The organism is Pedobacter planticolens (genome assembly GCF_014172375.1).
Classification (GTDB): Bacteria; Bacteroidota; Bacteroidia; order Sphingobacteriales; family Sphingobacteriaceae; genus Pedobacter; species Pedobacter planticolens.
The window spans coordinates 1,614,802-1,671,425 of record NZ_WNXD01000002.1 but is presented as its reverse complement, the minus strand read 5'-3'; the positions used below and the strand labels follow the sequence as shown (position 1 = coordinate 1,671,425).

At 35.7% G+C, this 56,624-nt stretch carries 68 protein-coding genes (2 of these 68 only partly in view); 20 read left to right on the top strand and 48 right to left on the bottom strand.

What is annotated here, in order from left to right:
* Positions 1–430: the 5' end (the start) of a TolC family protein gene (locus GM921_RS16185; RefSeq protein ID WP_182923668.1), read on the bottom strand. 1,019 nt of this gene lie to the left of the window's left edge; 430 of the gene's 1,449 nt are visible here — the first part of the coding sequence; the start codon lies at positions 428–430; its stop codon lies beyond the left edge, outside the window.
* 82 nt (positions 431–512) lie between these two features.
* Here GM921_RS16185 and GM921_RS16180 point away from each other — a divergent pair, with 82 nt between their 5' ends.
* The 3 genes from GM921_RS16180 to GM921_RS16170 all read left to right on the top strand — a co-directional run bounded on the left by GM921_RS16180 (position 513) and on the right by GM921_RS16170 (position 4,964).
* On the top strand, positions 513–1,178 hold the full coding sequence (locus GM921_RS16180; protein WP_182923667.1) for a polysaccharide deacetylase family protein: 666 nt from the start codon (positions 513–515) through the stop codon (positions 1,176–1,178).
* 215 nt (positions 1,179–1,393) lie between these two features.
* Entirely contained in the window at positions 1,394–2,320 is a 927-nt protein-coding gene (locus GM921_RS16175) for a M23 family metallopeptidase (RefSeq protein ID WP_182923666.1), read from the top strand.
* Positions 2,321–2,690: 370 nt separating this feature from the next.
* Positions 2,691–4,964 carry an aconitate hydratase gene (locus GM921_RS16170; protein WP_182923665.1) on the top strand — a complete coding sequence of 758 codons (2,274 nt, stop codon included), beginning with the start codon at positions 2,691–2,693 and terminating at the stop codon, positions 4,962–4,964.
* 61 nt (positions 4,965–5,025) lie between these two features.
* Here GM921_RS16170 and GM921_RS16165 read toward each other — a convergent pair whose 3' ends face one another.
* From GM921_RS16165 to GM921_RS16150, 4 genes are read right to left on the bottom strand one after another with little or no spacing between them, the layout of a single operon-like run.
* Positions 5,026–5,445 (bottom strand): putative signal transducing protein, encoded by a 420-nt coding sequence (locus GM921_RS16165; RefSeq protein WP_182923664.1) that lies wholly within the window; start codon positions 5,443–5,445, stop codon positions 5,026–5,028.
* Positions 5,446–5,454: 9 nt separating this feature from the next.
* Complete coding sequence (locus tag GM921_RS16160; protein ID WP_182923663.1) at positions 5,455–5,688, bottom strand: putative signal transducing protein; 234 nt, start codon at positions 5,686–5,688, stop codon at positions 5,455–5,457.
* A 9-nt stretch (positions 5,689–5,697) separates the two neighbouring features.
* Positions 5,698–6,093, bottom strand: coding sequence for a hypothetical protein (locus tag GM921_RS16155; RefSeq protein WP_182923662.1), 396 nt, complete (start codon positions 6,091–6,093; stop codon positions 5,698–5,700).
* Between the two features lie 55 nt (positions 6,094–6,148).
* A complete protein-coding gene (locus GM921_RS16150; RefSeq protein WP_317170989.1) occupies positions 6,149–7,492 on the bottom strand; it encodes a GH1 family beta-glucosidase in 1,344 nt (447 codons plus the stop codon).
* Positions 7,493–7,649: 157 nt separating this feature from the next.
* On the opposite strand from GM921_RS16150, the gene rlmH reads away from it, so the two are divergent.
* Both rlmH and GM921_RS16140 read left to right on the top strand, forming a co-directional pair.
* Positions 7,650–8,123: a 23S rRNA (pseudouridine(1915)-N(3))-methyltransferase RlmH gene (gene rlmH, locus GM921_RS16145; protein WP_182923660.1), complete on the top strand. Its 474-nt coding sequence runs from the start codon at positions 7,650–7,652 to the stop codon at positions 8,121–8,123.
* On the top strand, positions 8,116–8,838 hold the full coding sequence (locus GM921_RS16140; protein WP_182923659.1) for a tetratricopeptide repeat protein: 723 nt from the start codon (positions 8,116–8,118) through the stop codon (positions 8,836–8,838). The genes rlmH and GM921_RS16140 overlap by 8 nt, the downstream gene beginning before the upstream one ends.
* A gap of 308 nt (positions 8,839–9,146) precedes the next feature.
* Here the strand turns inward: GM921_RS16140 and GM921_RS16135 are convergent, their stop codons facing one another.
* Both GM921_RS16135 and GM921_RS16130 read right to left on the bottom strand, forming a co-directional pair.
* Positions 9,147–9,689 (bottom strand): DUF5606 family protein, encoded by a 543-nt coding sequence (locus GM921_RS16135; RefSeq protein ID WP_182923657.1) that lies wholly within the window; start codon positions 9,687–9,689, stop codon positions 9,147–9,149.
* Between the two features lie 81 nt (positions 9,690–9,770).
* Positions 9,771–10,229: a peptidylprolyl isomerase gene (locus GM921_RS16130; protein WP_182923655.1), complete on the bottom strand. Its 459-nt coding sequence runs from the start codon at positions 10,227–10,229 to the stop codon at positions 9,771–9,773.
* Between the two features lie 179 nt (positions 10,230–10,408).
* On the opposite strand from GM921_RS16130, the gene GM921_RS16125 reads away from it, so the two are divergent.
* The gene (locus GM921_RS16125; RefSeq protein WP_182923654.1) at positions 10,409–11,671 is read left to right on the top strand and encodes an asparagine synthetase B; all 1,263 of its coding nucleotides are present in this window, start codon (positions 10,409–10,411) and stop codon (positions 11,669–11,671) included.
* 78 nt (positions 11,672–11,749) lie between these two features.
* Here the strand turns inward: GM921_RS16125 and GM921_RS16120 are convergent, their stop codons facing one another.
* From GM921_RS16120 to lpxK, 3 genes are read right to left on the bottom strand one after another with little or no spacing between them, the layout of a single operon-like run.
* Entirely contained in the window at positions 11,750–13,756 is a 2,007-nt protein-coding gene (locus tag GM921_RS16120; RefSeq protein ID WP_182923653.1) for a putative porin, read from the bottom strand.
* Positions 13,756–14,571, bottom strand: coding sequence for a purine-nucleoside phosphorylase (locus GM921_RS16115; RefSeq protein WP_182923651.1), 816 nt, complete (start codon positions 14,569–14,571; stop codon positions 13,756–13,758). Before GM921_RS16115 ends, GM921_RS16120 begins: the two co-directional genes overlap by 1 nt.
* Positions 14,543–15,595 (bottom strand): tetraacyldisaccharide 4'-kinase, encoded by a 1,053-nt coding sequence (gene lpxK / locus GM921_RS16110; RefSeq protein WP_182923649.1) that lies wholly within the window; start codon positions 15,593–15,595, stop codon positions 14,543–14,545. Before lpxK ends, GM921_RS16115 begins: the two co-directional genes overlap by 29 nt.
* A 151-nt stretch (positions 15,596–15,746) precedes the next feature.
* Here lpxK and pruA point away from each other — a divergent pair, with 151 nt between their 5' ends.
* Positions 15,747–17,378: an L-glutamate gamma-semialdehyde dehydrogenase gene (gene pruA / locus GM921_RS16105; RefSeq protein ID WP_182923647.1), complete on the top strand. Its 1,632-nt coding sequence runs from the start codon at positions 15,747–15,749 to the stop codon at positions 17,376–17,378.
* A gap of 119 nt (positions 17,379–17,497) precedes the next feature.
* On the opposite strand, the gene GM921_RS16100 is transcribed toward pruA, so the two are convergent.
* From GM921_RS16100 to GM921_RS16090, 3 genes are all read right to left on the bottom strand, one after another.
* Complete coding sequence (locus GM921_RS16100) at positions 17,498–18,157, bottom strand: carbonic anhydrase (protein WP_182923646.1); 660 nt, start codon at positions 18,155–18,157, stop codon at positions 17,498–17,500.
* Positions 18,158–18,161: 4 nt separating this feature from the next.
* The gene (locus GM921_RS16095) at positions 18,162–19,766 is read right to left on the bottom strand and encodes a SulP family inorganic anion transporter (RefSeq protein WP_182923645.1); all 1,605 of its coding nucleotides are present in this window, start codon (positions 19,764–19,766) and stop codon (positions 18,162–18,164) included.
* Positions 19,767–19,851: 85 nt separating this feature from the next.
* Positions 19,852–20,190, bottom strand: a complete 339-nt coding sequence (locus GM921_RS16090; RefSeq protein ID WP_182923643.1) for a hypothetical protein — start codon at positions 20,188–20,190, stop codon at positions 19,852–19,854.
* A gap of 199 nt (positions 20,191–20,389) precedes the next feature.
* Here GM921_RS16090 and GM921_RS16085 point away from each other — a divergent pair, with 199 nt between their 5' ends.
* The 5 genes from GM921_RS16085 (at position 20,390) to GM921_RS16065 (ending at position 25,762) form a co-directional block, all read left to right on the top strand.
* Entirely contained in the window at positions 20,390–21,625 is a 1,236-nt protein-coding gene (locus GM921_RS16085; protein WP_182923642.1) for a porin, read from the top strand.
* A 51-nt stretch (positions 21,626–21,676) separates the two neighbouring features.
* Positions 21,677–22,504, top strand: coding sequence for a BRO family protein (locus GM921_RS16080; protein ID WP_182923640.1), 828 nt, complete (start codon positions 21,677–21,679; stop codon positions 22,502–22,504).
* Positions 22,505–22,512: 8 nt separating this feature from the next.
* A complete protein-coding gene (locus GM921_RS16075) occupies positions 22,513–24,054 on the top strand; it encodes an acyl-CoA carboxylase subunit beta (protein ID WP_182923639.1) in 1,542 nt (513 codons plus the stop codon).
* A gap of 69 nt (positions 24,055–24,123) precedes the next feature.
* On the top strand, positions 24,124–24,531 hold the full coding sequence (locus tag GM921_RS16070; protein WP_182923638.1) for a GNAT family N-acetyltransferase: 408 nt from the start codon (positions 24,124–24,126) through the stop codon (positions 24,529–24,531).
* A gap of 118 nt (positions 24,532–24,649) precedes the next feature.
* Positions 24,650–25,762: a M42 family metallopeptidase gene (locus GM921_RS16065; RefSeq protein ID WP_182923637.1), complete on the top strand. Its 1,113-nt coding sequence runs from the start codon at positions 24,650–24,652 to the stop codon at positions 25,760–25,762.
* Between the two features lie 1,219 nt (positions 25,763–26,981).
* Here GM921_RS16065 and GM921_RS16060 read toward each other — a convergent pair.
* On the bottom strand, positions 26,982–27,725 hold the full coding sequence (locus tag GM921_RS16060) for a hypothetical protein (RefSeq protein ID WP_182923636.1): 744 nt from the start codon (positions 27,723–27,725) through the stop codon (positions 26,982–26,984).
* 647 nt (positions 27,726–28,372) lie between these two features.
* On the opposite strand from GM921_RS16060, the gene GM921_RS16055 reads away from it, so the two are divergent.
* From GM921_RS16055 to GM921_RS16035, 5 genes are read left to right on the top strand one after another with little or no spacing between them, the layout of a single operon-like run.
* On the top strand, positions 28,373–28,819 hold the full coding sequence (locus GM921_RS16055; RefSeq protein ID WP_182923635.1) for a DUF2059 domain-containing protein: 447 nt from the start codon (positions 28,373–28,375) through the stop codon (positions 28,817–28,819).
* Between the two features lie 53 nt (positions 28,820–28,872).
* Entirely contained in the window at positions 28,873–30,441 is a 1,569-nt protein-coding gene (locus GM921_RS16050; RefSeq protein ID WP_182923634.1) for a helicase HerA-like domain-containing protein, read from the top strand.
* A 56-nt stretch (positions 30,442–30,497) separates the two neighbouring features.
* Positions 30,498–31,397 (top strand): nucleotidyltransferase family protein, encoded by a 900-nt coding sequence (locus GM921_RS16045; protein WP_182923633.1) that lies wholly within the window; start codon positions 30,498–30,500, stop codon positions 31,395–31,397.
* A complete protein-coding gene (locus tag GM921_RS16040; RefSeq protein WP_182923632.1) occupies positions 31,343–32,464 on the top strand; it encodes a phosphotransferase enzyme family protein in 1,122 nt (373 codons plus the stop codon). The genes GM921_RS16045 and GM921_RS16040 overlap by 55 nt, the downstream gene beginning before the upstream one ends.
* 13 nt (positions 32,465–32,477) lie before the next feature.
* Positions 32,478–33,173 (top strand): TMEM175 family protein, encoded by a 696-nt coding sequence (locus GM921_RS16035; RefSeq protein WP_182923631.1) that lies wholly within the window; start codon positions 32,478–32,480, stop codon positions 33,171–33,173.
* Between the two features lie 191 nt (positions 33,174–33,364).
* Here GM921_RS16035 and dnaK read toward each other — a convergent pair whose 3' ends face one another.
* Positions 33,365–35,266: a molecular chaperone DnaK gene (gene dnaK / locus GM921_RS16030; RefSeq protein WP_182923630.1), complete on the bottom strand. Its 1,902-nt coding sequence runs from the start codon at positions 35,264–35,266 to the stop codon at positions 33,365–33,367.
* Between the two features lie 474 nt (positions 35,267–35,740).
* Here dnaK and GM921_RS16025 point away from each other — a divergent pair, with 474 nt between their 5' ends.
* Positions 35,741–36,097, top strand: a complete 357-nt coding sequence (locus tag GM921_RS16025; protein WP_182923629.1) for a hypothetical protein — start codon at positions 35,741–35,743, stop codon at positions 36,095–36,097.
* Here the strand turns inward: GM921_RS16025 and GM921_RS16020 are convergent, their stop codons facing one another.
* On the bottom strand, positions 36,098–37,300 hold the full coding sequence (locus tag GM921_RS16020; RefSeq protein WP_182923628.1) for a class I SAM-dependent methyltransferase: 1,203 nt from the start codon (positions 37,298–37,300) through the stop codon (positions 36,098–36,100).
* 118 nt (positions 37,301–37,418) lie between these two features.
* Here GM921_RS16020 and GM921_RS16015 point away from each other — a divergent pair, with 118 nt between their 5' ends.
* Positions 37,419–39,155 (top strand): GMC oxidoreductase, encoded by a 1,737-nt coding sequence (locus tag GM921_RS16015; RefSeq protein WP_182923627.1) that lies wholly within the window; start codon positions 37,419–37,421, stop codon positions 39,153–39,155.
* Between the two features lie 2 nt (positions 39,156–39,157).
* Positions 39,158–39,787 carry a gluconate 2-dehydrogenase subunit 3 family protein gene (locus GM921_RS16010; RefSeq protein ID WP_182923626.1) on the top strand — a complete coding sequence of 210 codons (630 nt, stop codon included), beginning with the start codon at positions 39,158–39,160 and terminating at the stop codon, positions 39,785–39,787.
* Between the two features lie 84 nt (positions 39,788–39,871).
* Here the strand turns inward: GM921_RS16010 and rplQ are convergent, their stop codons facing one another.
* The 32 genes from rplQ to GM921_RS15850 form a co-directional block, all read right to left on the bottom strand.
* The gene (gene rplQ / locus GM921_RS16005) at positions 39,872–40,459 is read right to left on the bottom strand and encodes a 50S ribosomal protein L17 (protein ID WP_182923625.1); all 588 of its coding nucleotides are present in this window, start codon (positions 40,457–40,459) and stop codon (positions 39,872–39,874) included.
* 136 nt (positions 40,460–40,595) lie between these two features.
* The gene (locus tag GM921_RS16000; protein ID WP_090992908.1) at positions 40,596–41,588 is read right to left on the bottom strand and encodes a DNA-directed RNA polymerase subunit alpha; all 993 of its coding nucleotides are present in this window, start codon (positions 41,586–41,588) and stop codon (positions 40,596–40,598) included.
* Between the two features lie 78 nt (positions 41,589–41,666).
* A complete protein-coding gene (gene rpsD / locus GM921_RS15995; RefSeq protein ID WP_182923624.1) occupies positions 41,667–42,275 on the bottom strand; it encodes a 30S ribosomal protein S4 in 609 nt (202 codons plus the stop codon).
* Positions 42,276–42,340: 65 nt separating this feature from the next.
* Positions 42,341–42,730 carry a 30S ribosomal protein S11 gene (gene rpsK, locus GM921_RS15990; protein WP_182923623.1) on the bottom strand — a complete coding sequence of 130 codons (390 nt, stop codon included), beginning with the start codon at positions 42,728–42,730 and terminating at the stop codon, positions 42,341–42,343.
* Between the two features lie 110 nt (positions 42,731–42,840).
* Complete coding sequence (rpsM, locus tag GM921_RS15985) at positions 42,841–43,218, bottom strand: 30S ribosomal protein S13 (protein WP_182923622.1); 378 nt, start codon at positions 43,216–43,218, stop codon at positions 42,841–42,843.
* A 71-nt stretch (positions 43,219–43,289) separates the two neighbouring features.
* On the bottom strand, positions 43,290–43,406 hold the full coding sequence (rpmJ, locus tag GM921_RS15980) for a 50S ribosomal protein L36 (protein ID WP_010599887.1): 117 nt from the start codon (positions 43,404–43,406) through the stop codon (positions 43,290–43,292).
* Between the two features lie 8 nt (positions 43,407–43,414).
* Entirely contained in the window at positions 43,415–43,633 is a 219-nt protein-coding gene (gene infA / locus GM921_RS15975; protein ID WP_008244555.1) for a translation initiation factor IF-1, read from the bottom strand.
* A gap of 71 nt (positions 43,634–43,704) precedes the next feature.
* A complete protein-coding gene (gene map, locus GM921_RS15970; protein ID WP_182923621.1) occupies positions 43,705–44,490 on the bottom strand; it encodes a type I methionyl aminopeptidase in 786 nt (261 codons plus the stop codon).
* 77 nt (positions 44,491–44,567) lie between these two features.
* Complete coding sequence (gene secY, locus GM921_RS15965; protein ID WP_182923620.1) at positions 44,568–45,902, bottom strand: preprotein translocase subunit SecY; 1,335 nt, start codon at positions 45,900–45,902, stop codon at positions 44,568–44,570.
* 3 nt (positions 45,903–45,905) lie between these two features.
* Positions 45,906–46,352: a 50S ribosomal protein L15 gene (rplO, locus tag GM921_RS15960; protein WP_182923619.1), complete on the bottom strand. Its 447-nt coding sequence runs from the start codon at positions 46,350–46,352 to the stop codon at positions 45,906–45,908.
* Positions 46,353–46,456: 104 nt separating this feature from the next.
* On the bottom strand, positions 46,457–46,636 hold the full coding sequence (rpmD, locus tag GM921_RS15955) for a 50S ribosomal protein L30 (RefSeq protein WP_182923618.1): 180 nt from the start codon (positions 46,634–46,636) through the stop codon (positions 46,457–46,459).
* Between the two features lie 4 nt (positions 46,637–46,640).
* Positions 46,641–47,159 carry a 30S ribosomal protein S5 gene (gene rpsE / locus GM921_RS15950; protein WP_090992916.1) on the bottom strand — a complete coding sequence of 173 codons (519 nt, stop codon included), beginning with the start codon at positions 47,157–47,159 and terminating at the stop codon, positions 46,641–46,643.
* 18 nt (positions 47,160–47,177) lie between these two features.
* Positions 47,178–47,531 (bottom strand): 50S ribosomal protein L18, encoded by a 354-nt coding sequence (rplR, locus tag GM921_RS15945; protein ID WP_173271969.1) that lies wholly within the window; start codon positions 47,529–47,531, stop codon positions 47,178–47,180.
* 5 nt (positions 47,532–47,536) lie between these two features.
* Positions 47,537–48,094 (bottom strand): 50S ribosomal protein L6, encoded by a 558-nt coding sequence (rplF, locus tag GM921_RS15940; protein WP_182923617.1) that lies wholly within the window; start codon positions 48,092–48,094, stop codon positions 47,537–47,539.
* An 18-nt stretch (positions 48,095–48,112) separates the two neighbouring features.
* Entirely contained in the window at positions 48,113–48,511 is a 399-nt protein-coding gene (gene rpsH, locus GM921_RS15935; RefSeq protein ID WP_055130471.1) for a 30S ribosomal protein S8, read from the bottom strand.
* 160 nt (positions 48,512–48,671) lie between these two features.
* Positions 48,672–48,941, bottom strand: coding sequence for a 30S ribosomal protein S14 (gene rpsN / locus GM921_RS15930; protein ID WP_173271964.1), 270 nt, complete (start codon positions 48,939–48,941; stop codon positions 48,672–48,674).
* Positions 48,941–49,507 carry a 50S ribosomal protein L5 gene (gene rplE, locus GM921_RS15925; protein WP_182923616.1) on the bottom strand — a complete coding sequence of 189 codons (567 nt, stop codon included), beginning with the start codon at positions 49,505–49,507 and terminating at the stop codon, positions 48,941–48,943. The genes rpsN and rplE overlap by 1 nt, the downstream gene beginning before the upstream one ends.
* Positions 49,507–49,845 carry a 50S ribosomal protein L24 gene (rplX, locus tag GM921_RS15920; protein ID WP_182923615.1) on the bottom strand — a complete coding sequence of 113 codons (339 nt, stop codon included), beginning with the start codon at positions 49,843–49,845 and terminating at the stop codon, positions 49,507–49,509. The genes rplE and rplX overlap by 1 nt, the downstream gene beginning before the upstream one ends.
* 1 nt (position 49,846) lies before the next feature.
* Positions 49,847–50,215, bottom strand: a complete 369-nt coding sequence (gene rplN / locus GM921_RS15915) for a 50S ribosomal protein L14 (protein ID WP_041878524.1) — start codon at positions 50,213–50,215, stop codon at positions 49,847–49,849.
* A gap of 1 nt (position 50,216) precedes the next feature.
* Complete coding sequence (rpsQ, locus tag GM921_RS15910) at positions 50,217–50,471, bottom strand: 30S ribosomal protein S17 (RefSeq protein ID WP_055130475.1); 255 nt, start codon at positions 50,469–50,471, stop codon at positions 50,217–50,219.
* Between the two features lie 13 nt (positions 50,472–50,484).
* Complete coding sequence (gene rpmC, locus GM921_RS15905; RefSeq protein WP_182923614.1) at positions 50,485–50,694, bottom strand: 50S ribosomal protein L29; 210 nt, start codon at positions 50,692–50,694, stop codon at positions 50,485–50,487.
* 72 nt (positions 50,695–50,766) lie between these two features.
* Positions 50,767–51,189, bottom strand: coding sequence for a 50S ribosomal protein L16 (gene rplP / locus GM921_RS15900; protein WP_173271958.1), 423 nt, complete (start codon positions 51,187–51,189; stop codon positions 50,767–50,769).
* A gap of 35 nt (positions 51,190–51,224) precedes the next feature.
* Positions 51,225–52,073 (bottom strand): 30S ribosomal protein S3, encoded by an 849-nt coding sequence (gene rpsC / locus GM921_RS15895; protein WP_182923613.1) that lies wholly within the window; start codon positions 52,071–52,073, stop codon positions 51,225–51,227.
* Between the two features lie 2 nt (positions 52,074–52,075).
* On the bottom strand, positions 52,076–52,441 hold the full coding sequence (gene rplV, locus GM921_RS15890; RefSeq protein WP_182923612.1) for a 50S ribosomal protein L22: 366 nt from the start codon (positions 52,439–52,441) through the stop codon (positions 52,076–52,078).
* A gap of 7 nt (positions 52,442–52,448) precedes the next feature.
* Positions 52,449–52,715, bottom strand: coding sequence for a 30S ribosomal protein S19 (rpsS, locus tag GM921_RS15885; RefSeq protein WP_055130480.1), 267 nt, complete (start codon positions 52,713–52,715; stop codon positions 52,449–52,451).
* Positions 52,715–53,539 (bottom strand): 50S ribosomal protein L2, encoded by an 825-nt coding sequence (rplB, locus tag GM921_RS15880; protein ID WP_182923611.1) that lies wholly within the window; start codon positions 53,537–53,539, stop codon positions 52,715–52,717. The genes rpsS and rplB overlap by 1 nt, the downstream gene beginning before the upstream one ends.
* A 23-nt stretch (positions 53,540–53,562) precedes the next feature.
* Entirely contained in the window at positions 53,563–53,853 is a 291-nt protein-coding gene (rplW, locus tag GM921_RS15875) for a 50S ribosomal protein L23 (RefSeq protein ID WP_182923610.1), read from the bottom strand.
* Between the two features lies 1 nt (position 53,854).
* A complete protein-coding gene (gene rplD, locus GM921_RS15870; RefSeq protein WP_182923609.1) occupies positions 53,855–54,484 on the bottom strand; it encodes a 50S ribosomal protein L4 in 630 nt (209 codons plus the stop codon).
* Between the two features lie 4 nt (positions 54,485–54,488).
* On the bottom strand, positions 54,489–55,106 hold the full coding sequence (gene rplC, locus GM921_RS15865; RefSeq protein WP_182923608.1) for a 50S ribosomal protein L3: 618 nt from the start codon (positions 55,104–55,106) through the stop codon (positions 54,489–54,491).
* Between the two features lie 183 nt (positions 55,107–55,289).
* Positions 55,290–55,685, bottom strand: coding sequence for a DUF1634 domain-containing protein (locus GM921_RS15860; RefSeq protein ID WP_182923607.1), 396 nt, complete (start codon positions 55,683–55,685; stop codon positions 55,290–55,292).
* Positions 55,682–56,518: a sulfite exporter TauE/SafE family protein gene (locus tag GM921_RS15855; protein ID WP_182923606.1), complete on the bottom strand. Its 837-nt coding sequence runs from the start codon at positions 56,516–56,518 to the stop codon at positions 55,682–55,684. The genes GM921_RS15860 and GM921_RS15855 overlap by 4 nt, the downstream gene beginning before the upstream one ends.
* 100 nt (positions 56,519–56,618) lie before the next feature.
* Positions 56,619–56,624: the 3' portion of a lysophospholipid acyltransferase family protein gene (locus tag GM921_RS15850; RefSeq protein ID WP_235969853.1), read on the bottom strand. 513 nt of this gene lie beyond the right edge of the window; the window shows 6 of its 519 coding nt (coding positions 514–519); its start codon lies off the right edge, out of view; it ends in the stop codon at positions 56,619–56,621.

The following is a 56,624-nucleotide window of genomic DNA, read 5'->3' as shown; positions in this document are numbered from 1 at the left end:
CGTTTTTAATTTTATCAACGTTAGTTTTATCTGCATCAAGTAGGATCTTATTTTGTCTTATTTGATTAAGCTTTGCAAAACCTTGAAATAAATCAGCACCAGCAGAAAGACTACCACTTGCAGAAGAAAACTGTTGACTGATATATTGATTTGTTGATGGATCTATACTTCGACCAAAGTTTTTATTATAGTTTGCACTTCCATTTAACGTTGGATATAATGCATTTTTAGATTGGCGCAAGTTTTCATCACTTAAAGCTGTGCTAAATTCCGCTTGCTTAACTTGTAAATTATTTTTTAGCGTATTTTCCACCGCCTGTTGTATAGTAATTACTTCTTGCGCAAAGCTTTTCTGGCTAAATCCAGTTATAACTAAAGATAAAATAAATGTAAGCTTGGTTAAAAAGCTAAAATTGGCAACTTGTTTCATAAAAATTAGTTTCACAATAATAAATAAACAATTAATTGATTTTTTAAATTTCTTAAGTGCAACCTAAATATTACTTTTGGGTATGTACCTAGTTAAATCTCCACTTTTACTCAAATGGTTCTATCCATCTTTAACATGGAACAAATCCCGCTCGGAAAAAATTGTTTATTTAACCTTTGACGATGGACCCATACCCAATGTTACAGACTTTGTATTAAATACTTTAAAAGACTTTAATATAAAAGCCACTTTCTTTTGTATTGGAGATAATATCACTAAACATCCAACTGTTTTTGAGCGATTAAAAAATGAAGGCCATGCTATCGGCAACCATACCTTTAATCACCTAAAAGGATGGAAAACAGACGACGAAACCTACATCAACAACGTTCTAAAATGCCAACAACTTACACAAACCAACTTATTTCGTCCACCTTACGGAAGAATTAAGAAAAGCCAGATAAAAAGTCTAAAGTCCAAAGTCCAAAGTCTAAAGTCAAACGCACACGACTCAAGGCTAGCGACTACTGAATCAGGACTTGAAATCGTCATGTGGGATGTACTTAGCGGCGATTTTGACCTCAATCTCTCTCCAGAAAAATGTTACCAGAACGTTATCAAACATACTCAAAATGGCTCTATTATCGTTTTTCACGATAGTTTAAAAGCCTTCGATCGTTTACACTATACCCTTCCAAAAGTATTAAAATATTTAAGCGAAAAAGGTTACCAGTTTGGCATACTTTAACGAATGCCTATCTACGAAGTTTATGCCAAAAGCATAATCACTTATTATCATCCTCAATTTCAGTAGTTTAACTTTATAACAAACTAATCTACTGTTCGTAAATGCACAAAACTGTTCAATAGCGAACATTATTCTTGTAAGCTGAAGAGTTTAGCTTTTCGTATTCTTAAATCAGCAATATTATTATACCTTAGTTATAAAAACCAAATCACTTTATGACTAAAACAGCTTTCATATTAACTTCTTTATTTATTGGTATCCATTGTTTAAGTACCAATGCAATTGCACAAGAAAAAGAATTAGAGATTAAAACCAAAATCAATACTGACAGAAGTGTAAACTTTACTGTTGAAAAACGTTCGCCAGGGACCTATACAGTGGTATTAAATTTCAGAGATTTAAGCAACGCAACAACTATGGGCGAACCCATTTATAAAATAAAAACCAACAACAATTTCTTAACGCTAACCCCTATTAATAAAGACCAAAGTATTGGCTATTCATACAGCTACAGTTATATAAGAGGTGAACTAAAGCCAAAGTTTAATGCGTTATTCCTATACACCATACCTTATGCCAACGGTAAAAAAGTAAGGGTAGCAGAATCTAGTTTTGTTAATGCCACTTACTTTGGCGCTACAACTCCCGAAGACTGGAAAGCATATCGTTTTTATACAGAAAAAGCCGATACTGTTACAGCCATAAGAAAAGGAACTGTAGTTAGTGTTTCCGATTTATATGATGAAGACAATAAGGAAGTTAAATATACCAGCAAAGTAAACGTTGTAATTGTAGAACACGCGGATGGATCTTTAGCAACCTACAGAGGATTTAAAAAAGGTATTTTTGTGAAAGAAGGACAAACTATATTTCCTAGTACAGCTTTGGGCATAAATAGTATTACTAACGAGAGATATGGCATTTCTTTAATGCTTACCTACCTAAAATCTGCCGATTTTGAAAGTACTAAAAATGTAAAGGAAGCTAGAAGTCTGTACGGTTTTATTACCCCTTATTTTTGTACTGTTGAGAATTTAAATGGCCTTTTAAACACACAACAATACTATACTGCTGTAGTTACACCTGAAATTATTCAAAAAGAGATGACCAAAAGAGAAATTAAGAATTTGGAGAAGAAATAGAGATTTGTAGTATGAAAATTTATATAATCTCATAGTTTTTAACACTTTGCAACTCTCAATAGTAGCACAGTCGTTTGTTCAATAAACTGGATTGAAGCGGAAATCCTTTTTTGTTATACTGAGCGTAGTTGAAGTACAAAAAAGATTGTAGCAGAAAGCCCGATTAACCTTAATTTTAGTACTGAAATTGCTTTTCAAAAACCTGTTTAAGTACATCAATTCTTTTGCGTTTGCTCATTCATTCTTAACTTCAATTATTTAGAATAATCCTAAATAATATTAGGAGATAGAGATGATACCATTAAGCCTATTTTTTTTGTAAATTCGCTACCAATTAATACGAATAGATTACCTTTAAACCAAGTTATCAATGGCTTTTGATATAGAAATGATCAAAAAGGTGTATGCAAACTTTAGCAGTCGTGTAGATGCGGCTCGCAAAGTAGTTGGTAGACCTTTAACGCTTTCAGAAAAAATATTATACACACACCTTTGGGATGGTAATGCAAATACAGCATTTACCCGTGGCACCGATTATGTAGATTTCGCACCAGATAGAGTTGCTATGCAAGATGCGACGGCGCAAATGGCGTTGTTACAGTTTATGCAAGCTGGTCGCCCGCAAGTTGCTGTTCCTTCTACAGTACATTGCGATCACTTAATTACTGCTAAAAATGGTGCTGCTATAGATTTACCTCATGCCAATACAGAAAGTAAAGAGGTTTTCGATTTCTTAGCTTCTGTTTCTAACAAATATGGTATTGGTTTTTGGAAACCAGGCGCTGGTATTATTCACCAAGTGGTATTAGAAAACTATGCTTTCCCAGGTGGGATGATGATTGGAACCGATAGCCATACTGTAAATGCAGGTGGTTTAGGAATGGTTGCTATTGGTGTTGGTGGTGCTGATGCGTGCGATGTAATGGCAGGTTTACCTTGGGAGCTTAAATTCCCTAAGTTAATTGGTGTTAAATTAACTGGTAAGTTAAACGGCTGGACTTCTGCTAAGGATGTAATTTTAAAAGTGGCTGGTATTTTAACTGTTAAAGGTGGCACTGGTGCTATTGTAGAATATTTTGGCGATGGCGCTGAAAACTTAAGCTGTACTGGTAAAGGAACTATTTGTAACATGGGCGCAGAAATTGGCGCTACTACGTCTACTTTTGGTTACGATAAGAGCATGGAGCGCTATTTACGTGCTACCAACCGTGCTGATGTTGCTGATGCAGCGAATAAAATTGCTGAACATTTAACTGGTGATGCTGAAGTATATGCAGAACCTGAAAAATATTTTGATCAATTAATAGAAATTAATTTAGATGAATTAGAACCATATATCAATGGTCCTTTTACACCAGATTTGGCTACACCTATTTCTCAAATGAAAGAAGTAGCCGCAGCAAACGGTTGGCCATTAAAAGTTGAATGGGGCTTAATTGGTTCTTGTACAAATTCAAGTTACGAAGATTTATCTCGTGCTGCATCTATAGCTAAACAAGCTGTTGATAAAGGTTTGGGTATTAAGGCCGAGTTTGGTATTAATCCTGGTTCTGAGCAAGTACGTTATACTGCAAATCGCGATGGTTTATTAGGAACTTTTGAAGATTTGAATGCTACAATTTTCACTAATGCTTGCGGTCCGTGTATTGGAATGTGGGATAGGGTTGGTGCAGAAAAAGCAGAGAAAAATACAATCGTTCACTCGTTTAACAGAAACTTTGCGAAACGTGCCGATGGTAATCCAAATACTTATGCTTTCGTAACTTCTCCAGAAATTGTTGCTGCTATTGCGATAGCTGGTAATTTAGGTTTCAATCCGCTAACGGATACCTTAACAAACGATAAAGGTGAGCAAGTAAAGTTAGATCCACCAGTTGGTGATGAATTACCAGTAAATGGATATGCTGTTGAAGATGCAGGTTTCCAAGCTCCAGCTGCAGATGGTACTGGCGTACAGGTTTTGGTTTCTCCAACTTCACACCGTTTACAATTATTAGATCCATTTACACCTTGGGAAGGCACTGACCTTAAAGGCTTAAAATTATTAATTAAAGCTAAAGGGAAATGTACTACCGATCATATTTCTATGGCTGGGCCTTGGTTAAAATTCCGTGGTCACTTGGATAATATCTCTAACAACATGTTAATTGGTGCAGTTAACTTCTTTAATGATAAAACTGATACCGTTAAAAATGAATTAACTGGCGAATACGGTCCAGTACCAGCAACTCAACGTGCTTACAAAGCTGCAGGCTTAGGTTCTGTGGTTGTAGGTGATGAGAATTATGGCGAAGGTTCATCTCGTGAGCATGCCGCTATGGAACCTCGTCATTTAGGCGTTCGTGCTGTATTGGTAAAATCATTTGCTCGTATTCACGAAACTAACTTGAAGAAACAAGGGATGTTAGGTTTAACTTTCGCAGATAAAAATGATTACGATAAAATTCGTGAAGATGATACCTTAGATATTGTTGGTTTAACAACATTTGCACCTAATGTTCCTTTACAAATCGTTTTACATCATGCAGATGGAACTAACGAAACAATTATTGTTAATCATAGTTACAATGCGCAACAAATCGAATGGTTTAAAGCCGGTGGCGCATTAAATATCATCAGAAAAGAAGCTGCTGCTAGATTGTAGTAGTTGATAAGCTATTCATAAAATGAAAGTCCCGTTTGGTGTAAAAACCTAACGGGATTTTTTATTTAAACTCATGCCCACAATTATAGCAGTGGTAGCAATTATTCGCCTTAAAAGGATACACAAATAATATAATAGACAATATAGTAACCCACCAACTAAATCTATTTTTAGTGGCTTGACCATAACTCACATTATCAGAGCCACAACTATCGCAAATTACTTTGTCTTCGGTTGGTATTTCATTATCAACTTCGATATTATTTTCCTCTTCGGCCAGTAATTCATTAATACGAGTTACATCTCTTTCAAAAACATTCAACTTTACACCGCCAATTGCCTGATTATATAAAGGTTGGATAGTAGCAACATTTTCATCCGTTAAGAAACAAGGGATATCACTATCTTCTAATCTCCCTTTCACAATATTTGCTTCAATAGGATTATAATAAGTACGATAAACGATTATTTTGTCTTCCATTTTATTGTTTTATAATCCATCCAAAGCTGCATCCTCAGCCAATAATTTATCAATAGCTGCTACTTCATTTTCAAAAACATGTAGTTGCACACCACTTACAGAAATATCAAAAACAGGATAAACTAATGCCGTATTTTCTCCCGTTAGGAAACAATTAAACCCAGCATCTTTTATTCGGGTTAACACAATATTAGCCTCCATTGGGTTTTCAAAAGTCTTATACACTACAATTTTATCTTCCATGGAACAAAGCTAGTAAACAAATTTTGGTTTACCATTAATGCATTCTACTCCTATTGGTTGCATAACTAGTGAACAATCCGATATTACACCCCATTTAACATTAAATGCTTTTTGCTTTTGTGTATATAATGCAACTTTTTCTAGGAATGATTTTTCATCAATTTTTACTGAATAGACCACATATCCACTAGCTCCGCCACAGGCCTTAGAACCAATAGCTACGAATTTCCAATCTACGGCTTGATCGCAAATCAATTGATTAGACATTTTATCAATCTCATTTTTTAGAACTCTCATTTCTTGTTCATCTTCAGATCTAGCATTGTATAAGTCTTTTTCCTCACAACCACTTATCAATAAAAATATATACACAACCAAAAAGATCTTTAGTAAATTATTACCCATAAAACATAGTCTAGCTTGATACTTTAAATAATACTAAAAATAGAATATTTTAAACTTATTTAGTTAAAAACTGTTGCCACCACAAACCAGAGTCCTTAATAGTTCGCTCTTGCGTTTTAAAATCAGTGTATACTAGACCAAAACGAGCGTCATACCCTTCTGCCCACTCAAAATTATCCATCAATGTCCAAGCCATGTAACCTGTAATATTTACCCCTTCATTTTTCGCTTTAAGTACGGCAGCTAAATACAATTTAAAATAAGCAATTCGTTCTTCATCATGTACATGCCCAGCTACCAATTTATCTTTAAAAGCAGCCCCATTCTCTGTAATCATTATGTTTTTAACCTTCGGATACGCAGCAAACTGTTTAATGATGTGATAAAAACTATCCGCATTAATTTCCCAGCCCATAGACGTATGAGGTTTCTTACGATTTTTCGCCTTTACTTCCCAAGCCTGTATTACTGGTATAAACGCATTGTATTTTATCACCAAAGGGAAATAGTTTTGCAAGCCGATATAGTCAAAATCAAAAGTCATTCTTTCGGTATATCGCCATAAAGAGTGACTAACAGCAAATTTCTCCAACACATCCCACCCTGCGGTCGGAAAGCCCATACCTAGAGTTGGCTCAATAAATAAACGGTTCATTAAACAATCTACACGTTTAGAAGCCAACAAATCTGATGCACTTTGTGTGTAAGGAATAATCTCTGAGCAAGAAAATGTAGTGCCAATACTTGCATTTGGTATTTCGGCTCTTAAAATTCTACCTCCATCCGCTTGCGCAATAGCAGTGTGTTTTGCCGCAGCAAAAAAATTAGTTACACCACTTTCGCCGGGGGCATGTATGCCTAGCATATACCCTAAGGATGTAAACCCAAAAGGTTCATTAATTACAATCCAGTTTTTAACCTTATCGCCATAGGTTTTAGCACATAGTGATACAAATGCATTAAAATCGGCATTAATGCTAAAAGCCATCCAGCCACCATTTTTAGCCAAGGCTTCGGGCAAATCCCAATGGTATAAAGTAACGTAAGGAACAATGTCTTGTCGTAAACATTCGTCTATCACATGGTGATAAAATTGTATTCCTTCTGGGTTAATTACGCCTTTACCTAGTGGTAAAATACGCGACCATGAGATAGAGAAGCGGAAAACTTTAAAACCTAATGTTTTAACTAATGCAATATCTGCTGCATAGCGATGATAGAAATCGCAGGCTATTTCTGGTGTACGACCGCCTTTAGTCTTTCCATTTCGTTTGCTAAATGTATCCCAAATAGATGCTCCTCTTCCATAAGTGTTTGCTGCGCCTTCAATTTGAGTGGCGGCAGTTGCAACTCCCCATAAAAAATCATCACCAAAATCTTTAGCTACTAACATATTCATTTGCTTAAAACCTCGCTAAGGTCTAACATTGTTGTTAAGTTAATATTAACAATTGCGAATAACAACCAAAAATTATTAATAAGTCAAAAACATAAATATATTGCTTCAAAACAATTAGGTAAATTTGATTTTGTAGCTTTAAACAAAATATTATCCATTGAAAATAACATTAATAGCTGTTGGTAAAACTGAAGACAAGTACCTAATTGAGGGGATTGAGAAATATTTAAATAGATTGAAGCATTATATCAACTTTACTATTTTAATTATCCCGGATATTAAGAAAACTAAAAACTTAACAGAAGCACAGCAAAAAAATAAGGAGGCTGAGTTTATCTCCAAACAACTAAATCCCACAGATGTGGTTGTATTATTAGATGAAAAAGGCAAAAAACACAGCTCGGTTTCTTTTGCTACTTATTTAAACAAGCAAATGATTGGAAGTGTACAAAACTTAGTTTTTATAATTGGCGGTCCTTATGGTTTTGATGAAAGCATTTATAAACGTGCTAATAGTAGTGTTTCGCTTTCGGACATGACGTTTTCTCACCAAATGGTGCGGTTGTTTTTTGTAGAACAGTTATACAGAGCTTTTACTATTTTAAAGAATGAACCTTATCATCATGCGTAAATTAATACTTGCAGTTGTAGCTTTATTTATTTGTGTTAGTGTTAAAGCTCAAAACTTGGACCCTGTTAATAGTATTGATTATTTTAACTTGGGAATTGACAAGCACACACAAAAAGATTATGCTGGCGCAATAGATGCTTATACTAAATCTATTGAAATAGACTCTACTAATTGGCGTAGTTATTTTAATAGAGGTTTAACAAAAAAAGATTTAAACAACCATAAAGGAGCAATAGCTGATTTTACTGCTGCAATAAAGATAGATACGGCAAATGAGCTGCTCTATTTTGTTAGAGGGATGAGCAAATATGTTTTAAAAGACTTTAATGGAGCTATTGCAGATATGACTAAATCTATCCGTATAAAAGATAGTTATCATTCGGCTTATTTGGTTAGGGGTAATGCTTATAAAGATTTAAATAAATTTAAAGAGGCTATTTTAGATTATAATAAGGCTATAAAAATAGATCCCACTTTTGAAGAACCTTACTTTCAGCGAGGGATTTTACGTGGTTATCAAAAAGATTTTGTTGGAGCCATTGCTGATTTCTCTAAGGCGATAGAGATTAACCCTTCTAATGAAAACTCTTATGCGAATAGAGGTTTGGCAAGGATAAGTGTTAATCAAAAAGAGAGTGCTTGTGCAGATTTTAAGAAAGCAGTAGCTTTAGGCAACAAAAATGCTAAACAGATGCTTGCTACTTATTGCAGGTAATATTATTTATGGAAAACATCTACGTTTTTCATCATTATAAAAAGGAGAAATTATTATGTTACCAAGTGATTATAAACGGAAATATAGGTTTAGAACTGATACTTCTAAAGAGAAAAAATACATGAATATTGCTATTATTGTTTCGGTGATTATAATAATGGTATTGTGGTATTTGATTAATTAAGGTATTTGTTGATGGCTGATAGTCAAAGATTATTAACCATTTACTCATAAAAAAACACCAACCTTTTTAAGGATTGGTGTTTTTTCTTATGTATCAAGACTATGGTCTATAAACCATAAGCTAATTAAACTCCTTTTTTGCTAGTCATGCTTGCCTTTTTAGCTGGCGCTGATGATTTTGCAGTTGGTGCTTTTGCATTAGATGGTTTAGCTTTTAGTGCAACTTTAGGTTTCACATCCAATTTATCATCTGATTTTGCGCCTTCTACTTCTGTGCTTGGAGCTGCTTCAGTAAACAAAGGCATATCTTTTAATAAGTGATACCAAGTTAAAATTTTCTTCATATCAGAAGTGTAAACTTTCTCTTGATCATGACCTGGCGCAACTTCTAAAAAGAAATTCTTTAATGCTGTACCATCAGCCTTAGCATCTGGCACCGAGCCTTTTGCTGCAGTAATGTTGGCTAAAACATCTATTAATTTCAATTCTTCATCTTCACCATAAATGGTTATATCTTCTAAAGAAGCTAATTTGGTTGTAGAAATATTAGCCACAATTTTTAATTTTTGTGCATCTAAACTTTCTAAAACATAACCCGCTTTATTTTGTCCAACAAGTTTAAATAAACCTGGTCTGCCAGATACGGCTACAATTCCTCTTAAATTCATATTTTTTTGAGATATGAGATAGGAGATATGAGAAGTGAGAAATACTATCTCAAATCTAATGTCTCAAATCTAGTGTCTATTTTAATCTGCTAATACTTCTATCGATAAAATCTTATCGCCTTGTCTAATATCGTCAACAATATCTACATTTTCTACCACCTTACCAAAAACGGTATGTACGCGGTCTAAATGAGCAGTGTTTGCTCTGCTATGGCAGATGAAAAATTGAGATCCCCCTGTATTTCTTCCAGCGTGAGCCATAGATAATACACCGCGATCGTGAAATTGGTTTTCGCCATCTAATTCACAGTCAATTTTATAACCAGGACCACCAGTACCAGCCATACCTGTTGCACCATCTTTTGAGTTAGGGCAACCGCCTTGAACCACAAAATTAGGGATCACACGGTGAAATGCGATTCCGTCATAAAAGCCTTCGTTGGCTAATTTTTTAAAATTGGCAACTGCTTTAGGAGCATCTTTTTCATAGAACTCAACAGTCATGTCGCCTTTTTCAGTTTTTATTATTGCTTTACTCATTGTATATTTTTTTGTTGGAGGGCAAATTTAGTAAATTGAAACGAAAGCGATAACTAATACGGTATAAATCCTGTCAAGAAATTAGAAATCTATATGAAAATACTGTATTTTAACGTTTATTCAGCATAATAATTTTAGAATAGTCTTCAAAAAATATACATTCGTATGAACGTCAAGTTATGATTCTGAAAAAATATATTTTCTTATTTATCATTCTCCTTTTTTCTGTTGTTGCAAAGGCATCATCTATATTAATTTATATGGATGAAAATCAGAAAAACCATTTAAAGGCTTATGGAATTGCTTATTGGAGCATAAAACAACAAGCAGAAGTAGATTGGCTTTTAAATTATAGAGGTGGTAGTTTTTTAGTGAAATACGTAAAAGCTGTTGAGGATGAATGTAAAATTCGAGGTGTTTCTTATGAGATTTTAGCCGATGGAAAAGTGAATGCGATTTTAAATGAAATCAATAATCCGGATGTGAATATGGAAATGGTAAAGTTGGAGAAAACTCCGAAAATTGCCGTTTATTCGCCAAAAAGCAAACTACCTTGGGATGATGCGGTAACGTTGGTATTAACATATGCCGAAATTCCGTACGATATTATTTACGATGATGAGGTTTTAAAAGATAAATTAACAGGCTATGATTGGTTGCATTTACATCATGAAGATTTCACTGGTCAGTATGGACGTTTTTGGGCGTCATTTAGAAATGCAACTTGGTACAGGGAAGATGTAAAAAATCAAGAAGCAGCTGCTAAAAGAAATGGTTTTAAAAAGGTTTCTGAAATGAAATTAGCAGTTGCCAAACGTATTAAAGAGTTTTGCGCTGGCGGCGGATTTTTGTTTGCCATGTGTTCTGGCACTGATAGTTTTGACATTGCACTTGCTGCTGAAGGGGTTGATATTGCAGAAAGCATGTTTGATGGCGATGGTACGGATGCCAATGCTCAATCTAAACTTAATTATAATAATAGCGTAGCGTTTAAGGATTTTAAGATAGATATGAACCCTGAGCGTTACGAGTTCTCGGATATTGATGTTACACAAACTCGCAATTTTACTGAGAGTAATGATTACTTCACTTTGTTTGATTTTTCTGCAAAGTGGGATTTAGTGCCTACGATGCTTACGCAAGATCATGATAAAGTGATTAAGGGTTTTATGGGACAGACTACTGCTTTTAGAAAGAGTTTAGTAAAGCCTAGTATTACTGTTTTGGGAGAGAATAAGGGTGGTAATGAGGTGCGCTATTTGCATGGTGAAATTGGCAAAGGGCAGTTTACTTTTTATGGTGGCCATGATCCGGAAGATTACCAGCATCAAGTTAACGACCCTCCTACGGATTTAAGTTTGCATCCAAACTCTCCGGGTTATCGGTTAATTCTGAATAATGTTTTGTTTCCGGCGGCTAAGAAGAAACCTCAGAAGACTTAGAAACTTAGTCTTGAGTCCTCAGTCTTGAGTCTCAGGTATACTCAAGACTATTGACTTTAGACTAATGACTCCCTTAATCTAATCGTAAAAATTCCAGCTTACACCAAATTTCAATAACCGATCTGGCATTGGATAACGGTTTACCGTGTAAAAACCGTTACTAAATAAGCTTTGGTTTGCGTAGTCGTATTTAAGGAATAAATTTGCTCTACGTAGACCTGCTTTTATCCAAACATCAACCACTGGTTTAGAACCAAAGGTGATATTATCTCCGTTATAAAACTGACTTGCCGCTGGAGAATATGAACTGGCGAGATAAGGAGTATTGTATCTAATATCGAAGCCAATTTGTGTTTTAAGTGCTTTAAAAAAGGTTTGTTCTTTATAAATACTATTAAAGGTGTAAACTTCTGGGGTTCTTAATGTGTTTTTGCTGTCTGTTTTTTGATAAACCACGTAAGCATCTAAATGCCAAGATTTATAGCTGAATTTTTTTCCCAAACTAACCTGTAATAAATTAATGTCACCACTTGCTTGAGCTGGTCTAATTTTGTTAAGTGTATCTGGTACATTTTCAAAATACAGATAGTTTGTAATTAAATAATAAGAAGCAGAGGCATCTAGTTTAAGCTGCTCATTTATATAATTGAAAGATAAGTTTGCCGTTTTAGTACGATCGAAATTTGTATTTTTCCATTGGTAATGGTTTCCGTAATAACGGTTATAAATTTCTTCTGGAGATTTATTTTGTAAATACGCTCCTAAAACAATTCGTCCTGCTTTTTTACTTAATAGCAAGTTACTTTTAGCTTCGTACAAGAAATCTCCGGTGTTTTCTCCCTGAAAAATTTGTTGTACATCTAAATTGAAATCAACTCTGTTACTAAAGCGATACCCCAAATTACCCAATAAACTAATATTTTGGAATGCATTTGTGTGTTTGTAGAAATTGGTTTTATCTTCCAATATACCATACTGTGCATAGTCGTAAAAATCGTGACGAATACCTACGTCTATTTTTAATTCGTTTTTAATGAGTGAATTACCTTTTGCTCTTAAAAAGAAACTATAAATAAATTCATTTTGAATGTGTTTAACATTGGTTGAATCATTGGTAAATACTGAATCAGCAACTCCGCGAGGTAAAACTTTATAGGCATCAATTTCATCCTTTTTAAAAGAATAAGAGCTGTTGGTATAGGTTAATGTATGTGTTATTTTATTGGTAGGTAAAATACTTTGCGAAGTGCTTTTACCTGTACTATCTATTCGGCCAACAAAATAGCTTTGCCTTAACATAAAAGAATTTTTTCTCCAAAGCTGTTTGGCCGAGCTTAAGCGAACAGATTCTGCTTGTTTATCAACTAATGTTGTACCAGTAGTCTCTGTAAAGATATTTTCCTTTACAATTGAACCGTTTTCTTGTGCTTTTAAGGTATTAAATACTCCATCGACCCATAAATTATAGCGTTTATTTGGCGATTGATACCAAGTGAAAATTGCCGCATTTAAATCGTCACCACGTTGGTGAGTATAAAATCCGTTTGCTCCTATCCTATTAAAATTAGCGCCAAAATTCCAATTCTTTTTAATGTTTTGCGAATGCGTAAGTTTTAAAACTTGTTCTTTATCTGATCCATTTACATAATATAGACTGGTAAAAGGTGTACGAGCTTGGTAAAACTTAACGTCTTCGTGATTTAAGATATAAAAATCTAAAGCGTGAAAACCAGCATCAAATCCAATTGTTTTTAAGGGTTCGAATAACAAAGACCTTGCTGCTAAACCCATAACTCCTGTGCCAACTGTTGGGCGACGAGGTTGAGCCAACACACTAAAATTTTGTATACCCGTTAATCCTGTATCTATTGGCAGTGTTTGAATACTATCTTTAGTTAGTTTATGTGTGGTGTATCGAATATATTTAGCACTAAAAACTACCGAATCGGTGCCACCTTCTTCTTTTTTCCGTAAAGAATCCAATTCCTTGTTATTGTTCACATTTATTTTTAAATCTTGCGCAAATGCATTTGCAAAGCATAAGATTAAGTAACAAAAAAGAATGGATGCAACTATTTTTCGCATTATAAATTAGAGATAAGCTGGCTAAGAATACGGGTCATTTTTGGTTCTGCTTGTGCAGCAGTTTCTAAAATCTCTTCTAAATTAAAGGGTTGTAAATCTTCTGGGAAACCTTCGTCTGTTAAAACAGAAATTGCAAAAACTGGTAAGCTCATGTGGTTTGCAACAATTACTTCCGGAACGGTACTCATTCCTACTGCGTCGCCACCAATTATTCGTAAATAGTTGTATTCAGCTTTTGTTTCTAAATTTGGTCCAGTTACTGCAACATACACACCTTGATGGCAGGTAATTTTTTCTGCTTCCGCAATTTTTAATCCTTGTGCAATTAAATTACGATTATATGGTTGGCTCATATCTGGAAAACGTGGTCCTAAATCAGAATCATTAATCCCGCGAAGCGGACTTTCATGTTGCAGGTTAATGTGATCATTGATAATCATTAAATCGCCTTTTTTGAAATCTTTGTTTAACGAGCCCGCAGCATTTGAAACAAATAAATGTTTAATGCCTAATGCTTTTAAAACCCGAATTGGAAAAGTGATTTGTTGCATCGAATAACCTTCGTAATAATGCAATCTGCCTTGCATGGCTACTACTTTTTTACCTTTTAAGGTTCCGAAAATTAATTTCCCTGAGTGAAATTCTAAGGTAGAAATTGGGAAATTAGGAATACTAGAATACATAATGCTATGAACTACCTCAATATCCTTAACCAAGCCGCCAAGGCCTGTACCTAATACAATTCCTACTTCTGGCTCAAACCCTGCTATTTTTCCTTTTAGGTATTCAACGGATTCTTTTAGTACTTGCAACATAATCTAGTATATTTTTATCAAAGGTGAATTTATCTTTTGTGGCCAATTCTATTTCAATTGGCAGGTAGTATATTGGCAAATTTAACAGTAAATCTTTTAAATTATCACCTAATAAACGTTGACTATCTTTTTCTGTTGTAATTATAATTTTTTCTTTGGCAGGATGTTCTTTAAACGCCTTTATGAGCTCATTAATATTTTGTTGTGTAAAATCATGATGATCTGGGTATTCAAAAGAATGAATATGTTGCGAAAACTGATTTAGATAAGTTAATAGCGGCTTTGGATTTGCAATTCCTGTAATTAAGAAAATTTCAAATGAAGCGATATCTGATTTAATTTCCTTGGTAAATAAATGTGTTAACTCTCCATACTTAATAGATGAAAAAGAAAGTCGTTGATCTAATTCTGTATCAATTTTTCTCCGAACTTCTACTTGATCTACCATATTTACAGGCTTGGGGCTTTTTGTAATTAACACTGCATTTGCCCTATTGTAATTATTTAATGGTTCTCTTAAATTCCCCATTGGGAGAAGAAATTGCATCTTCATTAATTTATCAAACTCAAATAGCAAAATATTAAAACCAGCTTTTACAGCTCTATGTTGGTAAGCATCATCCAATAAAATCACATCGTGATTATCTTTTAATAAATTAATTCCATTCACTCTATCCTCACAAACTGCAACTGTAATACTTGGGAATTTTTGGAAGTATTGCATGGGTTCATCACCTATGGTTTTCGCAGTTGAATTTTTATCCGCAAGTAAAAAACCCTTTGTTTCGCGACCATAACCACGACTTAAAATCGCGATTTTATAGTCGGCCAAAAGCCTAACTATATATTCTGTTGTAGGAGTTTTGCCAGCACCACCAACCACTAAATTTCCAATACAAATTACAGGCAAATCGAACTTTGTAGATTTGAAAATACCCCAATCGTATAGTTTATTCCTTAATAGGATGACAAAACCATAAATTATAGCAAATGGAAACAGAAAAAGGCGTAAATAGTTCATCATGTTCGATTTCAAAAATACAGATAATTTAAAAAACAAAAGCAAGACTTTAGAACTATACAAAATCGGTCTATTTTCTGTTAATATTTTTGACCTATAACACACATCGGCTTTAAATAAAAGCCTTATCTTTGCCTAAACAAGAATTTAATTTATGCTTAAAGGATTTTTTAACGTACCTACACCTGTTAATGAGCCCATTTTGGGTTATGCACCAGGCAGTAAAGAACGCGAATTATTAAAAGCGGCATTGGCCGATGCTCGCTCAAAAGTGATTGATATTCCAATGTATATTGGTGGAGAAGAAGTTCATACCGAACAAAAGGGAAAAGTTACTCCTCCACACGATCATCAGCATGTGCTGGCTAATTTTAGCAAAGGAAATAAAAGCCATGTAACACAAGCTATTGATGCGGCTTTGGCTGCAAAAGCAGATTGGGAAAACTTAGCCTGGGAACATCGTGCTGCTATTTTCTTAAAAGCTGCCGATTTAATTGCTGGTCCGTACCGTTATAAATTAAATGCTGCAACGATGTTGGGGCAAAGTAAAAATGCATATCAGGCAGAGATTGATGCAGCTTGTGAATTGATCGATTTCTTACGTTTTAACGTGAGTTACATGACTGAAATTTACAAACAACAACCACCAGTTTCTCCTCGCGGAAGCTGGAATAGATTAGAACAACGTCCGTTAGAAGGATTTGTGTTCGCTTTAACTCCATTTAATTTTACAGCAATTGCAGGTAATTTACCAACTTCTGTAGCGATGATGGGTAACGTTGTAGTTTGGAAACCAGCAAACACTCAGATTTTTGCAGCTAATGTTTTAATGCAAATCTTCCGCGAAGCGGGATTACCAGATGGTGTTATTAACTTAGTTTATGTTTCTGGCCCAGATGCTGGAGATGTTATTTTCTCTCATCCTGATTTTGCAGGAATTCACTTTACAGGTTCTACTGGAGTTTTTCAGGATATTTGGAAAACGATTGGTAACAACATTCATAAATTTAAAACCTATCCAAGAATAGTTGGAGAAACAGGCGGAAAAGATTTTATCTTAATTCACGGTTCTGCTGATCCAGAAGTTTCAAGTACTGCTATTATTCGTGGGGCGTTCGAATATCAAGGTCAAAAATGTTCTGCTGCAAGTAGAGTTTACATTGCTAAAAGCGTATGGCCAGAAGTTAAGAAGTTTATGCTTCGCGATTTAGCTACTTTTAAAATGGGGCCAACTGAAGATTTCAGCAATTTCATTAATGCCGTTATTGATGAAAAATCATTTAACAGTTTAGCAAAATATATAGATGCTGCTAAAAAAGATAAAGGTGTAGAAATTATTGCTGGCGGAAATTACGACAACAGTAAAGGCTATTTTATTGAACCAACTGTTTTAGTGGTTGATGATCCGAAATATACCACCATGTGTGAAGAGTTATTCGGTCCAGTTTTAACAGTATTTGTATATGATGATAAAGACTTCGAAAAAACGTTAGACATTATCGATAGCACTTCTATTTATGCTTTAACTGGTGCTGTAATTGGTCAAGATAGATATGCATTAGAAAAAGCTACGCAACGGTTACGTAATGCGGCTGGTAATTTCTATATCAACGATAAATGTACTGGTGCAGTAGTTGGTCAGCAGCCGTTTGGTGGCGCAAGAGGTAGCGGTACTAATGATAAAGCTGGTTCGATGATTAATTTATTACGTTGGGTTTCTCCACGTACCATTAAAGAAACATTTGATCCACCTAAAGATTATAGATATCCATTTTTAGCCGAGTAATTAAGCTTTATAATAGAAAAACCCGCGACATTTAAATGCTGCGGGTTTTTTATGCGTTATAGTTTTCAAAAAAAATCCCAAACCTAAGTTCGGGATTTTCTATTTTAAATTACTGATGCTTAAAGACCTACTTTGAAAGCTGGCGAAACATCATCAAGACTATGACTGCTCACTTTTAAATCTTTAATGAGACCAGTTTTTAAGCTATAAACCCAAGCATGAACCGAAAGTTCTTGACCGTTTGCCCAAGCATTCTGAACAATTGAAGTATTCATTACGTTGGCTGCACCTTCAATAGCATTTAATTCTACCAATCTGTTAGATCTTTGTTCGTGATCTTTCATGGTAGCCATTTCTCTCTCGTGCATGCGATAAACATCTCTAATATTTCTCAACCAATTATCGATAATACCAACTTGTTTGTTTCCTAAAGCAGCATTTACACCACCACAGCCATAATGACCGCAAACAATTACATGTTTTACTTTTAACACATTCACCGAATAATCGAGCACACTTAACATGTTCATATCTGTGTGTACAACCACGTTTGCAATGTTTCTGTGTACAAAAATATCGCCTGGTAGCGTGTTTGTAATCTGATTTGCTGGTACTCGGCTATCAGAACAGCCTATCCATAGTACAGGCGGGTTTTGCCCTTCAGACAATTTATCAAAGTAGGTTGGATCAGTTTTTTTCATATCCTCAACCCAATCTTTATTTCCTTTTAATAAGGTATCGTATGTTATATCTTTTGTTTCTATTGTTTTTGCGCACATAATTTTAATGATTAATTTTTTCTACAATCTTTGTATTTAATTTTGGCACAGCATAATGGCTTTTTATCTGCTCTAAAGTTACAATAATGCCTTTAGTATATGCATTGTGCTTGTAATTAAATATGGTTTCTAAAACATCTGGATCTATGTATCTCGCATTAGATCCATCTATAATTACATTAGTTTCTTTTGGTATACCAGTTAATAATACCTGTATTGCAGCTTTATTTAAAAAGGAAACTTCTTCGGCAAGCTTAATTCTAATGTTCTTTTTATTACCTTCTTCCTGCATTTTATAAAAGAAAGGATTACGCATATTGGTACGTAATAAATAAAATATAGAGAAAGCCATTCCAACCGCTACACCTTTTAATAAATCGGTAAGTACTACTGCTAGTACAGTAACTACAAAAGGAATAAACTGATCCCAACCTTTATGAAACATGTGTTTGAATAAAGCAATCCTTGTTAGTTTATAACCTGTAACTAAAAGGATAGCAGCTAAACACGCTAACGGTATCATATTTATTAAGGATGGAATGAACAACAATGATAACAACAACCAGCCGCCGTGAAATATCGCCGACATTTTTGTTCTTGCTCCTGCATTTACATTTGCCGAGCTACGCACAATTACTGATGTCATTGGTAAACCGCCTAACATACCGCTTATCATATTACCTGCACCTTGCGCCATTAACTCTCGGTTAGTTGGTGTAATCCGTTTTATCGGATCAATTTTATCAACAGCCTCAACACCTAAAAGCGTTTCTAAACTTGCTACAATTGCAATGGTACCAGCAACAATCCAAACTTGTTTATTGCCAATTTGAGAAAAATCTGGCATGCTAAATAAGCCTGCAAATTCACCCCATCCATTTACTACCGGAATGTTTACCATCTGCTGTGCTTTTAGGGCAAAATTAGTCTCCTGAAAAACTAAGCTTAAAGTAATACCTAAAACTACCACCAATAACGGGGCTGGCACAACACTAAGTTTCTTGAACTTTGGCCAAAACACCAGAATTAAAACCGACAACACACTAATAACAATTGCCGCTAAACTAAAATGACTTGCAGCATTACTTATCGCAGAAAACGTGTTTTGGTTATCACCCTGAAAAAATCCTTCATCACCTAAAAAATCGCTATCCACACCTAATGCATGGGGCAATTGTTTTAGAATAAGAATTAAACCAATAGCTGCTAGCATCCCTTCTATTACACTAGATGGGAAATAATTTCCAATAGTGCCGGCCTTAATTAGACCGAGCACCAATTGAAAAACTCCTGCCAAAACCAACGCAAGCAGGAATATCTGATAACTGCCCAACTGGGCGATAGCTCCTAAAACAATAACCGTTAAACCTGCAGCAGGGCCACTTACACTTAACTGCGAACCGCTTACAAAACCAACTACAATACCACCTACTATACCTGCAATTAAACCCGCAAACAAGGGGGCGCCAGAGGCTAAAGCAATACCCAAACATAAGGGCAAAGCCACTAAAAAGACAACCACACTTGAAGGCAAGTCTTTCTTTAAATTCTTTTTTAAGATATATTTTTTTACTTCGAACCTAGAGAAGGTCGAATTTCTATTTTCCATAAAAACCTATTAAATTTTAATAATTTAAGACATATCATCGCCATGCGAAAAAATATTTTGCATGCTAAAACGACGAAAATAAAAATTATGAAAAGTTAGGAGGCGGTGTTGGAACGGAAGGATGATGCGGATCTACGTATCGCCGAGAATGTTCAATAAAACTATTGGTAACACCATAATCTATTAATACCGGCACATAAGTTAAATCGTAACGTTGAAACATTAACTTATGATCAGAAAATTTAACATTCGCTTTACCAGCATCATCACCATGGTTTTCTACTTCTAGCTGCATAATTACAGCATTCATAAAGTATTTATCCATGTGAGCGAAAAATACAGGCGCTCCAGAAATTACCATCTTTGCAGTAAAGATGCCCATAAAGGCTAGCACAATAAGTACACGGTATTTTCTTAAAAACATAAATCAGTTAAATTTTCTAGATTTCTCCAAAAATAGTTCCAAAACTGGCAAACCATCAAATAAAATAGTAATTAAAATGTAATTTAAAACGAGATTTTTACAATTGAAGAAATAGTAAGCGTGCTTAAAAATTTCAAATCTGTGCAGAAAAACAGTGGATTAACCGTAATTTAACGCCCTCAAAACAACCTCTATTTTCATGAGAAAAACTCTACTCTTTTTACTCCTCTTTTGTCCGTTTTTAACATTGGCACAAAGTAATAATGCGCCATCATCTTATGATTTGCACGACATAAAAATAACGGGTTATCTACAAACGCAGTTTCAAAAAGCACAATCTGGCGGAATTACTTCTTTTTCTGGCGGAGACTTTTCTGCCAACAGCGATAGCCGTTTCATGATTCGCCGAGGAAGATTAAAAATTGACAGAGTTGATAAATTCTCCAATATTGTATTTCAAATAGATGCTACACAAAACGGTGTAAATTTAATGGATGCATTTATTCAATTACATACACCCGAAATACCCGAATTAATGTTAACCGCCGGCTTATTCAATCGCCCCTTTGGTTACTCTATTGTGTACTCATCTGGCTACAGAGATTTCCCAGAACGTGCAAGAGTGTTTCAAACCTTAATGCCTCGAGAAAGAGATTTAGGTGCAATGCTTAGCTTTAATTCTAAAAAAATAGCCAAATTTCTAACAGCAGATGTTGCTTTAGTAAACGGCAGCGGACTTTCGGCTAGAGATTACGATTCTAGAAAAGACATTGTGGCTAGTTTAAACTTCAAGTTCGATAGTTTAGCCAATAAGCATTTACACATTGGTTTTGGCGCATCAATTTACAAAGGAACCGTTCGCAGCAATACCGATACTTATTATACTGCCAATGGCAACGGTTTCGTAGCCAATACAAAACCAGATAACGTAAATAAAAATTTAAACCGCGATTATTACGGCGCCAATTTACAAGTGCAATACGATAATACTTTTGGTACTACAACCTTTAAAACAGAATATGTAGAAGGCACACAACCTGGTGTTGCAAATTCAACTAGCCTTGCAGGCCCTTATGCAAGTCAGAGTTTTGCTACACAACCTTTAACCAATTTATATCTGCGTCATTTTAATGGGTATTACTTTTGGTTAACCCAGCAAATCGCTAAAAGCAGATTTACAGCTTTACTAGCTTACGATGTTTACGATCCTAATACCGACGTCAAAGAAAATACCATCGGCCTTGCCGGAAACAACACAACTGGCGGCGATATTAAATACGCTACTTTGGGCTACGGAATTACCTGTGCTGTAAATGCCAGATTAAAATTCACAGTATATAATGAACATGTTTCTAATGATGGCACTACTTTAACTGCTTACCAAAGCGATTTAAAAGACAACGTATTTACTACGCGTTTGCAATATCGTTGGTAAAACAATTTCAAAAAACTAAAACAGTTAGTATTTTGATTACTTTTATAATCTATGAACAACATAAAATTATTTGAGGAAAAACAAGTTAGAACTCATTGGGATGAAACTGAAGAACAATGGTATTTTTCAGTTATCGATGTAATAGAAATTCTGACCAACAGCGCAAACCCAAGAGATTATTGGTTTAAAATGAAATTAAGGGTAAATAATAATGATGGATTTGAACTGTCGACAATCTGTCGACAGTTCAAATTAAAAGCAGCGGATGGCAAAATGAGAGAAACAGATATTGCCAACACCCAGTCATTACTACGTATAATTCAATCCATCCCTAGCCCAAAAGCTGAACCTTTTAAACAATGGTTAGCAAAAGTAGGTTACGAACGCATGCAAGAATTGGCAGATCCGGAACAAAGTTTAGCTAGAGCAAGAGAGAATTGGCAAAAACTTGGACGAAGCCAAAAATGGATACAACAACGCATGACTGGGCAAGAAACCCGAAACAAACTTACTGATTATTGGAAAGAAAGTGGCGTTACTAAAAACAATGATTTCGCATTATTAACAAATATAATTCATCAAGAATGGACTGGGCTAACTGTAAAAAATCATAAAGATTTAAAGGGTTTAAAATCACAAAACCTTAGAGATCACATGTCTGAGGCAGAACTCATTTTTACTGCACTTGCAGAATTATCTACAAGGCAAATAGCAGAATCCGATGAAGCTAAAGGATTACAAGAAAATGCAAAAGCAAGCAAAAAAGGTGGTACTATTGCTAAAGATGCTAGATTTGCGTTAGAAGCAAAAACTGGTAAAAATGTGGTAACTGGAGAAAATTTTTTACCACCCTCGAAAGAAAACAAAGAACTGAAATAATAACAGTTATGAAAAACAAAATCGAAACCCTTCAAGATAAAATAAAAAGTGCCCACTTAGGCGGCGGACAAGCCCGCATAGATAGCCAACATAAAAAAGGCAAATTAACTGCTCGCGAACGTATTCATTTCTTAATGGACGAAGGTTCCTTCGAAGAAATTGGCATGTTAGTTACACACCGCAATACCGATTTCGGCATGGAAAAAGAACAATACCTTGGCGATGGCGTAATTACAGGCTACGGAACCATTAACGGCAGACTAACCTATGTTTTCTCTCAAGATTTTACAGTTTTTGGCGGTTCACTCTCAGAAACTCACGCCGAGAAAATATGTAAAGTAATGGAAATGGCCATGAAAAACGGCGCTCCAATTATCGGTTTAAACGATAGCGGTGGTGCACGAATTCAAGAAGGTGTAGTTTCTTTAGGTGGTTACGCAGATATCTTTTACCGCAACGTACAAGCCTCTGGTGTTATCCCTCAATTGTCTGCAATTATGGGCCCTTGCGCAGGTGGTGCAGTATATTCACCAGCCATAACCGATTTCATTTTAATGGTCGAAAACACTTCGTATATGTTTGTAACTGGCCCCAACGTAGTAAAAACCGTTACACATGAAGAAGTAAGTTCCGAAGAATTAGGCGGTGCAACAACACACGCTACAAAATCTGGCGTTACACATTTTGCATGCGCCAATGAGCTCGATGCCATCAGTCATGTTAAAAAACTACTGAGTTACGTTCCTCAAAACTGCGAAGAACTTCCACCAAGTTTACCCTATGAAATTGCAGACGAAAATCGCCCTGCGCTAAATGAAGTATTACCACAAAATGTTTCACAACCGTATGATGTTCGCGACATTATTTCGGCAGTTGCCGATACCGATAGCTTTTTAGAAGTACATAAAGACTACGCCGAAAACATGGTCGTAGGTTTTGCCCGCTTAGCAGGCCGAAGTTTAGGCATCGTAGCAAATCAGCCTGCCTATTTAGCAGGAGTTTTAGATAATCATGCCTCTGTAAAAGCAGCCCGATTTGTTCGCTTCTGCGATAGCTTCAATATTCCGTTGTTAGTTTTTGAAGATGTACCCGGTTTCTTACCCGGAACAGACCAAGAATGGAACGGCATCATCACCAATGGTGCAAAATTATTATATGCATTTAGCGAAGCAACCGTGCCACGCATTACCGTAATTACCCGTAAAGCCTATGGTGGCGCATACGATGTAATGAATAGTAAACACATCGGTGCCGACATGAACTACGCATGGCCTACCGCCGAAATTGCAGTAATGGGTGCTAAAGGAGCAGCAGAAATCATTTTTAAAAGAGAAATTACTGCAGCAGAAAACCCTCAAGACAAATGGTTGGAGAAAGAAAAAATGTATTCAGAAATTTTTGCCAACCCTTACCGTGCAGCCGAACGTGGCTTTGTAGATGAAGTAATAGAACCATCTCAAACACGAGTTAAATTAATTAAAGCCTTTAAAATGCTAGAAAACAAAGTGGTCAACAATCCTCGTAAAAAACACGGAAATATTCCTTTGTAAAGAGCAAAGAATGGTTTTTAAACATCCAACCCCGTAACAGGCAACCCACAAAACGCAACACAAACTGTAATGGCAGTAGTCGAACAAATATTTCCATCCCTAACTTGGCGCATTAGACATATCGCTATGTACCCCAATCATCCCTACGATTTCGTAAAACTAGAAAACGATTTCGAAGGCACACACTTCGGTATTTATGTAGAACACGAATTAACTGGCGTAGTCTCTTTATTTACGCAGGGCGATGTTGGTCAGTTTCGTAAACTAGCAGTTTTACCAACAGCACAGCATCAAGGTTTAGGCAAACAACTAATGGAATACCTAATCGATTTCTGCAAAACTCAAAAACTGACAAAACTCTGGTGCAATGCCCGAGTAAATGCAAAAGAATTTTATACTAAATTTGGCTTCCACGAAACAGATAAAACCTACACAGCAGACGGGTTTGATTTTGTAATAATGGAAAGGGAATTTTAGATTGTAGATTTACGACTTACGATTTAAAACAGAAGAATAAAGAATAACAAATTAGATTGATGAATTGGTTTGGCACTTGCCATTCTAAAATTGTAAATCTAAAATCTAAAATAAGATTATGGCAAAGAAAGAAGAAAATAAAAAGAAACACGTACCCGTAGTAACCAAAAAATCAGTACAATTTTTCGAGAAATATATCAACAACGCAGCCCCAACTGGCTACGAGTGGGAAGGTCAGAAACTATGGTTAGAATATTTAAAACCATACATCGACGAGCATTTTATAGATAATTACGGTACAGCAGTAGGTGTAATTAATCCAAAGGCCGAGTATAAAGTAGTTATCGAAGCCCATGCCGATGAAATTTCATGGTATGTAAATTACATCACAGCCGACGGTTTAATCTACGTTATCCGCAACGGCGGTTCAGATCATCAAATCGCACCATCAAAACGCGTAAACATCCATACCGAAAAAGGATTAGTGAAAGCAGTATTCGGTTGGCCAGCTATCCATACTCGTAATGGCGAAAAAGAAGAAGCACCAGCCTTAAAAAACATCTTTTTAGATTGCGGTTGCACCACCAAAGAAGAAGTAGAAAAACTAGGCATCCATGTAGGTTGCGTAATTACTTACGAAGATGAGTTTATGATTTTAAACGATCGTTACTACGTAGGTAGAGCTTTAGATAACCGTGCAGGCGGTTTTATGATTGCCGAAGTAGCCCGTTTATTAAAAGAAAACAAACAAAAACTTCCATTCGGTTTATACATTGTAAACTCCGTACAAGAAGAAATTGGTTTACGTGGTGCCGAAATGATCGCTCAACGCATCAAACCAAATGTGGCTATCGTAACCGATGTAACGCATGATACCACCACCCCAATGATTAATAAAATAACACAGGGCGATTTAGCTTGCGGCAAAGGACCAGTAGTTTCTTACGCCCCAGCCGTGCAAACCAACCTAAATAAATTACTAATTAAAGTGGCCGAGAAAAACAACATTCCTTTTCAACGCCAAGCCTCTTCTCGCTCTACCGGCACAGATACCGATGCCTTTGCCTACTCAAACGGCGGCGTACCATCGGCATTAATTTCCCTGCCATTGCGCTACATGCACACCACCGTAGAAATGGTCCACAAAGAAGATGTAGATAATGTAATTAGCTTAATTTACCAAAGCTTGTTAAACATTAAAGCCAATCAGGATTTTAGAGAGTTTAAGTAAGCAACTAACCCCGTCATTCCCGTGAAAACGGGAACCGTAATGCAGTGAAACATAAGGTCTAAGATTAATTTCTTAGACCTTTTTTGTTTAAACTTAAAACTATGCCACCTATGTGGTATTTTGTCATCCAGAGCGCAGCGAAGGATCTCCTAAATCCTTATTAAAACATTTTTCCTTTTTCGAAAAGCAAAAACACCACAACTATTAAAGTCAGTCCTGCTTTCCGTTTCAAGTCCTCGTTTCGTACCTCAACTTGCGGGCTTTACACTACAATCAGGTTTAAATAACAAAAACCTGTGCAATAGCGGTCAGTGAAGAAACTCCTTCGCAATAACGAGTGGGAAATGCGGTCGTCATTGCCAACCGAAGCTAGGGGAAAGTGATGGAGTGAAGCAATCTATCTAGTCAAGAAAGATTGCTTCGTGCCTCGCAATGACGCAACCGCCCTACAACCCTTCCAAAACCACAACCCTTTCCCAAGCACGAGGACCGGCCTTGTAGCATCCCGAAGGAGAAAGCATTAAAACTTCTCCATTACCTTTCAAAAACCACAGTCCAAAACAATGAGCCAGTTCGATCTTTCATCGAACCTGCTGCTTGTTGCCTTAAAAGTTTTAATAGCTTAATCCGAGAGATGATACTAAGCCTTGATCTTTTGTTTCTTTTCTATCAAGAGAAAAGAAAGAGCCATAGCGGCGGCGAGCTAAAAATTATAAATAAAAGTGGATTTGAAACCGAACTTCTGAGCTCATTAATACAGCTGAAAATATATAAACAGATTAATAATCCACAACAACTGATAGATTAATAAGCGAGAAAGATTTCTCCACTACGGTCGCAATGACGCAACCGCCCTACAACCTTTCCAAAACCACAACCCATTCCCAAGAACGAGGACCGGCCTTGTAGCATCCCGAAGGAGAAAGCATTAAAACTTCTCCATTACCTTTCAAAAACCACAGCTCAAAACAATGAGCCAGTTCGATCTTTCATCGAACCTGCTGCTTGTTGCCTTAAAAGTTTTAATAGCTTAATCCGAGAGATGATACACAGCCTTGATTTTTGGTTACCTTTTTATCAAGAAAAAGGTAAGAGCCACAGCGGCGGCGAGCTAAAAAAGATATCCTTCGCTGCGCTCTGGATGACAAGCATGACATATATAGAAAAACAAAAAATCCTCTAAGAAACCTTAGAGGATTTACAATCAACATCCTTACAATCACTTCGCCATTTTAAAAATCAAACCAGAAACCTGTTTGTATTGAGCACTACCAGCACCAAACACAGATTTCACATATGTTTTTGCATCCTGAGCAGTAGCAACAACACCCGTTTCCAAGTTATACATCAACTCGTTCCGCAACAAACGCACATTACTAAGTTCAATTTCAGTTGCAACAACCGCCATACTCAATTGTTGCAACTTAGTATATAACAAAGTCAATGTTGCAACCTTCAACTCCGTTTCATTCGGCTTATACTGAGGGATAGAAGCCAGCAACTTAACCAACTTATCAAAATGATCCAACATATTATTATAACCCCGTTGCGATACAGAAATCTGATTAACCGCCTTCCCCTCAGCTGCCAATGCACTTTTCTCCTCCTCCGTTAATTTAGCCGATGCCCTTTTACCCTGCAACTTTCTATTTATAGTTGCTACATTCTCAATTATCTGTAGTGGAGTATCAGTAGCTTTTAAAGCATTTAATAAACGAGTGCTTAACCCCCTTAAAGGTTTAAATTCTATCTCCCTAGCAGCAACAGCATTACTCCAACTAGCCAACACCACATGTAATTCATTAACTACATCCTTTGCCTTTACCAATTGCCCCTGCATATTGCCAACACTAATCGATGCCCTAGACGGCTTATAAATTGCACCAAAACCAATTACATAAGTAATTAAAATTTCAAAGTTCGCTAGATTTTTAGCTTCTCCTGTTTCATTAATTTTAGACATTGTTTAAATCATTAAATAAATACACTTATTAATTAACCTCAAGGTATAGAATTTAAACAGCCACAAATTAGCTAATTACTAGTCTTTTAAGGGAATATACTCCAACTAAACGAATAAACTGCCTACCAAAAGGACTACACCACCCGCAAAAAGAACTAAGCCACCCGCAAAAAGAGCTAGACCACCCGCCAAAAGAACTAAGCCATCCGCCAAAAGAACTAGACCACCCGCCAAAAGAGCTAGAACACCCGTAAAAAGAACTAGACCACCCGCAAAAAGAGCTAGACCACCCGCAAAAAGAACTAGACAACCCGCAAAAAGAACTAGACAACCCGTAAAAAGAACTAGAACACCCGTAAAAAGAACTAGAACACCCGCAAAAAGAACTAGACAACCCGCAAAAAGAACTAGACCACCCGCCAAAAGAATTACACCACCTGCAAAAAGAAACCTAGCATGCACAACTTTGCAATTCCCCTCCCTTGCAGGGGTGCCTGAAAGGCGGGGTGGTTCCTTCAGCCTACCAAAAAACTTCCCCCAAACCTCTGCTGAAAATATTTAACCAAATAGAATACAACTACTAAAAAATAAATAGCTTTATATACTACAAATCAGATTATCTAATTAACCTTGAAAACAAAAACCCTATGAAAAAATTATTAACACTCCTTACGTTTTTCGTGATATCTACAAGCGTGTGCTTTGGCCAAACAAATACCGAATACAAAACCGCATTAAAAAAAATGATGGTCGCATCTGGTGCCGAAAACACTTGTAAAGTGGTAATTAACCAAATGATAACTGCCTTTAAAACGAAGAAATCTGATGTGCCTGAAGAATTTTGGACTGAAATGAGTGCTGAACTTTTAAAAACAACAATAGGTGATATGGCAGATATGCTGGTTCCTGTGTATGAAAAACATTTAACCTTGGCCGACATTAATCAATTAATTGCTTTTTATGAATCGCCGATAGGTAAAAAGTTTGCTGAGAAAACACCCATTATTACACAAGAGTCTATGCAAGTTGGACAGCAATTAGGCATGAAAATTGGACAAAAAGTAGTGGAGAAATTAAAAGAGAAATATAATTAATTTATAGTTTCTCCTATATCTTTATTAATTTAAACGCCACAAACACCTACATCATGAGCGATAAAAAACCGCTATTTATAGAAAAAATAAAAGCATCATACACCCCAACAGGCGCATCTATTTATTTAGGCGCAGGTATTTTAGATGGCGAAGTACTTAGCGAAGCAGAAGTAAACTTGCCTTTACGTATGATGAACCGACACGGTTTAATTGCAGGAGCAACTGGAACGGGCAAAACTAGAACCTTACAGTTATTAGCAGAACAGCTATCGGACGCTGGCGTACCCGTTTTTATGTTAGATGTAAAGGGAGATCTTTCTGGTTTAAATCAGCCCGGCACTACAAACCCGAAGATTGAAGATAGAGCAAAGCAATTAAACAAACCCTTTGCTCCTAGCGGTTTCCCGGTAGAATTATATTCATTAAGCGGTAAACTTGGTGCGCAAATGCGAGCCACAGTTACCGAATTTGGACCAGTTTTATTGGCTAAGATATTAGAGTTAAACGAAACCCAGACCGGTGTATTGGCGGTAATTTTTAAATATGCCGATGATAACAAAATGCCTATTGTAGATTTAAATGATTTAAAGAAACTGTTAGGTTATTTATCAGAAGGAGACGGTGCTGCAGAAATTAAAGGCAGTTATGGATCTATTTCTACGGCAACATCGAGCACTATTTTAAGAAAAGTTGTGGCGATAGAGCAGCAAGGTTTGGCGAGTATGTTTGGCGAAACATCTTACGATATTGAGGATCTTTTTAGCAGAGTAGATGGCAAAGGAGTAATTAGTTTGCTAAACATTTCCGACGTACAAAATCAGCCCATTTTATATTCTACGTTTCTATTAAGTTTATTGGCAGAGATTTATCAGGCAATGCCAGAGGCTGGAGATTTGGATAAACCTAAATTGGTTTTCTTCTTTGATGAAGCACATTTATTGTTTAACGATGCGCCTAAAGCATTTTTAGAACAAGTAAATACCATTATTAGATTAATTCGTTCTAAAGGGATTGGCGTTTTCTTCTGTACGCAATCGCCAATGGATGTGCCCGAAAGCGTATTGGCGCAATTGGGTAATCGGGTGCAACATGCATTAAGAGCATTTACACCAAATGATGTTGATGCGTTGAGAAAAACGGTAAATACCTATCCGAAATCAGACTTTTATGAAATTGATAAAATACTTACTGGATTAGGTACTGGGCAGGCGTTAGTTACTGTATTAAATGAAAAGGGTATCCCAACAGAGGTTGCCGCAACTATGCTTACTCCGCCAAGGGCGATAATGGGACCAATGGCAGCAGCAGATTGTGATAAATTGATGCAGGCTAGTCCGTTATTTACTAAATACCAAGCAACTATTGACCCAGTAAGCGCTTTTGAAATGCTGACCGATAGAGTTAATAAAAAACTTGCGGAAGACAATGAAGTTAAAGCTGCAGCCGAAGAGCAAGAACGCATAGAAGCTGAAAGCAAACCTAAACCTGGCGAAAAAAGTATAGTAGAAAAAGTAATGGGTGCAACGATTACTCGCCAAATAGGTAAAGAAATTGTCCGCGGTTTATTTGGAATGCTAACTGGCAAAAAACCTCGCTCTGGCGGTGGATTATTTGGCTTTTAGTATTATCTTTAGCCCATTCTAAACTAACATCGTTAACTAAAAAATATTTCAAATAAATGAAACCTACTTTATTAATATTAGCGGCTGGTATGGCTAGTCGTTACGGAAGCATGAAGCAAATTGATGGCTTTGGTCCTAATGGCGAAACCATCATCGATTACTCTATTTATGATGCAATTAAAGCAGGTTTTGGTAAAGTTGTATTTATCATTAAAGAAGAATTTGTAGATAATTTTAGAGCTATCTTCGATGCTAAACTTAAAGGAAAAATAGAAACTGATTACGTTTTTCAGAACTTCGATTTAAAACAATTTGGCATTGAAGAGGAAATTTACAGAGAAAAACCTTGGGGTACAGCGCATGCAATTCTATCTGGAAGAAAAGTAATTAACGAACCTTTTTGTGTAATTAATGCTGATGATTTTTATGGTTTAGATGCATACGAGAAAATGGTTCATTTTTTAAATACTGAAGCTACAGATAGTAATTTTTCTATTATAGGTTACCAGATAGGAAAAACTTTATCAGACTTTGGAGCAGTTTCTCGTGGGGTTTGTAAAGTTGATGCTGATGGTAATTTGGCAGAAATTGTAGAGCGTACAAAAATTTATCAGAAAGATGGCGCCATTGTATACGAAGAAGATGAGAAAGAATATCCTTTAGCTTTTGAAACGCCTGTTTCTATGAACTTTTGGGGCTTTACACCTGCGGTTTTCAAAGTTACTGAAGATTTATTTAGAGAATTTGCAGCAGCAAATAAAGACAAACCAAAAGCTGAGTTTTTTATTCCGTTAATTGGCGAGAACTTGGTTAAAACGAATACTGCAGCTTTTAAAGTGGTACCAACTTCTAACCAGTGGTTTGGTGTAACGTATAAAGAGGATAAACCTTTTGTGCAAAATTGCATAGATCAGTTGATAAAAGATGGGATGTACCCAGAAAATTTATGGAGTTAAGTATTGACAAAGAAATAATAGAGGCTTACGGATTTACAGCCGACAATATATCTTTACAGCAAATAGGTTCGGGGCATATTAACCTAACCTATTTGCTTTCTTCCTTAAAAGACGACAAAAAGTATATTCTCCAAAACATCAATACAGAGGTTTTTAAAGATCCATTTGCTATTGCAAATAATATTAAAGCAGTTGCTGATTATTTAAAAGAGCATAACCCTGATTATCTTTTTCCAGCGCCAGTTACTACTTTAAACGGTGATGCGATGGCTCATCATAACGATGAATACTGGCGATTACTTCCTTTTGTAGCTGATACGATTGCATTTGACACGCTTAGTGAGCCTAAACAAGCTTACGAAGCAGCAAAACAATTTGGTAAATTTAGTAGGCTACTAAATCAGTTTGATACTTCAGTTTTAAATGATACTATTCCTGGTTTTCATGATTTGGCTTGGCGTTATGAGCAATTTACTTTTGCGTTAAGTAAAACTTCGGCTAGTTTAAAAGCTAGTGCAAATCATGAAATTGAAACTGCTTTGCACCATCATTTTATTGTAGATTATTACCATTCTTACGAGCATAGCAAAGATTTCCCTAATCGTGTAATGCACCACGACACTAAAATTAGCAACGTATTACTAAATGCGACTACTAATATTGGAGTTTGCGTTATTGATTTAGATACGCTAATGCCTGGTAAATTCATCTCTGATTTAGGAGATATGATGCGCACTTATCTTTGTGCTTTTTCTGAAAACGAAACTGATCTTAATAAAATAAAAATCAGATTGCCTTATTTTGAAGCTACTGTTAAAGGTTATTTATCTGAAATGAAGGATATTTTAACTCCAACGGAAAAGGAATTGATTTTGTTTTCTGGCAGATACATGGTCTATATGCAAGCTTTACGTTTTTTAACCGATTACTTAAGCGGAAGTATTTATTATCCGATTACTTATCCGACGCAAAATTTAGATAGGGCAAAAAATCAGTTTAAGCTTTTAAGTGAGTTGTCTGAAAACGAAAAGATTTTGCAAGATATAATCGAAGAATGTTTATCCTAATTTCCAAAGTAACATGTCGCAGATTAATAACGAATTAAAGAAAGAGTTTCAAATTGAAAGGATGATTCTCTTTACTGATGCTGTATTTGCTATCGCGATTACACTTTTGGTTATAGAGATTAAACCTCCTCATATTCATGATGGAATGAACGGTAGTGAAATGCTAAGTCAACTAGCAGAACTCCTTCCTCGATTTATTGGCTTTATCATTAGCTTTTTTGTAATTGCTATTTACTGGCGTTCACATCATCGTTTATTTTCTTTTATAAAAGATTATGATGATAAACTCATTTGGCTAAACTTTTTCTTTTTGTTCACCATTATTTTGATGCCTTTTAGTTCGGCGTATTATAGTGAACAAACAGAGTATTCTTTGCCTTTTTATTTCTATTGCGCAAATGTTGCAGCAACTGGCCTTTTAAATTATGCTTTACTATCTTATATCATCAAACACCGAGGTCGAATTTCTGAAGGATTTGATGATCTTAAAACTCGACAATTAGCTCGTTGGAGAACTTTAGTTGTTCCTTCTATTTTTATTATTGGTGCGCTTATTAATTTTTTCTTACCTAAGGAAAATCATTTAAACCTGCTGAGTAGGTTTAGTCCGATGTTGATTTGGCCTGCTATTATGATTTTAAATAGATACTTTGGAAAGAGGAATGAGTTAGAGTTTACACATAAAGTTAATACGAGACGTAAAAAGTAATATTGAACCGTATAAGGCATTTAAGAAACATATAAGGTTATATTAACTTACATTTCTTATAGTGAAAATCATAAATGAGATTCCTCACTACGTTCGGAATGACAAATAGCACAAAAAAAGCGTCACTGAAATTAATCAGCAACGCTTTTTTTATTTATTATCTTTGGACTTTCGGTCTCCAGACTTTCTGACTACTTTTTCTCTTCGTCTTTTACTTCTTCAAAATCAACATCAGTAACTGTATCGCCACCTTGTTGAGCATCAGCTTGAGGAGCTCCATCTTGAGGTTGCTCACCAGCTTTGTACATTTCTTCTGAAGCTACGTTCCATGCATTTTGCAATTCTTCTTGAGCTGCATCAATATCTGCAAAGTTACGAGACAAATGAGCTGCTTTTAATTTCTCTAAACCAGCTTCGATTGGCGCTTTTTTATCATCAGATAATTTATCACCAAACTCTTTCAATTGTTTTTCAGTAGAGAAAATTAAAGCATCAGCACCGTTAATTTTATCAGCTTCTTCTTTTGCTTTAGCATCAGATTCTGCATTTGCTTCTGCTTCTTCTTTCATTCTTTTGATTTCTTCATCAGTTAAACCAGATGAAGCTTCAATACGAATTTTTTGCTCTTTACCAGTAGCTTTATCTTTTGCACTTACATGTAAAATACCGTTAGCATCAATATCAAAAGCAACTTCTACTTGAGGTACACCTCTTGGAGCTGGCGGAATACCGTCTAAAATGAAACGACCAATTGTACGGTTCTGAGCAGCCATTGGACGCTCACCTTGTAAAATATGGATTTCTACCGAAGGCTGATTATCAGCAGCTGTAGAGAAAGTTTCTGCTTTTTTAGAAGGAATAGTTGTATTTGCTTCAATTAATTTAGTCATTACACCACCCATAGTTTCAATACCTAAAGAAAGTGGAGTAACATCTAATAACAATACATCTTTAACTTCACCAGTTAAAACACCACCTTGAATAGCAGCACCAATTGCCACAACTTCATCAGGGTTTACACCTTTACTTGGCTCTTTACCAAAGAAAGCTTTAACAGCATCCTGAATTGCAGGAATACGAGTTGAACCACCTACTAAAATAATTTCGTCGATATCACCAACTTTTAAACCAGCATTTTTCAAAGCAGATTTACAAGGATCAATTGTACGTTTAATTAAATCACTAGCCAATTGCTCAAATTTAGCACGACTTAAAGTACGTACTAAGTGTTTTGGTCCGCTAGCATCAGCAGTAATATATGGTAAGTTAATTTCTGTAGAAGTAGTGCTTGATAACTCAATTTTAGCTTTTTCAGCCGCTTCTTTTAAACGTTGTAAAGCCATTGGATCTTTAGCTAAATCCATACTGTTTTCAGTTTTGAACTCATCAGTTAACCAATCGATAATTACGTGGTCAAAATCATCACCACCTAAGTGAGTATCACCATCAGTAGATTTTACTTCGAAAACACCATCACCTAATTCTAAAACTGAAACGTCATGCGTACCACCACCACAGTCAAACACAACAATTTTCATGTCTTTGTGTGCTTTATCTAAACCATAAGCTAAAGCAGCTGCAGTTGGTTCGTTAATGATACGTTTTACTGTTAAACCAGCAATTTCACCAGCTTCTTTAGTTGCTTGACGTTGTGCATCGTTAAAGTAAGCAGGCACTGTAATAACCGCTTCAGTAACTTCATGTCCTAAGAAATCTTCAGCAGTTTTCTTCATTTTTTGTAAAATGATAGCCGAAATCTCTTGAGGAGTATATTTACGGTCGTCAATTTCAACACGTGGCGTGTTATTATCACCTTTAACTACTTTATAAGGTACTCTAGCAATTTCTTTAGCAACCTCAGCATAGCTGCTGCCCATAAAGCGTTTAATAGAATAAATTGTTTTTGTAGGGTTCGTTATCGCCTGACGTTTAGCAGGTTCACCTACTTTACGCTCGCCATTTTCTGCAAAAGCAACAATAGATGGCGTAGTACGTTTACCCTCACTGTTGGCTATAACTACAGGTTCGTTACCTTCCATTACAGAAACGCAAGAGTTCGTTGTTCCTAAGTCTATACCAATTATTTTTCCCATTTTATTTTGTATTTCTTTTAAATTTTTATTGTTTACAAGCTAATAACAAGCAATGTGCCAATTAGGTTTTGGCAGAAATAACAGTAAAAAGACTGTTAAAATGTAAAAAATAAATAAAAATTATGCTGACAGCTTGGCAGAAACAAGCTAAAAGGCAGTAGGTTTAACGATTTAAAATTTTCGGAAAACGTTTGTCAGTAGTTCTTTTGACTTTTCTGTCCTGCTGTCCGCTTTACTCCACTTCGCTCCGTGTTCGCTACCATCAGGTTTAACTAACAAAAACTTGTACAATTATGAACCAATGTGGCTAAAGCCTAAAACCAACAACATAAAAACGTCGGTTAAAACCGACGGCAATGATGTTTCATTTATATCAAGCATTCCATATTTCATTGCCGTTGGCTTCAGCCAACGGACACAAAAGCAAAGCCGTAACAAACTCTTTAAATTTTAGTCGAAAAGGAAATCCAGAATATGAAATACCTATTATTTTTCTTCATCGCAATTTTATTAATAAGCTGCGTTAGTCCATTAGGTAATAAATCGATAAAAGTTCAAATTTTAAATGCTTCAAACACCCCTATTTCAAATGTTAAAATTACAACATCTGAAAACTTAGATTCTCTATTTTTTCCAAGTATTGATATTTATGAAGGAAAATTTGGAAATTTAAATATGGCAAAAAATAAAATTGATGGTGAATATCGTCTAAGTTATAAGCAAGATGGGAAATATCATTTAATAAAAACAGGATATTATACTAACGGTCGGTCGTTAGCATATTCAATGTATATTGAAGTGAAAAAGGATACAGCAATCGTTAAATTCTAATTAAATTTTCATCAACCTCTCCAAATGATGATAATCTATCCCGAAGTAAGCCTTAGTTTCTTTAATTTTTTGTAAAATTTCTTCTTTACGTTTCTCTTTAGAAGTCCCCTTTAGGGGATTTAGGGGCTTCACTCCTACTACCAAAACATTCTTCGGCGTATGTGCATCAGAAATAAACTCGAATACTTTAGTTTTATAACCATAATATTCTAAAATCAAAGCTCTAATTCCATCAGTAACCATTTCAGCTTGGCGTTCTAAGAAAATCCCATATTTAGTTAAAAAAGAAATATCGTTTTTCACTTTGTGTTTTTCTATTTCTCTTCTAATCTGTTTATGGCAGCAAGGTGCAACAACAATTAATTCAGCTCCCGCATTTATTCCTTTAAAAATCGCATCATCCGTAGCCGTATCGCAGGCGTGTAAAGCAATTAATAAATTAATGTCTTTTACATTATAATCTTCAATAGTTCCTTCAACAAAATGCAGTTGTTCAAAATTAGACTGCTTAGCAATCTCATTACATAAATTCACTAAATCCTCTCGAAATTCTACGCCGGTAACTTTAGCTTTTAAGTTAAGCTGTTGATGTAGATAATCATACAAAGCAAAGGTTAAATAACCCTTTCCAGAACCCATATCTACCACATTTTTGATGGTTCCTTCGGGCAACTCCTTAATTAACGAACTTAAAATCTCAATATATTGGTTAATCTGTTTGTATTTATCCTGGGCATTTTTAAACACATTTCCTTCCGCATCAGTAATCTTCAATGCATGCAAATAAGCATTTCCCTCTGGTTTTATTATGCGTTTTTTCTCTTTATTATGCGAAGTGGAAACTTGTAATGCTTGTACATTCTTCTTAGAGCGGATTACGATTTCTCCTTTTTTAGTATGTTCAATTATCGTTTCTTCATCAGTAGTAAATAGCGTACAAACTTTAAAATCATTACTGATGTATTGCATTACTTTACCAATACCATCTTCAACAGGGAAATTTTTAAAAATATCCCTCGTTTTGTATCGGTAATTAAACGAAAGCATATCTACTCTTTTAATCTTTACTTTTCTGATGTAAAGATTTTTTAGTTCTTTATCATTCCCCTGATAATTTCCTAGAGAGAGTTTTATAAAACTAGAGTTTGAAATACTTGATTTTAAAATACTGGTAAACTTCAGCAGAATATCGCTATTACTCATATATATAAATCGATTTACTTAACATTATGGCTACATTATTAAAATAGCTTGTCTAACGTTTCCATTTGACAAAATTAAGCTTTAAATTAGGATATCGTTAAATTTCTAACCATTTATAATGAGTGATTTTCAAATAAAAAAATCTTCCACAGTTTATGATGCCATCATTGTTGGCTCAGGAGCAGGTGGAGGAATGGCAGCCTATGTATTAGCAAATGCAGGGCAAAAAGTTTTAATGCTCGAAGCTGGTCAATATTTCGATCCAAGAATTGATGCCCAACAAATGAAATGGCCTTGGGAATCACCTCGTCGTGGTGCAGGAACAACGCGTCCATTTGGAGATTTTGATGCCTCTTATGGTGGTTGGCAATTAGATGGCGAGCCCTACACAACTAAAGATAAAACCGAATTTGAATGGTTCAGATCACGTATGTTAGGCGGTCGCACAAATCATTGGGGAAGAATTTCTTTAAGAATGGGTCCAATAGATTTTAAACCAACAGACGGGTTAACAGATCCTTGGCCAATTACTTATGCTGATGTAAAACCATTTTACGATAAAGTTGATCGGATGATAGGGATTTACGGTACTGCTGAAGGGATAGAAAATGAACCTGATGGGATTTTCATGAAACCACCTAAACCAAGATTGAATGAGCTTTTCATTAAAAAAGGTGCAGAAAAAGCTGGCGTTAGAGTAATAACTGGTAGAGGTGCCGTAATGACCGAAGAAATTAAAGGGAATAAAGACCGTGCACCTTGCTTTTATTGCGGTCAGTGCGGAAGAAGTTGCAAAGTCTATGGCGATTTTTCTTCTTCATCTTGCTTGGTAATTCCTGCTGTAAATACTGGTAATTTAACTGTAATTACTGACGCTATGGTTAGAGAAGTAATTACCGACAAAGACGGTACTGCAAAAGGTGTTTCTTATGTAAATAGAAAAGATTTGCAAGAATATCAGGTAAATGCCAAATTGGTTATTTTAGGAGCAAGTGCCTGCGAATCGGCCAGAATTTTGTTGAATTCAAAATCTTCACAACATCCAAATGGCTTAGCAAATAATAGTGGGGTTGTTGGGAAATATCTTCACGATTCTACAGGTGCAAGCGTTTCAGGATTTCTTCCTCAATTATTAGATAGAAAAAGATATAATGAAGATGGTGTAGGTAGCGTTCATATCTACTCTCCATGGTGGTTAGACAATAAAAAATTAGATTTCCCTCGTGGTTACCATATCGAATATGGAGGTGGAATGCGCATGCCTTCTTATGGTTTTGGCGGAGGAGTATCAACTATGAATGGTATGGTTCCAGATAGAAATGGCAAAATGAAAGAAGCTGGTGGATATGGAGCATCCTTAAAAGATGATTATCGTCGCTTTTATGGCACTGGCGTTGGCATGGCTGGTCGTGGAACTGCAATTGCCCGAGAAGATAATTACTGTGAAATCGATCCAAATGTGGTCGACAGATTCGGAATTCCAGTTTTGAGATTTCACTATAAATGGGCAAAAGAAGAAATTTTACAAGCTAAACATATGCAAGAAACTTTCTTATCGATAATGAAAGAAATGGATGCAGTTGTTACATCGAAAATCGAAGGCCCTGAAACTAATTATGGACTAGAGGCTCCTGGTAAAATCATCCATGAAGTTGGAACAATTCGAATGGGTGATGATCCTAAAAAATCAGCACTGAACAAATATTGTCAAGCACATGATTGTAAAAATTTATTTGTAGTTGATGCTGGACCATTTGTGCAGCAAGGTGATAAAAATGCAACATGGACAATTCTTGCATTGGCAATGAGAACAGCAGAATATATTTTAGCAGAAAAGAAAAAACAAAATATTTAATCATGAATAGACGTGATTCACTAAAGGCAATAGGCCTTACAGCATTAACCACAACTGTATTACTCGAAGCTTGCAAACAGCCAGCGACTGATACTGCAGCTGCTACTACTAAAACTGAAAAAGAAGCAGGTCGTGAACAATGGGAAACCGAAAGAGATGAAAAATTGAAATCGGAAACCTTTTTCACCAAACATGAAATGGCTACCATTACAGTTCTAGCCAATATAATTATTCCGAAAGATGGTGTTTCAGGAAGTGCTTCCGATGCAAAAGTTCCAGAATTTATAGAATTTATTGTGAAAGACATGCCAGAACATCAAATACCGATGCGTGGCGGTTTAAAATGGTTGGATATTCAATGTTTCAATAGATATGAAAAGCCTTTTGTAGAAGCATCAACTAAAGAGCAAATTAGCATTGTTGATGAAATTGCTTATCCTAAAAAAGCAAAACCAGAAATGCAAGCTGGTGTATCTTTCTTTAATAGAATGAGAAGTCTTACTGCCTCTGGTTTTTATACAACTGAAATGGGCGTTAAAGATATTGGATACGTAGGTAATGTTCCAAATCAATGGCCTGGCGTTCCAGATGATGTTTTAAAACAATATGGAATGGAAAATGTAAAAGTATAGAAACACTTAAACCAGTTTTCAAATTAAACAAAAAACCCTTCAGGAAATTCCTAAAGGGTTTTATATTTTTAGTTAAAATTTTAACTATGCTTTAGGAGCTTCTTCATCAGCATTTGCTTCAGGAGTAGCTTCTTCAGTTGCAGGAGTTTCTTCAACAGCTGGTGCTGCCTCTTCAACAACTTCAGCCTCTTCAACTACAGTTTCAGCTTTTGGAGCTTTTGCTTCTGCAGGAGGAGCAGCAGTTTTAGTTGATTTGCTTCTACCTCTACGTGTAGTTTTCTTCTCTGCAGCTGCAGCATCTTGACCGTAAACTTCGTTATAATCAACTAACTCAATTAATGCCATTTCAGCATTATCACCTAAACGATTGTTTAACTTGATAATACGAGTATAACCACCTGGACGGTTAGCAACTTTCGCAGCTACATCACGAAACAATTCAGTTACTGTTTCTTTATCTTGCAAGTAAGAGAATACAATACGACGAGAGTGAGTAGTATCGTTTTTAGATTTTGTAATAATTGGTTCAACATACACACGTAAAGCTTTTGCTTTCGCTAAAGTAGTTGAAATTCTCTTGTGCTTAATTAATGATGAAGCCATGTTAGCCAACATCGCTTTTCTGTGCGATGTAGTTCTGCCTAAATGGTTGTGTTTTTTACCGTGTCTCATTTTTTGTTTTGTAAAGTGTATACCGTCTCTTTGAAATTAATCTGAGGGAATTATACACAGTGAATATTTAATTAATACTATATTCCGAGCCTTGAGCACAATTTCACAACTGAAACTCAAAACTGAAAACTGCTTTTTATTCTTCGTCTAACTTGAATTTAGAAAGGTTCATTCCAAACGATAATTGTTTAGATTTTACCAATTCTTGAATTTCAGTTAAAGATTTTTTACCGAAGTTTCTGAATTTTAACATATCAGCAACATCGTAAGAAACTAAATCAGCTAAAGTGCGAATATCCGCTGCTTTTAAGCAGTTTAAAGCACGAACTGAAAGATCTAAATCAACCAATTCTGTTTTAAGGATTTTACGCATGTGTAAAATTTCTTCATCAACTTCTTTAGTTTCTTCCTTAGCTTGAGATTCTAAAACTAAATTCTCATCAGAGAATAACATAAAGTGTTGGATCAAAATTTTAGCTGCTTCTTTTAAAGCTTCTTCTGGGTGGATAGATCCATCAGTAGAAATATCTAAAATTAATTTCTCGTAATCTGTTTTTTGTTCAACACGATAATTTTCAATCGTATATTTTACATTTTTCATTGGAGTAAAAATCGAATCGATTGCAATTACACCAACTACTGTATCAGTAATTTTGTTCTCTTCTGCTGGAACATAACCACGTCCTTTATTGATAGTTAATTCTACCTCTAAAGTAACTGATTTCTCCATGTTACAGATTACAAAATCAGGGTTCAACACCTCGAAATTGTTAGAGAATTTTGTAATATCACCAGCTAAGAATTGATCTTGACCGTTTACAATGATGAATACTTTTTCCGAATCTCCAGAATCACCTACTTTTTTAAAACGTACTTGTTTTAAGTTTAAGATGATTTCCGTTAAATCTTCTACAACACCTTTCATAGTAGAAAATTCGTGAGAAACGCCTGAAAAACGAATACTTGTAATAGCAAAACCTTCCAAAGAAGAAAGTAAAATTCTTCTCAAGGCGTTACCAATTGTTACACCGAAACCGGGCTCTAAAGGACGAAATTCAAATTGACCATCGAAATCAGTTGATTTCTGCATGATTACCTTATCGGGTTTCTGAAATGCTAAAATTGCCATTTATAATGTTTTTAGATCGTTTATTAATTTTTGTGTAACGTAAAAAAGTTAAAGCCATTAAGGCTTTAACTAAATTTATTACTTCGAGTACAACTCGACGATTAAATTCTCTTTAATGTTTTCTGGGATCTCATCACGGTTAGGATAAGTTAAAAACTTACCAGTTAACTCGCTTGCATTCCAATCTAACCAATTAAATTTATTGATTACTCTTCCTGCTACAGAATTTGTGATTGCTTCTAATGATTTAGATTTATCACGTACTGCAATTACATCTCCAGCTCTTAATTGATATGATGGAATATTTACAACCTCACCATTAACAGTTACATGTTTGTGGCTAACCAATTGACGTGCGCCTGAACGGGTTGGAGCAATACCTAATCTATAAACGGTATTATCTAAACGTGCTTCTAATAATTGCAATAAGTTATCACCAGTGATACCTTCGCGAGATGAAGCTTTAGTAAATAAGTTACGGAATTGCTTTTCTAACACACCATAAGTGTATTTTACTTTTTGTTTTTCCATTAACTGCACTGCGTACTCAGATTGCTTTCCTCTTCTTTTTGAAGCGCCATGTTGACCAGGAGGATAGTTTTTTCTGTCTAATACTTTGTCAGGGCCGAAAATTGGCTCTCTGAACTTACGGGCTATTTTGGACTTTGGTCCGGTATATCTTGCCATTTGTTTGTGATTTTAAAGTATCGTGCAACCTAAAGCCGCCGACTCTTAGCTTTAAAAATGATTAATTAAACTCTTCTTTTCTTAGGAGGACGACATCCATTGTGAGGAAGTGGAGTAATATCTTTAATCGATGTTACTTCAATACCTGCAATTTGTAAAGTTCTGATTGCAGACTCGCGGCCTGAACCTGGACCTTTAACAAATACTTCCACTTTACGTAAACCTAAGTCAAATGCTACTTTACCGCAATCAGATGCAGCTTGTCCAGCAGCGTATGGAGTGTTCTTTTTTGAACCCTTAAAACCCATTTTACCTGCTGAAGACCATGAAATAGTTTGACCATTATTGTTTGTTAACGTAATAATGATGTTGTTAAACGTAGCGTTAACATGCGCCTGACCTACAGACTCAATAACAACAATACGCTTTTTGGTAACTTTTTTACTCTTAGCCATTTTTGCTTTAATTATCAGTTAGTGAATTACTGGATTAACGAATAACCCGGACCCATTAACTATTTTAATTTATTTTATTCCAAGTAACCATTAAGATCACTTATCAGTTATTACTTAGTAGCTTTTTTCTTGTTAGCAACTGTTTTTCTCTTTCCTTTACGAGTACGAGAGTTGTTTTTAGTACGTTGACCACGAACAGGTAAACCTTTTCTGTGACGTAAACCACGATAGCAACCGATATCCATTAAACGTTTGATGTTCAATTGAACTTCAGAACGCAATGCACCTTCTACTTTAATACCATCATTAATGATTGTACGAATAGCTGATAATTCATCATCAGACCAGTCTTGTACTTTTTTGTTGAAATCAATACCTGCTTCAGTTAAAATTTGCTGTGCAGTTGATCTACCTACTCCGTAGATATAAGTTAATCCGATCTCACCTCTTTTGTTTCTTGGTAAATCAATACCTGAAATCCTTGCCATATTTATTTTTATGTTTTAAGTAATTCCGAACGGCGGGCCACCGTTGTACGGTACATTACAATATTCTTTAATTACCCTTGACGTTGTTTGTATTTAGGATTTTTCTTGTTAATTACGTAAAGTTTTCCTTTACGGCGAATAATCTTACAATCAGCGCTACGTTTTTTAATTGATGACCTAACTTTCATTATAATATTTATTTATATCTATAAGTGATCCTACCCTTTGATAAATCGTAAGGTGACATCTCTAATTTAACTTTATCTCCAGGTAAAATTTTGATGTAGTGCATCCTCATTTTTCCTGAAATGTGAGCAATAATCTCATGACCATTTTCGAGTTCAACCCGAAACATAGCATTCGACAATGCTTCTCTTATTACTCCGTCTTGTTCAATTGAGGCTTGTTTAGCCATATTATATTGATTTTTACTTAATTAGCTGCTACTAAACAGGGTTGCAAAATTAAATAAAAATTTTTAACTTTTTACTTTTTTTCTTTTAAAACTTCTTCAATCAGTGAAAAGGTCGATAAAACATCTGCTTTCCCCTTTTTGATAGCAACCGTATGTTCAAAATGTGCTGAAGGTTTATTATCCTTGGTGGTTACTGTCCATCCATCAGACCAAAATTTTACTGCAGCAGTTCCCGCATTAATCATTGGCTCGATGGCAATTACCATACCCTCTTCTAATTTAATTCCACTACCTCTTTTACCATAATTAGGTACTTCGGGTTTTTCGTGTAGTTTTACTCCAACACCATGTCCAACAAGTTCTCTTACTACACCAAAGCTATTATTCTCTGCGTGGTTTTGTACCGCAAATGCGATATCACCAATTCGCATACCAACAACCGCTTTTTCTATTGCTAGAGCTAAACACTCTTGAGTTACTTTGGTTAGCTTTTGCTTTTCAGCATCAACTTCTCCAATCGAAAATGTATAAGCAGAATCTCCGAAGAAATTATTTTTGATTACACCGCAATCAACAGAGATTAAATCTCCTTCTTTGATAACGTATTCATTTGGAAAACCATGTACAACTTGCTCATTAGGTGATATACATAATGAATTAGGAAAACCGCCATAGTTTAAAAAAGCTGGTATTGCTCCATGATCTTTAATAAACTCGAAAGCTAATTTATCTAGTGCAAGTGTTGTAACTCCAGGTGCAATTACCTTAGCAACTTCAGCTAGTGTTTTTGAAACAAGTAAAGAACTTTCTCTTATTAATTCTATCTCCTCCGGAGATTTATAATAAATTTTTGACATGTCTTCTAATTTTGAATGAGTAAATTATAGAATGTTATGCATAATGCTTATTCTATAATTTACTACTTCTGCTATTTCTAAAGTACAGCGTTGCTACCGCCTGCAGGAATACCTGTACGACCAGTAACTCTACCTGTTTTCATTAATCCATCATAGTGACGCATTAATAGATAACTTTCAATTTGTTGTAAGGTATCTAATACTACACCTACTAAAATCAATAAAGAAGTACCCCCAAAGAAATGAGCAAATTCTTGTTGTATTCCAACTTTAACAGCAAACGAAGGAAGAATAGCAATAATAGCTAAGAATAACGATCCTGGGAAAGTAATCTTAGAAATTACATCATCTATAAAAGAAGAAGTAGCTAAACCTGGTTTAATACCTGGAATAAATCCTCCATTCTTCTTCATGTCATCAGACATTTGTGTTGGATTAACTGTAATTGCTGTATAGAAGAAGGTAAATGCAATGATTAAAAATGCAAAAGTTAAGCTGTATGTTGCTGACGTAATATCAGTATACTGATGCAACCAACTATCCGTCAATTTAGGAAACAAACCAATTAAAGCATTTGGAATAAACATTAATGCTTGTGCAAAAATGATTGGCATAACACCAGCCGCATTCACTTTTAATGGAATATATTGTCTAACACCGCCAACTTGTCTGTTGCCAACAATTCTCTTAGCGTATTGTACAGGTACTTTACGTACACCTTGTACAATAAGAATAGTGAACATTACAACAGCAAATAAAGCAACGATTTCTAATACAAGCATAATCATACCGCCTTCATTACCGGTAAACCTTGATTCAATCTCTTGTTTCAATGCTAATGGTAAACGAGCAATAATACCCACCATAATAATTAATGATGTACCATTACCTATACCTTTATCCGTTATTTTTTCACCTAACCACATTACAAATAACGTTCCTGCAGTTAACACAAATCCAGAAAGCACATAGAACATAGTATGATCTATCAAAATTGCTTCAGGAGGAACTTGTGTTTTAACATATCCAACAGCTTGTACAGCTGTAATAGCTACAGTTAGATAACGTGTAATTTGAGTTAGTTTTTTTCGGCCACTCTCACCTTCTTTTTGCATTTTTTGGAAAGAAGGCACTGCAATACCTAATAACTGAACCACAATAGAGGCAGAGATATAAGGCATTACACCTAATGCAAGAATAGATACTTTAGAAAAAGCACCACCTGCAAACATATCTAATAAACCTAAAATGCCAGTTTTTTGGGTATTCACTAACTGAGCTGGGTCTACACCTGGTAGAACCACTTGACAAACGAACCTGTAGATAACAAGAATCATTAACGTAAAAAGAATACGTTCTTTTAATTCTTGTATTTTCCAAATATTACTGAAAGTAGTAAATAGCTTCTTCATTAATTACAATTTTACGATTGAGCCTCCAGCAGCTTCGATAGCTTTTTGTGCAGTTGCAGAAAAAGCATGAGCTGTAACTTCTAATTTAGCTTTAACTTCACCACGACCTAAGATTTTTACTAAGTCATTTTTAGAAGCTAAACCATGCTCTTGAATAGCAGCAAAATCTATTTTAGTTAAATTAAATCTTTCTGCTAAGCCTTGAAGTACGTCTAAGTTTACACCAACATATTCTGTACGGTTAATTGGTTTGAAACCAACCTTAGGCACACGACGTTGTAATGGCATTTGACCACCTTCAAAACCGATTTTAGTTTTGTGACCTGAACGTGAACCAGCTCCTTTATGACCACGAGTAGATGTACCACCACGACCAGAACCTTGACCACGACCAATTCTTTTAATTTTTTTAATAGACCCTTTTGCAGGTTTTAAATTACTTAAGTTCATTGTTAAACTTGTTGTGTTGCCCTTCGCTTTCACTAATCAGGGACAACGATAAATAAATAAAAATCTGTTTAAAAGAGCTAACTCTTCCAAACAGATTTTAATAATTAAATAGCTTCGATCGCTACTAAGTGATTAACTTTTCTTACCATCCCAATAATGGCAGCGTTAGCCTCAACTTCTACACTTTGGTTCATTTTAGTTAAACCTAATGCTTTCATTGTTCTTTTTTGGCGTTCGCTTCTATCGATAATGCTTTTTACTTGGGTAATTTTAATTTTAGCCATGATATTATCCGTTAAAAACTTTATTTAAATCTACACCACGGTGCTGAGCTACTGTATAAGCATCACGCATTTTAGTTAAAGCATCTACTGTTGCTTTTACCACGTTGTGTGGGTTTGATGAACCTTTTGACTTTGCTAATACGTTATGAATACCAGCACTCTCTAATACAGCACGCATTGCACCACCAGCAATTACACCGGTACCTACAGCTGCAGGTTTAATTAAAACAAAACCTCCAGAGAATTTACCGATTTGCTCATGAGGAACAGTACCATGCAAGATTGGAACTTTTACTAAGTTCTTTTTTGCATCATCAATTCCTTTAGCAATAGCTTCTGTAACCTCTTTCGCTTTACCTAAACCATAACCAACAACACCGTTTTCATCTCCAACAACCACAATGGCTGAGAAACTGAAAGTACGACCACCTTTGGTTACTTTGGCAACACGTTGTATGCTAACTAAACGATCTTTCAATTCGATTTCGCTAGTCTTAACTCTTTTTATATTGATAGTTGACATCTTATCCTATTTCTTAGATTAAAATACTAAACCAGCTTCGCGAGCACCCTCTGCTAGCGATTTAACACGACCATGGTATAAGTAACCATTTCTGTCGAAAACAACTTCTTTAACACCAGCTGCGATTGCTTTTTCAGCAACTAACTTGCCTACTGCTACCGACTGATCAGATTTGTTTCCTTTACCAGTAAAATCTTTAGATAAAGAAGATGCTGAAACTATTGTATTACCAGTTACATCGTTAATGATTTGAGCATAAATACCTTTATTGCTTCTATAAACTGATAAACGTGGACGGCTCTCAGAACCAGTAAGTCTTTTTCTGATACCTTTTTTGATACGATCTCTACGAGATAATTTTTTTCCTGCCATTTTAATTATTTTTTAGAAGCTGATTTACCTGCTTTTCTTCTTAACACTTCACCAACAAACTTGATACCTTTACCTTTATATGGCTCTGGAGCACGTAACGAACGGATTTTTGCTGCTACTTGACCTATCAATTGTTTATCAATACTCTCTAAAATAATTTTAGGAGTTTGACCTTTTTCAGATGTGGTGGTTACTTTAATCTCTGTTGGTAACTGGAATACATAGTGGTGAGAATAACCTAAAACTAGATCCAAAGTATTACCTTGGTTAGTAGCACGGTAACCCACACCTACTAATTCTTGTTCTATTTTATAACCTTCTGTAACACCAACAACCATGTTGTTAATTAAAGAACGATATAACCCGTGAAGGGCTTTATGTCTTTTTTGTTCAGTTGGACGACTAACAGTTAAAACATTATCTTCTTGTTTAACTATAATATCTGTATCTACTTGTTGAGATAACTCTCCTTTTGGACCTTTAACAGTTACTAAATTATCATTAGAAACAGTTATAGTTACGCCTGCCGGGATATTAATTGGATTTTTTCCTATTCTTGACATTGTGCTATCCTCCTTTAATTAATAAACGTGACACAATACCTCACCGCCAATGTTTAATTTGGCTGCTTCTTTATCGGTCATTACACCTTTAGAAGTAGATAAGATTGCTATACCTAAACCATTTAATACTCTTGGCATGTTTTCTACACCAGCATATTGACGTAAACCTGGTTTACTAATACGAGTTAACGTACGGATAGCCGAGATTTTAGTAATTGCATTGTACTTTAAAGCGATTTTAATTACGCCTTGAGCATTAGTGTCTTCAAACTTGTAGTTTGCGATGTAACCTTTGTCAAAAAGAACTTTTGTAATTTCTTTTTTAAGGTTTGATGCAGGGATTTCTACAATTCTGTGATTAGCTTTGATAGCATTTCTCACTCGTGTCAGATAATCTGCGATTGGATCTGTATTCATTATTATTTATTTGTGATAGTGGTATCCTTTTTGCCACTCGGCTTTGGGACCTGCTATCGGTTAAAATTCTATTTGTAGCTATATATACAATGAGCTATAAGTTGTAAGGGCTGCAAAAATACAACTTACAACTTATAACTCAAAATTTATAACTCCGTAATTACCAGCTAGCTTTTCTAACTCCTGGTATTTTACCGTCTAAAGCCATTTCGCGGAAAGTTACTCTTGAGATACCAAAAGTACGCATATATCCACGAGGACGACCTGTTAATTTACAACGGTTATGCAAACGCACTGCCGATGAATTTTTAGGTAATTTATCTAATCCTGCGAAATCACCTGCTGCTTTTAATTCAGCACGTTTATCTGCATATTTAGCAACCAATTTTTGACGCTTAACTTCGCGAGCTTTTACACCTTCTTTTGCCATTATTGCTCTGTTTTTTGATTTTTAAATGGTAATCCAAATTGTTTTAAAAGTTCCAATGCCTCAACATCAGTAGCAGCAGACGTTACAAATGTAATGTCCATACCTAAAATCTTGCTGATTTTGTCGATGTTAATCTCTGGGAAAATGATTTGCTCAGTAACACCTAAAGTGTAGTTACCTTTTCCATCAAATCCTTTATCATTGATACCTTTGAAATCACGGATACGAGGCAAAGCTACAGAAATTAATCTATCTAAGAACTCATACATGTTATTATCGCGTAAAGTTACACGTACACCTACTGGCATACCTTTACGTAATTTAAAGTTTGAGATATCTTTTTTAGATTTTGCACCTACAGCTTGTTGACCAGCAATTGTACTCATTTCTAAGATAGAGCTATCCATAACTTTTTTGTCAGTTACAGAATAACGGCCAACACCTTGGTTGATGGCAATTTTCTCTAATTTAGGAACTTGCATAATGCTTTTGTAATTGAACTTATCTTTAAGAGCAGTTACAATTTCCTCTTTATATTTGCTTTTTAATCTTGGTACGTATGCCATTATTTGATTTCCTCCCCTGATATTTTAGCAACTCTAACTAATTTTCCGTCAGCGTTTAATTTACGACCAACACGAGTAGTTTTACCAGATTTTGGATCAACTAACTGTACGTTAGAAATATGAAGAGCAGCTTCTTTTTTAATTATACCACCATTTGGTGTAGCAGCATTTGGTTTAGTATGTTTTGATACAAGGTTAATACCTTCTACAACAACTCTACTTTTGGCAACCAATACTTCTTGTACTTTACCTTGTTGGCCTTTTGAATCGCCAGCTATCACCTTAACTAAATCTCCTTTACGGATTTTTACTTTGGCTTGTGTTACTTCTTTTTTCATATTATAATACCTCCGGTGCTAATGATACAATTTTCATGAATTGTTTCTCACGCAGTTCTCTTGCAACCGGGCCAAAAATACGTGTACCACGTGGCTCATCTTGTGCATTTAACAATACTGCTGCATTGTCATCAAAACGAATATAAGAACCATCCTTACGTCTGATTTCTTTTTTGGTTCTTACTACTACTGCTTTAGAAACTGTTCCTTTTTTAATGTTACCAGATGGCAAAGCGCTTTTTACAGTAACAACAATTTTGTCACCTATAGAAGCATATCTTTTGCCAGTTCCACCAAGTACACGGATAACCAGTACTTGTTTTGCGCCGCTATTATCGGCTACGTTTAATCGTGATTCCTGTTGTACCATCTTATTTAGCTCTTTCTAAAATTTGTACTAATCTCCAGTTCTTGTTTTTACTCAGCGGACGAGTTTCTTGAATTAATACAGTATCACCGATACCACATTCGTTCTTTTCGTCGTGAGCCATAAATTTGGTAGTTTTCTTAACAAACTTACCATAGATCGGGTGTTTCACTTTACGCTCAACCGCTACAACAACAGATTTATCCATTTTGTTGCTTACCACCAACCCGGTTCTTGTTTTTCTTAATTGTCTTTCCATTTCGACTCTAAAGTTATTTAGTTTCAGTTGCAGACTGAGCATTAAGCTTAGTCAATTCAGTAGTTAATCGGGCGATGTCTTTTCTTACCTTAGTGATACGGGTAGGATTTTCTATAGCCGAAATTGTGTGTGCAAATTTTAACTTTACCAAGTTTTCTTTTTCTTCTGCAATCTTAGCTACTAGTTCTTCTTTTGAAAGCCCTATGATTTCTGAGTTCTTCATTTTATTAATTTTTATGTCTGGGTCTAGCGGTTATAACAACAAGTTATTTACAACATTGATCCCACAACTTTTTTATGCTTCTACGTAATCTCTACGTACTACAAATTTTGTTTGAATTGGTAATTTTTGAGCTGCAAGTCTTAATGCTTCTTTGGCAATTTCCATTGGAACACCTTCTGCCTCAAAAATTATACGTCCGGGTCTAACAACAGCTACCCAATATTCTGGAGCACCTTTACCTTTACCCATACGTACCTCAGCTGGTTTCTTAGTCACCGGTTTGTCCGGGAATATTCTAATCCAAACTTGACCTTCACGTTTCATGAAACGAGTTACCGCAATACGGGCTGCTTCTATCTGGCGACTTGTAATCCAAGTTGCCTCTAAAGATTTAATCCCGAAAGAACCAAATGATAATTCAGCACCACGAGTTGCTAAACCTTTCATTCTGCCTTTTTGCATCTTTCTGAACTTCGTTCTTTTTGGCTGTAACATTTTATTTTAATATTATCGTTAAACGATCTTGTTAACTATTTGCGTGGACCTCTGTTGGCACCACCACCTTTATTATCTCTTCCAGCACCAGCACCGCCTTGACCTGGACGACCACCACCTGGGCGTTTGTCGTTTCTTCTGTCTCCGCCGCCTCTGTTATCTCTACCGCCATCACGGCCACCGAAAGCACCTTGAGGTCTGTCGCCACCTTTGCCTGGAGCATTGCTCGCAGCGCCGATGTTTGGAGAAAGATCACGTTTACCGTAAACTTCGCCTTTACAGATCCAAACTTTAACACCTATTTTACCATAAGTTGTTAATGCTTCTGCTAATGCATAATCAATATCTGCACGGAATGTATGCAAAGGAATTCTTCCTTCTTTATACTGTTCGCTACGAGCCATCTCAGCACCACCTAAACGACCTGAAGTCATTATTTTGATACCTTCTGCACCCATACGCATTGTTGATGCGATAGTAGATTTCATTGCTCTACGGAATGAGATTCTAGCCTCAAGTTGTTTTGCAACACCTTCTGCAACTAATTGTGCATCAAGTTCTGGGCGTTTAATTTCAAAGATGTTAATTTGAATTTCCTTTTTAGTCAATTTCTTTAACTCTTCTTTGATTTTATCAACCTCAGCACCTGCTTTACCGATTACAATACCTGGGCGAGCTGTGTGGATAGTAACAGTGATACGTTTTAACGTACGTTCGATTACTACTTTAGCTACACCACCTTTTGCAATACGAGCTGAAAGGTATTTTCTTATTTTTTCGTCTTCAACTAATTTATCAGCATAGTTGTTGCCTCCGAACCAGTTAGAATCCCATCCTCTGATGATTCCTAATCTAGCACCTATTGGATTTGCTTTTTGTCCCATGTTTATGAATTAGTTTTAGTTTCAACGTTTTTACTATCTACTACCAAAGTAACATGGTTTGAACGCTTACGTATTCTATAACCACGACCTTGAGGAGCTGGTCTTAATCTTTTTAACTGACGACCACCGCCTACCATTATCGTTTTCACGTATAATTGGTTTTCTTCAGGGCGAGAACCTTCATTTTTCGATTCCCAATTTTTGATCGCTGATAACAAAAGTTTCTCAACTCTTATTGCTGCTTCTTTATTGGTAAATTTCAAAATGCTTAATGCTTTCTCAACACGCTCACCTCTGATTAGATCTACAACCAAACGCATTTTACGTGGTGAGGTTGGACAATTGTTTAATTTCGCTAATGCTTCCATCTCTTAATTATTTTTTCTTATCAGAGTGACCCCTAAATGTTCTGGTTGGAGCAAATTCTCCTAGTTTGTGACCAACCATGTTTTCTGTTACGTATACCGGAATAAATTTATTTCCGTTGTGTACTGCAAATGTATGACCCACAAAATCTGGTGAGATCATTGATCTGCGAGACCAAGTTTTGATCACAGACTTTTTGCCTGAATCATTCATAGAGACTACTTTCTTCTCTACGTTATGGTCAATATAAGGTCCTTTTTTTATCGAACGAGCCATTATTTCTTCCTTTTCTCTATGATGAAACGATTTGAGTATTTTTTCAGTGTACGGGTTTTGAAGCCTTTAGAGTAAACTCCGTTTCTTGAACGAGGTTGACCTCCTGAAGAGCGACCTTCACCACCACCCATCGGGTGATCTACTGGGTTCATCGCTACTGGACGAGTTCTAGGGCGACGACCTAACCAACGGCTACGTCCTGCCTTACCTAATACTTCATTAGCGTGATCTGAGTTAGAAACTGCACCAATTGTTGCTAAACAGGTAACTAAGATAGATCTTACTTCGCCTGATGGCATTTTAATAGTTGCATATTTACCATCTCTAGCTGCAAGCTGTGCATAAGCACCTGCGCTACGTGCTAATTGAGCACCTTTACCAGGATGAATTTCTAAATTGTGTACAATAGATCCCAAAGGGATATTTGCCAATTTCAAAGTGTTTCCTACTTCTGGAGTAGCTTTGTCACCCGAAAGCACTGTCTGTCCTACTTGCAATCCCTCAGGAGCAATAATGTAACGCTTCTCGCCATCTACGTAGTGCAATAATGCAATACGAGCGGTACGGTTTGGATCGTATTCAACAGTAGCTACTGTTGCAGGGATATCAAACTTATCACGTTTAAAATCGATTAAACGGTAAGATTTTTTGTGACCACCGCCCATGTAGCGCATAGTCATCTTTCCTGTATTGTTACGACCTCCCGATTTCTTAGAAGATACAACCAATGATTTTTCGGGCTTGGTTGCTGTAATCTCCGAAAAGCTTGCGCCTACCCTAAAACGGGTTCCCGGAGTGACTGGTTTAAATTTTCTTAAGCCCATAGTTATAAATTATTCAATTCTTATTAAATATTCGCGTAATAATCTATTGTTTCGCCATCTTTCAATGTTACAATAGCTTTTTTATATTTCGGGCTACGTCCCGATACAATACCACCTTTAGTATTTCTTGATTTCATTTTACCTACAACCACCATAGTGTTTAAGGCAACAATGTTCACTCCATACATTTTTTCGATGGCCGATTTAATCTGCAACTTGTTAGCTCTGTGATCTACTCTGAAAGTAAAACGGTTAGCTTTTTCAGTTAATGCAGAAGCTTTTTCGGTTAATATTGGTTTTTGTAAAATTTCCATATTACTTGGCAAATGCCTCCTCCAATGTTTTAAGCGAATCTGCAGTTAACAAAAGTTTACCAGCGTTTAATACATCATAAGTATTTAACTGATCAGCAGTAGTTACTTTTGCTTTCTGAATATTTCTGCTTGATAAATAGATATTGTTATTTTGTGCAGGTAAAACTAATAACGTTTTCTCTCCAGCTAAATTTAATGCATTAACTAAATTGATATAGTTTTTAGTTTTAATGCTATCAAACGTGAAATCTTCTAACACTACCACGCTGTTATCAATTGCTTTGTATGATAAAGCTGATTTACGTGCTAATGATTTTAATTTCTTGTTCAATTTAAAACTATAGTCTCTTGGCTGTGGACCAAAAACACGACCACCACCATTGAACAATGGTGATTTTATGCTTCCAGCACGTGCACCGCCTGTACCTTTTTGTTTATATAATTTACGGGTAGAACCTGCAATTTCGTTACGTTGTTTAGATTTATGAGTTCCTTGACGTTGGTTAGCCAAATACTGTTTTACATCTAAATAAATCGCGTGATCGCTTGGAGTAATTCCAAATACCGACTCAGGAAGTTGCACCTTGGCACCTGTCTCTTTTCCTGTTATGTTTACTACTTTAACTTCCATCTGCTTACTTATCTAAGATTACGTAAGAACCTTTAGCTCCTGGAATGGAACCACTAACTACAACTAGGTTTTGCTCAGCATAAACTTTCAATACTTGTAAGTTTTGAATTTTTACTCTGTCTCCACCAGTTCTTCCTGCCATACGCATACCTTTAAATACGCGAGCCGGATAAGATGCAGCACCCAATGAACCTGGAGCACGCAATCTGTTATGTTGACCGTGAGTTTGACCACCCACACCACCAAAACCGTGACGTTTTACAACACCTTGAAAACCTTTACCTTTTGAAGTACCAACTACATCAACAAAATCGCCTTCAGCAAAAATATCAACAGTAACTGTATCACCTAAATTAAGTGATGCTTCAAACTGCTCAAATTCTACCAATTTACGTTTCGGAGTTGTGTTTGCTTTCGCAAAGTGGCCTTTTAGAGGCTGGGTAGTGTTTTTTGCTTTGGCTTCATCGTATCCTAGTTGAACTGATACGTAACCATCTTTCTCTTCGGTCTTAACTTGTGTTACAACACAAGGTCCAGCTTCGATCACCGTACAAGGAATATTCCTTCCTTCGGCGTCAAAAATGCTGGTCATTCCTACTTTTTTTCCAATAATACCTGACATTTTCTATTTTAAATTTAACACCCATCGAAGCAGTAGGGCTTCGTTCAAGGTGGATATACATTCCCCGCTAAGGGACGGCAAAAATAGGAAAGAATTCTTAATTTTCAAATAGTTAGCTCATTATTTTTTCAAATAATTGTGATTATTTTTCTAAGTGTCAGCACAATAGCTTAAAAAACGGCTTTAATGAGCTACGTCGAGGTATAAACTGGTGATAATCACACACAATACAATTGTCCCGATAAGGACATACATATAATCTTTTTCCATTAAAAAACTGAAAATAGAAAAAACTACTCTGGCTATCGGCGTAAAGATGAGCAGTAAAACTCCAAATTGAATAATAGCAAGGCCATCGAGCGTTTTTAAACCTTTAAATATTTCGGCTACCGAAGAAAATTTTGCCTCTTCTGGTTTAAAATCTGAATAAGATATTGGTTGATGAGTATGCTTCATTAAAAAGATTATTCCACCAATTAAAACTACACCTGTAGAAACCACTACTCCTACACGTAATAATGTACCCAGTATAATCTGAACATCTTTATCTCCTAAATAATGTTTGATTTGCCTACTCATGCTCCACCTGTTAGTCCCTTGTAAATCATTTGAAGCGCTAAAAAAGTAACTACAACTGCAAATATTACTTTCAATTTATCTGTTTTAGTCCTAAGCAAAATTTTTGCGCCAATAGTTGCCCCAGTAATTACTCCAATAGTTACAGGCATTGCGATAGCTGGATCGATTTGCCCCTTATGCAAATAAACTAATGCACTTGCCGATGCTGTAACGCCAATCATGAAGTTACTAGTTGTTGTAGAGACCTTAAAAGGTATTTTCATAATGTTATCCATACCTATTACTTTTAGAGCGCCTGAGCCAATTCCTAAAAGACCAGACAATGTGCCCGCAATAAACATCATTGCAAAACCACCCACGACATGATGAACTGCATATTGTTTTACCCCATTTTCTGTTGGATAACTACCATTTAATTTAAAGTAATTGGCAAGGACACTTGTTTTCTCATTATTAGAATGATCTATTTTTTTACGGAGCATCATAAATGCAGAGAACAATAAAATGACTCCAAAAATAACAATGATATAATCTGCTTTGATATATGTAGCAATAACTACACCCACTATCGCACTTGCAGTAGTTGCTATTTCTAAAAACATCCCAATTCTTACATTTGTAATTCCTTCTTTAACATAAGCTGCTGCAGAACCTGATGATGTTGCGATTACTGAGATAATCGAAGCTCCAATTGCATAATGTATATCAACTCCTAAACCTAAAGTTAATAAGGGTATAATAATTACTCCTCCACCAAGACCTGTTAGGGAACCTAATAATCCCGCAAGGAAAGCGCCAACTAATACAATAATGGTAAAAAGTAATACCGACATGCTGGCAAATATACCCGCCTTACTTCGCTTAACCTAGAATAATTTACATTAAGTAAACTACCAAAAAGGTGTGCTTTATGGACATTAACGCATTAAAACGCTATTT

Bases quoted from the DNA above. Each gene is read 5' to 3' on its own strand.
- map (WP_182923621.1), bottom strand. From the start codon at position 44,490: ATGTCAAAAATTTATTATAAATCTCCGGAGGAGATAGAATTAATAAGA.
- dnaK (WP_182923630.1), bottom strand. From the start codon at position 35,266: ATGGGAAAAATAATTGGTATAGACTTAGGAACAACGAACTCTTGCGTT.
- GM921_RS15855 (WP_182923606.1), bottom strand. From the start codon at position 56,518: ATGTCGGTATTACTTTTTACCATTATTGTATTAGTTGGCGCTTTCCTT.
- infA (WP_008244555.1), bottom strand. From the start codon at position 43,633: ATGGCTAAACAAGCCTCAATTGAACAAGACGGAGTAATAAGAGAAGCA.
- GM921_RS16085 (WP_182923642.1), top strand. From the start codon at position 20,390: ATGAGAAAAACTCTACTCTTTTTACTCCTCTTTTGTCCGTTTTTAACA.
- GM921_RS16150 (WP_317170989.1), bottom strand. From the start codon at position 7,492: ATGAATATGTTAGTAGCTAAAGATTTTGGTGATGATTTTTTATGGGGA.
- rplR (WP_173271969.1), bottom strand. From the start codon at position 47,531: ATGGCAGGAAAAAAATTATCTCGTAGAGATCGTATCAAAAAAGGTATC.
- rpsD (WP_182923624.1), bottom strand. From the start codon at position 42,275: ATGGCAAGATATACCGGACCAAAGTCCAAAATAGCCCGTAAGTTCAGA.
- GM921_RS16165 (WP_182923664.1), bottom strand. From the start codon at position 5,445: ATGGAAGACAAAATAATCGTTTATCGTACTTATTATAATCCTATTGAA.
- GM921_RS16045 (WP_182923633.1), top strand. From the start codon at position 30,498: ATGAAACCTACTTTATTAATATTAGCGGCTGGTATGGCTAGTCGTTAC.
- GM921_RS16015 (WP_182923627.1), top strand. From the start codon at position 37,419: ATGAGTGATTTTCAAATAAAAAAATCTTCCACAGTTTATGATGCCATC.
- rpsQ (WP_055130475.1), bottom strand. From the start codon at position 50,471: ATGGAAAGACAATTAAGAAAAACAAGAACCGGGTTGGTGGTAAGCAAC.
- GM921_RS16090 (WP_182923643.1), bottom strand. From the start codon at position 20,190: ATGTTTTTAAGAAAATACCGTGTACTTATTGTGCTAGCCTTTATGGGC.
- GM921_RS16135 (WP_182923657.1), bottom strand. From the start codon at position 9,689: ATGAATTTAAGAGGAATTGTAGCCGTATCTGGCAGACCAGGTTTATTT.
- rplQ (WP_182923625.1), bottom strand. From the start codon at position 40,459: ATGAGACACGGTAAAAAACACAACCATTTAGGCAGAACTACATCGCAC.
- GM921_RS16035 (WP_182923631.1), top strand. From the start codon at position 32,478: ATGTCGCAGATTAATAACGAATTAAAGAAAGAGTTTCAAATTGAAAGG.
- GM921_RS16140 (WP_182923659.1), top strand. From the start codon at position 8,116: ATGCGTAAATTAATACTTGCAGTTGTAGCTTTATTTATTTGTGTTAGT.
- rpmD (WP_182923618.1), bottom strand. From the start codon at position 46,636: ATGGCTAAAATTAAAATTACCCAAGTAAAAAGCATTATCGATAGAAGC.
- GM921_RS15860 (WP_182923607.1), bottom strand. From the start codon at position 55,685: ATGAGTAGGCAAATCAAACATTATTTAGGAGATAAAGATGTTCAGATT.
- rpsM (WP_182923622.1), bottom strand. From the start codon at position 43,218: ATGGCAAGGATTTCAGGTATTGATTTACCAAGAAACAAAAGAGGTGAG.
- rpsN (WP_173271964.1), bottom strand. From the start codon at position 48,941: ATGGCAAAAGAAGGTGTAAAAGCTCGCGAAGTTAAGCGTCAAAAATTG.
- rpsH (WP_055130471.1), bottom strand. From the start codon at position 48,511: ATGAATACAGATCCAATCGCAGATTATCTGACACGAGTGAGAAATGCT.
- rpmC (WP_182923614.1), bottom strand. From the start codon at position 50,694: ATGAAGAACTCAGAAATCATAGGGCTTTCAAAAGAAGAACTAGTAGCT.
- GM921_RS16175 (WP_182923666.1), top strand. From the start codon at position 1,394: ATGACTAAAACAGCTTTCATATTAACTTCTTTATTTATTGGTATCCAT.
- rplC (WP_182923608.1), bottom strand. From the start codon at position 55,106: ATGTCAGGTATTATTGGAAAAAAAGTAGGAATGACCAGCATTTTTGAC.
- rpmJ (WP_010599887.1), bottom strand. From the start codon at position 43,406: ATGAAAGTTAGGTCATCAATTAAAAAACGTAGCGCTGATTGTAAGATT.
- GM921_RS16115 (WP_182923651.1), bottom strand. From the start codon at position 14,571: ATGTTGCAAGTACTAAAAGAATCCGTTGAATACCTAAAAGGAAAAATA.
- GM921_RS16055 (WP_182923635.1), top strand. From the start codon at position 28,373: ATGAAAAAATTATTAACACTCCTTACGTTTTTCGTGATATCTACAAGC.
- lpxK (WP_182923649.1), bottom strand. From the start codon at position 15,595: ATGATGAACTATTTACGCCTTTTTCTGTTTCCATTTGCTATAATTTAT.
- rplN (WP_041878524.1), bottom strand. From the start codon at position 50,215: ATGGTACAACAGGAATCACGATTAAACGTAGCCGATAATAGCGGCGCA.
- secY (WP_182923620.1), bottom strand. From the start codon at position 45,902: ATGAAGAAGCTATTTACTACTTTCAGTAATATTTGGAAAATACAAGAA.
- GM921_RS16010 (WP_182923626.1), top strand. From the start codon at position 39,158: ATGAATAGACGTGATTCACTAAAGGCAATAGGCCTTACAGCATTAACC.
- GM921_RS16100 (WP_182923646.1), bottom strand. From the start codon at position 18,157: ATGTGCGCAAAAACAATAGAAACAAAAGATATAACATACGATACCTTA.
- GM921_RS16000 (WP_090992908.1), bottom strand. From the start codon at position 41,588: ATGGCAATTTTAGCATTTCAGAAACCCGATAAGGTAATCATGCAGAAA.
- GM921_RS16120 (WP_182923653.1), bottom strand. From the start codon at position 13,756: ATGCGAAAAATAGTTGCATCCATTCTTTTTTGTTACTTAATCTTATGC.
- GM921_RS16160 (WP_182923663.1), bottom strand. From the start codon at position 5,688: ATGGAAGATAAAATTGTAGTGTATAAGACTTTTGAAAACCCAATGGAG.
- rplX (WP_182923615.1), bottom strand. From the start codon at position 49,845: ATGAAAAAAGAAGTAACACAAGCCAAAGTAAAAATCCGTAAAGGAGAT.
- rplV (WP_182923612.1), bottom strand. From the start codon at position 52,441: ATGGAAGCATTAGCGAAATTAAACAATTGTCCAACCTCACCACGTAAA.
- GM921_RS16180 (WP_182923667.1), top strand. From the start codon at position 513: ATGTACCTAGTTAAATCTCCACTTTTACTCAAATGGTTCTATCCATCT.
- rplD (WP_182923609.1), bottom strand. From the start codon at position 54,484: ATGGAAGTTAAAGTAGTAAACATAACAGGAAAAGAGACAGGTGCCAAG.
- GM921_RS16095 (WP_182923645.1), bottom strand. From the start codon at position 19,766: ATGGAAAATAGAAATTCGACCTTCTCTAGGTTCGAAGTAAAAAAATAT.
- rplP (WP_173271958.1), bottom strand. From the start codon at position 51,189: ATGTTACAGCCAAAAAGAACGAAGTTCAGAAAGATGCAAAAAGGCAGA.
- GM921_RS16125 (WP_182923654.1), top strand. From the start codon at position 10,409: ATGATTCTGAAAAAATATATTTTCTTATTTATCATTCTCCTTTTTTCT.
- GM921_RS16080 (WP_182923640.1), top strand. From the start codon at position 21,677: ATGAACAACATAAAATTATTTGAGGAAAAACAAGTTAGAACTCATTGG.
- rplE (WP_182923616.1), bottom strand. From the start codon at position 49,507: ATGGCATACGTACCAAGATTAAAAAGCAAATATAAAGAGGAAATTGTA.
- rplW (WP_182923610.1), bottom strand. From the start codon at position 53,853: ATGGAAATTTTACAAAAACCAATATTAACCGAAAAAGCTTCTGCATTA.
- rpsK (WP_182923623.1), bottom strand. From the start codon at position 42,730: ATGGCTAAGAGTAAAAAAGTTACCAAAAAGCGTATTGTTGTTATTGAG.
- GM921_RS16020 (WP_182923628.1), bottom strand. From the start codon at position 37,300: ATGAGTAATAGCGATATTCTGCTGAAGTTTACCAGTATTTTAAAATCA.
- rpsE (WP_090992916.1), bottom strand. From the start codon at position 47,159: ATGTCAACTATCAATATAAAAAGAGTTAAGACTAGCGAAATCGAATTG.
- GM921_RS16130 (WP_182923655.1), bottom strand. From the start codon at position 10,229: ATGAGTAAAGCAATAATAAAAACTGAAAAAGGCGACATGACTGTTGAG.
- GM921_RS16050 (WP_182923634.1), top strand. From the start codon at position 28,873: ATGAGCGATAAAAAACCGCTATTTATAGAAAAAATAAAAGCATCATAC.
- GM921_RS16025 (WP_182923629.1), top strand. From the start codon at position 35,741: ATGAAATACCTATTATTTTTCTTCATCGCAATTTTATTAATAAGCTGC.
- pruA (WP_182923647.1), top strand. From the start codon at position 15,747: ATGCTTAAAGGATTTTTTAACGTACCTACACCTGTTAATGAGCCCATT.
- GM921_RS16075 (WP_182923639.1), top strand. From the start codon at position 22,513: ATGAAAAACAAAATCGAAACCCTTCAAGATAAAATAAAAAGTGCCCAC.
- GM921_RS16070 (WP_182923638.1), top strand. From the start codon at position 24,124: ATGGCAGTAGTCGAACAAATATTTCCATCCCTAACTTGGCGCATTAGA.
- rplB (WP_182923611.1), bottom strand. From the start codon at position 53,539: ATGGGCTTAAGAAAATTTAAACCAGTCACTCCGGGAACCCGTTTTAGG.
- rpsS (WP_055130480.1), bottom strand. From the start codon at position 52,715: ATGGCTCGTTCGATAAAAAAAGGACCTTATATTGACCATAACGTAGAG.
- rplO (WP_182923619.1), bottom strand. From the start codon at position 46,352: ATGAACTTAAGTAATTTAAAACCTGCAAAAGGGTCTATTAAAAAAATT.
- GM921_RS16155 (WP_182923662.1), bottom strand. From the start codon at position 6,093: ATGGGTAATAATTTACTAAAGATCTTTTTGGTTGTGTATATATTTTTA.
- rpsC (WP_182923613.1), bottom strand. From the start codon at position 52,073: ATGGGACAAAAAGCAAATCCAATAGGTGCTAGATTAGGAATCATCAGA.
- rplF (WP_182923617.1), bottom strand. From the start codon at position 48,094: ATGTCAAGAATAGGAAAAAATCCAATTAATATCCCGGCAGGCGTAACT.
- GM921_RS16170 (WP_182923665.1), top strand. From the start codon at position 2,691: ATGGCTTTTGATATAGAAATGATCAAAAAGGTGTATGCAAACTTTAGC.
- GM921_RS16060 (WP_182923636.1), bottom strand. From the start codon at position 27,725: ATGTCTAAAATTAATGAAACAGGAGAAGCTAAAAATCTAGCGAACTTT.
- GM921_RS16065 (WP_182923637.1), top strand. From the start codon at position 24,650: ATGGCAAAGAAAGAAGAAAATAAAAAGAAACACGTACCCGTAGTAACC.